Below are 57,671 nucleotides of genomic sequence, written 5' to 3' on the forward strand. Positions count from 1 at the left end.
CCCGAAACCAGGTGATCTACCCATGTCCAGGATGAAGTCCAGGTAACACTGGATGGAGGTCCGAACCCACGCACGTTGAAAAGTGCGGGGATGAGGTGTGGGTAGCGGAGAAATTCCAATCGAACTTGGAGATAGCTGGTTCTCTCCGAAATAGCTTTAGGGCTAGCCTCATGTGTAAGAGTCTTGGAGGTAGAGCACTGTTTGGACTAGGGGCCCTCATCGGGTTACCGAATTCAGACAAACTCCGAATGCCAAAGACTTATCCATGGGAGTCAGACTGCGAGTGATAAGATCCGTAGTCGAAAGGGAAACAGCCCAGACCACCAGCTAAGGTCCCAAAGTATACGTTAAGTGGAAAAGGATGTGGAGTTGCTTAGACAACCAGGATGTTGGCTTAGAAGCAGCCACCATTTAAAGAGTGCGTAATAGCTCACTGGTCGAGTGACTCTGCGCCGAAAATGTACCGGGGCTAAACGTATCACCGAAGCTGTGGATTGACACCTCTAGGTGTCAGTGGTAGGAGAGCGTTCTAAGGACAGTGAAGTCAGACCGTAAGGACTGGTGGAGTGCTTAGAAGTGAGAATGCCGGTATGAGTAGCGAAAGATGGGTGAGAATCCCATCCACCGAATGCCTAAGGTTTCCTGAGGAAGGCTCGTCCGCTCAGGGTTAGTCGGGACCTAAGTCGAGGCCGATAGGCGTAGACGATGGACAACAGGTTGATATTCCTGTACCACCTCTTTTCCGTTTGAGCAATGGGGGGACGCAGGAGGATAGGGTAAGCGCACTGCTGGATATGTGCGTCTAAGCAGTTAGGCTGATGATGAGGCAAATCCCATCATCGCGAAGGCTGAGCTGTGATAGCGAGCGAATTATAGTAGCGAAGTTCCTGATTCCACACTGCCAAGAAAAGCCTCTAGCGAGGAAAAAGGTGCCCGTACCGCAAACCGACACAGGTAGGCGAGGAGAGAATCCTAAGGTGAGCGAGAGAACTCTCGTTAAGGAACTCGGCAAAATGACCCCGTAACTTCGGGAGAAGGGGTGCTCTTTGAGGTGCATAGCCTCGAAGAGCCGCAGTGAATAGGCCCAGGCGACTGTTTAGCAAAAACACAGGTCTCTGCGAAGCCGTAAGGCGAAGTATAGGGGCTGACGCCTGCCCGGTGCTGGAAGGTTAAGAGGAGTGCTTAGCGCAAGCGAAGGTGCGAATCGAAGCCCCAGTAAACGGCGGCCGTAACTATAACGGTCCTAAGGTAGCGAAATTCCTTGTCGGGTAAGTTCCGACCCGCACGAAAGGCGTAACGATCTGGGCACTGTCTCAACGAGAGACTCGGTGAAATTATAGTACCTGTGAAGATGCAGGTTACCCGCGACAGGACGGAAAGACCCCGTGGAGCTTTACTGTAGCCTGATATTGAATTTTGGTACAGCTTGTACAGGATAGGTAGGAGCCTTGGAAGCCGGAGCGCCAGCTTCGGTGGAGGCGTTGGTGGGATACTACCCTGGCTGTATTGAAATTCTAACCCGCGCCCCTTATCGGGGTGGGAGACAGTGTCAGGTGGGCAGTTTGACTGGGGCGGTCGCCTCCTAAAGAGTAACGGAGGCGCCCAAAGGTTCCCTCAGAATGGTTGGAAATCATTCGCAGAGTGTAAAGGCACAAGGGAGCTTGACTGCGAGACCTACAAGTCGAGCAGGGACGAAAGTCGGGCTTAGTGATCCGGTGGTTCCGCATGGAAGGGCCATCGCTCAACGGATAAAAGCTACCCCGGGGATAACAGGCTTATCTCCCCCAAGAGTCCACATCGACGGGGAGGTTTGGCACCTCGATGTCGGCTCATCGCATCCTGGGGCTGTAGTCGGTCCCAAGGGTTGGGCTGTTCGCCCATTAAAGCGGTACGCGAGCTGGGTTCAGAACGTCGTGAGACAGTTCGGTCCCTATCCGTCGTGGGCGCAGGAAATTTGAGAGGAGCTGTCCTTAGTACGAGAGGACCGGGATGGACGCACCGCTGGTGTACCAGTTGTCTTGCCAAAGGCATCGCTGGGTAGCTATGTGCGGAAGGGATAAGTGCTGAAAGCATCTAAGCATGAAGCCCCCCTCGAGATGAGATTTCCCATCACTTTATGTGAGTAAGATCCCTAGAAGATGACTAGGTAGATAGGTCAGAGGTGGAAGCATGGTGACATGTGGAGCTGACTGATACTAATCGATCGAGGACTTAACCACAAAGAGTCATTTTAAATGAACACAAGCGGCAATACCGGTAATCTTGACATCAATCCTTTATCTAGTTTTGAAGGAACAAACCTTCAATTGAATATTCGTCTGGTGATAATGGCGAAGAGGTCACACCCGTTCCCATGCCGAACACGGAAGTTAAGCTCTTCAGCGCCGATGGTAGTTGGGGGCTCTCCCCCTGTGAGAGTAGGACGTCGCCAGGCAAATAGATAAAACAGCTCAGTGTTGGGCTGTTTTTTTGTGTTTTTGAAGAAAATGGTCAGCAGCACGTTAGATTTTGATCCTGGATGGCCATAGTTCAGGAGTTAAAAGTGGGTATATTATCAAAACTGACAAACATATTATCAAAAACACGAATTTATTATCAAAGATCCGAATATATTATCAAAACCCCATTCCGCCCCATTCGAACGTCTGCCTCCATGTCGATCACCGATCCATGTCCGTTGCCAAATCCGCCCCTCCTGCAATCACGCCACCACTCCATTCCTGGCCTCACCACCCCCAACCTAATCATCATTCCGCCAGCCAATCACTTTTTCCAAACTTTTTTAGAAAGACAAACACAGACTGGGCGCATTCTACATAAGATAAAAGTACACTTGATAATTCTGTTAGTTTAAAAGTTTAAAATACTGTATACAATTGGAGCACTCTGGGCACAATAGATTGTATGGAGGTGGAGATCCTTATGATGAATGCAGAGCGTAAGGCGGTTGAAGAGCAGTGTATTGTGTGTCAAAGTGAGAAGTCGGTCGGAATCCATCTATACACTTCGTTTATCTGTACGGAATGTGAACGGGAAATGGTACAGACGGAGACGAATGATCCGGTGTACAAATTGTTCGTCCAGCGATTAAAAAAAGTGAATACCCCTCAAATTTATTCATAACCAGGTGATAGACAGCTTGGTTATGATTTTTTTATAATGATAAGAAAGTAGAACGTAATTAGATACGAGAGATGACCAGCTCCGGCGCCCAGCCCCTCGAGACGTTTCACCCCGGCCAGTGATGTCAAAAACCGACATCACTGGCCGTGGCTGATCAAGGTGCTTGCGCTTTTCTTCGTTTAAGAAGGAAAAAGTATGGTACGATGAAGATTGATATTTGTGGTGAGAGAGAGGGGTAAACATGAAGTACGATCAAGCCAAAACGCCTCTTATTGAAGCGATTGAAAGACATCATGAGATGGATCCCATTTCGTTTCATGTTCCTGGCCATAAAAATGGTTTATTCATAGATGAAAAGGACAAGCAGTTTTTTTATAAAAGTGACCTGACGGAGCTTAGCGGATTGGATGATCTTCATGATCCGCATGAAGCGATAAGGGAGGCTGAGTTATTGCTCAGTGATTTGTATGGAAGCAGGAAGAGTTATTTTCTGGTGAACGGCAGTACGGCTGGGAATATAGCAGCTATACTGGCATCATGTTCTCCGGGAGATACTGTACTGGTCCAGCGGAACTGCCATAAGTCAGTGTTGAATGGGATGAAGCTGGCGAGAGCAGTACCTGTCATAATAGAAACAGAGTGGGATGAGGAAGGAAAGGTGCCGACAGGGGTCACCACGGAGTCTATCAGGGAGACGTTAAAGGCTTTTCCGGATGCAAAAGCTTGTGTGCTCACTTATCCAACATATTATGGGATGACCTATGATGTAGAAGCGGTCATCACTGAATTACATCATCATGGAGTTATATGTATCATTGATGAAGCGCACGGCCCGCATTTTCTGTTAGGGGAACCATTCCCTGCGTCTGCACTTGCGTTAGGAGCGGATATCGTCATTCAATCCGCTCATAAAATGCTTCCTGCCATGACGATGGGTTCTTATTTACATATAGGGACCAGGCGGGTCAACGAAAGAAAGATCACGGAATACTTATCGATTCTGCAATCAAGCAGTCCTTCTTACCCGATTATGGCATCGCTTGATTACGCCAGGTCGTACGTTGGGACGATGACAGAACGCGATATAACAAAGAATTTGGCCGAGATCGACGGATTCGTCCAGGCGTTGACGAGCATTCATGACGGACTCTCGGTGAAGCGTACAAATGATCCGTTGAAGCTTCTCCTTACCATGAAGGGGAAGACGGGGTACGAGCTTCAGCAGCAGCTTGAGAAACAGGGCATCTTTTGTGAGCTTGCAGATCCTTACTATGTTCTTCTGATCCTGCCTTTAATGAAGGAACACATCTCCTTCCCTTATAAGGAGGCAGCAGAACGGATCTATGAAGCGTTGAAAGATGAAGAGGTTCCGGAACAAGCGGGAAACGGAGATAAGATAGAAAGAAAGAATCTGCTGCATTACACGGCACTTGCATTAACTCATGCAGAAATGGAAGATAGGGAAGAGAAGTGGATACCATTAACCGAAGCTGAGGGGGAGATCTCGGCACGAATGATCACTCCGTATCCCCCGGGAATTCCATTGTTGATCCCTGGTGAAAGAATTTCAGGGGATACAATTGTGAGATTGAAACAATATTTGAAGAATAATGCGAACATACAGGGAGATCACCGCTTGGATGAAAACCTTGTATGTGTGTATCGATAGATGGAGGGTACAGAAGAATGAAACAAGGACGATTTATTACAGTCGAAGGCCCTGATGGCGCGGGTAAGTCAACGATTCTAAAAAAACTCTACACCAAACTCGTCGAAGAAGGCCATGACGTCGTGCAAACAAGGGAGCCGGGTGGCATTTCCATTGCAGAGCAAATCAGAGAAGTGATTTTGAATAAGGAAAATACGGAAATGGATATTCGAACAGAGGCATTGTTGTATGCCGCTGCAAGACGCCAGCATCTCGTTGAGATTGTCATACCTGCACTTGAGAAAGGTTCCATTGTGATTTGTGACCGGTTCATTGACAGTTCACTCGCCTATCAGGGGAATGGCAGGGGCATCGGGATGACAGAAGTAATGAATATCAATCAATTTGCGATCGAGGATAAAATGCCTGACCTTACACTATACTTCGATATTTCCCCAGAAGAAGGGTTGAAGAGAATCGCACGCCATGACGGCCGGGAAGTAAACCGGTTAGACCTTGAATCTCTTGATTTTCACGAGAAGGTTTACGAGGGTTATCAATCTCTTATCAAACAATATCCTGACCGGATCAAGGTTGTCGATGCCAGCAAAAGTAAAGAAGAAGTATTCAAAAAGTCATATGACATCGTAAAAAAATTTATAGGGTAACAATGAAAGAAGGCAGCTTCTATTTAAGACGAAATGAGTCCATTATGAAGTTGTCTTTTTATTACAACTGGGATGTCAGCCCAGCCCATTTATTGATATAATAGAAGGAAGTATATGTCTTCGAAACGGAGGAAAGCCACAAATGAAAGTCATTATGGCGGTTGTTCAGGATAAAGATAGTAATCGTTTGTCTAATGCATTGATGGAACACAATTTTCGTTCGACAAAACTTGCAAGTACCGGAGGATTTCTAAAGTCAGGGAATACGACATTCATCATCGGTACTGAAGATATCCGTGTAGATAAAGCCTTACAGGTGATCAAGGATAATTGCCAATCCCGTGATCAATTGGTTGCGCCTGTTTCCCCGATGGGAGGAAATGCAGACTCGTATGTGCCTTACCCGGTTGAGGTCGAGGTAGGGGGAGCCACTGTGTTTGTCCTTCCGGTCGATCAGTTCCACCAGTTTTAATCAAAGGAGTTTAAGGTATGAAGATCAACCAGGATACCCGTGTGTCTTTAGATAAACTTCAAAAGGAAAGCAAGGCAGCAGGGACTAGCCAAGTGAAATTCGGTCAGCTTGTCCAAAAGCATGATCAGAAAATGCAGATGGAGCAGTTGAATAAGCTTCTAGTAACGATTGAGGATGCAGGAAGCCGGCTGGCGAAATCCAGAACCTTCAAAGATCTTGCAAAATATAAAACACTGGTTAAAAAATTTGTACGAGAAGCTGTGGATTTCGGCATGGATTTGAAACAATCTCATACATGGAATCAATACGGCGAGGGAAGAAAGCTTAATATCGTGGAAACCGTCGATAAGCAGCTTGTCGAATTGACCGAAGCGGTTATGGACAAAGAAAAGAAGTCTATCGACGTATTAGGAAAAATCGGAGAAATAAAGGGATTACTGATTAATCTCTATATGTAAGTGAGTGGTCGACATGAAGTTTGAAGAGATACAATCGTTTCAGCCTGTGGTGCTGCAGATGCTTCAAAACAGCATAGTGAAGGACCGTGTTGCGCATGCCTATCTGTTTGAAGGTGAAAAAGGCACACGGAAAAAGGAAGTGAGCATGCTCTTTGCAAAAGCCCTGCTGTGTGAAAACCGCCGGGACGGCAAAGCATGTGAAGAATGCAATAACTGCAGGCGTGTCAATAATGGAAATCATCCGGATCTTCATCTGGTGGAGCCGGATGGCCTTTCGATAAAAAAAGAACAGATCAAGTTGCTTCAAGAGGAGTTCTCCAAAACAGGGGTTGAATCGAAGAAGAAGATTTATATTATTGTTCATAGTGATAAAATGACCGCCAATGCTGCAAATAGTCTGCTGAAGTTCCTCGAAGAACCTTTGGCGGATACGACGGCGATCCTTATCACTGAAAATATTCATAGAATGCTGCCTACCATTCTTTCAAGGTGCCAGACGATTTCATTCAAACCGCTTCCGAAAGAGCATCTGACCAGGCAATTGATGGAAGAGGGCATGCAGCCGCATATGGCAGCTTTAGCTGCAAATTTGACGAATCGCTATGAGGAAGCTGTAGAAATATGTCAAAATGAGTGGTTTGCACAAGCAAGAATAATAGTGTTAAAATTATATGAAGTCCTCCAGAAAAGTCCCTTCCAAGCAATGGTGAAAATTCAAGAGGATTTTGTACAGCACTTCAAAGAAAAAGATCAAGTTGATCGAGCATTAGATCTTTTACTTCTAATATATAAAGACTTACTTCAAATCCAGTTAGGAAAAGAAGAACAGCTCGTCTATCCGGACCAAAAGGAAGTATGGAAATCAAACGCACTTCAAGTATCGACAAACCGTCTTTCTACTAGTATGACGGCCATACTTGAAGCAAAACGTAAGTTAAACGCCAATATGAATTCTCAGCTGCTGGTAGAACAGCTTATGCTAAAACTGCAGGGGTGATGGTCCTTTGTACGATGTTGTAGGAGTACGCTTTAAAAAAGCGGGAAAAATCTATTATTTTGATCCCGGTGAACTGGATGTCCAGAAGAACAATTATGTGATTGTTGAAACCGTTCGCGGGGTTGAATTTGGAAAAGTAGTCGTAGAAAGAAAGCAAGTCGGTGAAAATGATGTAGTGCTGCCTTTGAAAAAGGTGATTCGTATCGCGGATCAAAAAGATCGTTTAACAGTGGAAGAGAACAAATCTTCTGCAGAGGAAGCCTACAATGTATGTTGTGACAAAATCAATCAGCATCAATTAGATATGAAATTAGTAGATGTAGAATATACATTTGATCGTAATAAAGTCATATTTTATTTTACCGCTGATGGGCGTGTTGATTTCCGGGAGCTGGTGAAAGACCTGGCCTCTATTTTCCGTACACGCATTGAACTTCGTCAGATTGGCGTTCGTGACGAAGCGAAAATGCTGGGTGGTATCGGTCCTTGTGGCCGTATGCTTTGTTGTTCGACCTTTTTAGGAGATTTTGAACCGGTATCCATCAAAATGGCGAAGGATCAAAATCTATCCCTTAATCCTACCAAAATCTCAGGGCTTTGCGGCCGCTTAATGTGCTGTCTAAAGTACGAAAATGACGAATATGAAGCAGCCAAGGAAGAATTGCCTGATATAGGTGAAGTGATTAAGACACCTCACGGGAAAGGTAAAGTGGTAGGTCTTAATATTCTTGAACGTGTTCTTCAAGTCGAAATCAAAGAAGAAGAACGTGTATTGGAATTCACTTTAGATGAAATAATGAACGTAGGTGCCGTATCATTCCAAGCCACAGAGTAACGGGGTGTAGTGTCGTGGATAAAAAAGAGTTCTTTGATTCAGTCAGCAATATGGAACAGCAGATTGGTGATCTATACAATCAATTAGGCGAGCTTAAGCAATGCCTGGCACAAATGCTTGAGGAGAATAATGCCCTCAAGCTTGAAAACGAACATTTGCGCCGAAGACTGGAACAGACGGAGAACTCACCGAATAAGGGTCAATCAACAGGCGATGCGGGTACGACGAGCGAGTCAGACTTAGAAGATAAACAACTGGATATCGGGGAAGGATACGATAATCTTGCCCGACTTTACCAGGAAGGCTTCCATATTTGCAATATCCACTTTGGAAGCCCGCGCAAAGACGAGGATTGCTTGTTCTGTCTGTCTTTCTTAAACAAGAAATAAAGAAGAACCTGTAATGCCTAGAATAAGATAAATGATGAAAAGGGCTGATCCATTCAGAAGGGATTGGTCCTTTTTGTTGAACAAGCGGAGGAAACACATGGTTGTATTAAAAGACGATGAAAGACTGGATTATCTGCTGGCAGAAAATATGAGAATCATTCAAAGCCCGTCGGTATTTTCCTTTTCCCTGGATGCCGTATTGCTTGCACGCTTCAGTTATCTGCCTTTGAAAAGAGGGAAGGTGGTTGATCTTTGTTCCGGAAATGGAATCATCCCGCTGCTTTTGAGCGCACGGACAAACGTTGAGATCACCGGGGTGGAAATCCAGGAGCGTCTGCTAGATATGGCAGAGAGAAGCATTCAGTATAATGGCGTGCAGGATCAGGTAACGATGAAGCTTGGAGATGTAAAAGAAATAAACAAACTGCTTCATCATTCTCATTATGACGTGGTGACGTGCAACCCGCCTTATTTCGAAACCGTCCCGACTTCCATTCAAAACCTGAATGAACATTATACCATCGCGCGCCATGAAGTTCTCTGCACCCTGGAAGACACAATCCAGGCTGCAAGCTACCTGCTGAAGCAAGGCGGGAAAGCCTCTTTCGTACACAGGCCGGGAAGGCTGATGGATATTTTGTCCCTGATGAGGAAGCACCGCCTCGAACCGAAGCGGATGAGGCTCGTCTACTCGAGGCAGGGAAAAGAAGCCAATACGCTCCTGATCGAAGGAATCAAAGATGGCAAACCAGATTTGAAGATCCTACCGCCTCTATTTGTCTACAGTGAGAACAACGAATATTCACGGGAAGTTTATGAAATGCTTTATGGTAAAGAATAATCCCAGGAGGTGAAAGCATCATGAACCAGCAAAAAAGCTACCAGGAGAGCGATAAGGGAAGCCTTTATCTTGTTCCCACTCCTATTGGGAATCTGGAAGATATGACATTTAGGGCGATACGCATCATGAAGGAAGCCGATGTCATTGCAGCGGAGGATACAAGAAATACGAAGAAGCTGAGCAACTACTTTGAAATCGATACACCGATCATCAGTTATCATGAGCATAACAAGGAATCGAGCGGTCCTAAGCTGATTGAGAGAATGGAACAAGGAGAAACAGTTGCCCTTGTCAGTGACGCAGGTATGCCTTCCATTTCTGATCCCGGCTATGAACTGGTGAAAGCAGCTATAGAACACGATCTATCCGTCATTCCTCTTCCAGGGGCAAATGCTGCATTGACAGCTCTGATCGCTTCCGGCTTAGCTCCCCAGCCGTTTTATTTTTACGGGTTCTTACATAGAGGAAAGAAAGAGAAGCGTGCTGAATTAGAAAGGCTTCGTCCCTTGAAAGATACGTTTATCCTATATGAATCACCACATAGACTGAAGGAAACACTCAAAGAATTGCATCAAGCCCTCGGCAGTCGGCAGATTGTCATATGCCGTGAATTGACAAAGAAATTCGAAGAATTTATCCGCGGTCCTTTAGAAGAGGTATTGAAGTGGGCTGAGACCGGTGAAGTAAGAGGGGAATTCTGTTTACTGATAGAGGGAAATAAGCAGCAGGAAGAAGAAGTACATGAAGAATGGTGGACGAACTATTCCTTACAGGATCATGTTCAATATTATATAGAAGAAAAAGAAATGTCCTCTAAATTGGCGATTAAAGAAGTTGCCAAAGTAAGAAACCTTCAGAAGAGAGAAGTGTATCAGGCATTTCACGTAGAGAAAGAATAGAAAAAGGGCTGAGTGTTTAGACTCAGCCCTTATATTTATATCAAATTAAGATTATTTTGCTTGAAAAGAATCTTGGATTTCTTTAATTAATTGTTCTGCACCTTCACGGCTAAGAATTAATTTACCGTCAGCAAGCTTGATGTTGTCATCAGAAACTTCACCAGTGATTTGGCAAGTCATGCTTGGCTTGTATTTCTTTAAAATGATTCTTTCGTCGTCCACGTAGATCTCAAGAGCATCTTTCTCTGCAATGCCAAGTGTACGGCGAAGTTCGATTGGAATAACGACACGACCTAATTCATCAACTTTTCTTACAATACCTGTAGATTTCATATTATTTCTCCTCCAGAAATGTTTTATTTTATCTCTCTAGTTAGTAGTTCGTCAATATTCGACAATTTTCTGTTTCTGGTAATATCATACCAACGTTTTTCTCTATCGTCAATAATTAAATTTGTAAATTATTTAAAATAACTTACATCGAGAAAGTTGATATGACAAGCTTTACGGTGTGTTGTAAATAATTGTATTACCAATTTAATATTATTGTAATCAAAAGAAATTTGTCGAAAAATCTTTATGTGGACAATAATTCGACACAAGTCGACAAATTTCACCTATGATTTCGACATCACCTGAAGGATGTACAGTGCAGTTGCAGAAACACTATATTTTAGGTATATTTTGATGAGATAAGAGGTTAAGATAATAGGTAAGACAATAGAATAAAAATCCACTATATACCATTCGGACACGGTTGAATGTTTATGTGGGCACTTTAGAAAGAAAAGAGGAGGAAGCGAAAGTGGAAGAAAAATTGAACACCTTCTATATTACAACACCAATCTACTATCCAAGTGGAAATTTACATATTGGCCATGCCTATACGACGGTGGCCGGGGATGCGATGGCTCGTTATAAAAGAATGCGCGGATTCGATGTAAGATATTTAACGGGTACTGACGAGCACGGACAAAAGATCCAGCGTAAAGCGGAAGAGCAGGGTGTAAGCCCTCAAGGTTACGTAGATGATATCGTCAGCGGCATCAAGGATTTGTGGGGAAAATTAGACATCTCCTACGATGATTTCATCCGTACAACGGAAAAACGTCATAAAGATATCGTGGAAAAGATTTTCAAACAATTGGTCGATCAAGGCGATATCTACCTTGATCAATATGAAGGATGGTACTGTACACCATGTGAATCCTTCTTCACTGAAAGACAGCTTGAAAATGGAAACTGCCCTGACTGCGGACGTCCTGTCGAAAAGGTAAAAGAAGAATCATACTTCTTCAAAATGAGTAAATACGTGGACCGTCTTTTGGCTTATTATAACGAAAATCCTGAATTCATCCAGCCTGAGTCTCGTAAGAACGAGATGATCAATAACTTTATCAAGCCCGGTTTGGAAGATCTGGCTGTATCAAGAACCACTTTTGACTGGGGTGTAAAGGTTCCGGGTAATCCCAAGCATGTTATTTATGTATGGATCGATGCGTTATCGAATTACATCACCTCATTAGGTTACGGCAGTAATAATGATAAGAACTATCTAAAGTACTGGCCGGCAGATGTTCATTTGGTAGGGAAGGAAATTGTCCGTTTCCACACAATCTATTGGCCGATCATGTTGATGGCATTAGACCTGCCGCTGCCTAAAAAGGTATTTGCCCACGGCTGGCTGTTGATGAAAGACGGTAAAATGTCCAAGTCTAAAGGAAATGTGGTTGATCCGGTCACTCTGATTGACCGATATGGTCTTGATTCATTGCGTTACTACTTATTAAGAGAAGTTCCATTCGGTTCTGACGGGGTATTCACTCCGGAAGGATTTGTTGAACGCATCAATTTTGATCTTGCCAATGATCTCGGTAACTTGTTGAACAGGACGGTTGCAATGATCAACAAGTATTTTGACGGTGTCATCCCTGCATATGTTCACTCAAATGGCGAGTTCGATCAGAACCTGTTAGACATCAATAAAGAAACGGTGAGCAAGTACGAAGAAGCAATGGAAAACATGGAGTTCTCGGTTGCATTATCCAGTCTGTGGCAGCTGGTGAGCCGCACAAATAAATATATCGATGAAACACAGCCTTGGGCGCTAGCGAAAGAAGAAGACAAGAAAGCCGAATTGGGAAGCGTAATGAGCCATCTGGCAGAGTCCCTTCGCAGGGTTGCTGTGCTTTTACAGCCGTTCTTGACCAGAACACCGAAGAAAATCTTTGAACAACTGAATCTCCACGATGAAAAACTTCAAACGTGGGAAAGCTTAGAAGAATTTGGTGCAATCCCTGAAGGAACGGAAGTGGTTAAGAAAGGTGAGCCGATCTTCCCGCGCCTTGATCTTCAGGAAGAAGTTGACTATATCAAAGAGAAAATGCAGGGAAGCCAGCCTGCTCAAGAAGAAAAGTCCGAAGTTCCGGCACCTGAAGAGAGTGAAGAAATCACGATTGATGATTTCATGAAAGTAGAGCTAAGAGTAGCTCAAGTAGTGGATGCCGAACCTGTAAAAAAAGCGGATAAACTGCTGAAAATCCAACTTGATCTCGGGTACGAAAAGAGACAAGTGGTATCGGGAATCGCCAAACACTATAAGCCGGAAGAGTTAGTCGGCAAGAAAGTCATTTGCGTAACAAACCTCAAGCCGGTCAAACTACGCGGAGAACTCTCTCAGGGAATGATCCTCGCAGGAGAAGAAAATGGAAGTCTTTCCCTGGCGACCGTAGATCAAACATTACCAAACGGTACAAAAGTAAAATAATAAAGAACAAAAGGATGTTCCACGTGGAACATCCTTTTGTTATATCAACATAATATTTACCGGAAGATTGCATAAAAGAATGAGTTATTATCGATTATAGATATTATATAGAGATAACAAGAGGGGAAGATGAGATCAAATTATTTTAGAATTCACCCTAAAGTCTATACAATGAACAGAGAAAGTTAATAATAAAGGTGACAGAATAGAAATTAGCCTTATCCAGCTATTGATTGGAGTGCGAGACGAAGACTCCTGCGGGAAAAGTAGCAAATGTGAGAACCCGCAGAAACGAAGTGACGAGGAGGCTCACGGGCTACCCGCGGAAAGCGAAGTCTCGCACGGAGATCAATAGCGGTATTAAAAGGTCTGCCAAAGTAATTACTAACACGCGGTAAAGCAATAAAGTAAATATTTTCACATCCATCCATAATTTGTAACCTAATTGTTACGTTACTGAGATGCTTGTTACTCACTTTTATAATAAAATTATTTTTAATACGAGGAGTGTCACACATGTTATTTGATACACATGTTCATTTGAATGCTGAACAATACAATGAAGATCTCGAGGAGGTACTTTCAAGAGCAAAGGAAGCAGGAGTAGGAAGGATGGTTGTCGTCGGCTTTGACCGTCCTACCATCGAAAGAGCCATGGAACTGGTGGAACGATATGATTTTCTATATGCAAGCGTAGGCTGGCATCCTGTAGATGCAATTGATATGAAAGAGGAGGATCTTGCTTGGATAGAAGAACTTTCCTCACATCCTAAAGTAGTCGCCCTGGGTGAGATGGGCCTCGATTATCACTGGGATAAATCACCGAAAGACGTTCAGAAAGAAGTGTTCAGAAAACAAATTCACTTAGCGAAAAAAGTGAAACTGCCGATCATCATACATAACAGGGAAGCGACTCAGGATATTGTCGATATCCTTCGGGAAGAAGGCGCTGAAGAAGTAGGCGGAATCATGCACTGTTTCAGCGGCAGTCCTGAGATCGCACAGGAATGTGTAGACATGAATTTCTATATTTCACTTGGTGGACCTGTGACATTCAAGAACGCGAAGAAGCCAAAAGAAGTAGCCCAGGAGATTCCAATGGAAAAGCTTCTCATCGAAACGGACTGCCCGTATCTTGCCCCTCATCCGAACAGAGGGAAAAGGAATGAGCCTGCTTATGTGAAGCTGGTGGCGGAGCAGATTGCAGAATTGAAAGGCATCTCCCTGGAAGAGGTAGAAAAGATTACAACCGAAAATGCAAACAAATTATTCAACATAAACTGACATCGAATGTTGTCGAGAATTGAGAGGGCTTGTCCAATTATTTAATGAAAACAAAAAGTTCTACATAGCTTTTGCCTTTCATAGGATAACCATGTCGATAACTCTCTCTTTTCTTTTTCTCTTATTTTCTGCATAATATGTCCTATGTTCCCCGGTTTTCAATATTTTGCTAGATTAAGAAAAAAGAAGCAAGGGTTGACACTCTCTGGAATACTCTATATAATCACTCCGAGAAAAGGAGGCGTTTTTCATGAAGTATAAAAACATGAAAAGCCTGTTTTCCAAGTCTTTGAGTCGAAGGAAATGGATCGCTGCAATCGCAACCATTGCAGCATCAGCAGCTGTTTTCGGAATTCTTTTTTATGAAGGTTCCAAGAACACTGTAGCATTGACCCTAGACGGCGAGCAAAAAGAGATAAGAACGCATGCAAACACAATTCAAGATATATTAAAAGAATTAGAGATTTCAACCCGCTCAGAAGACTATTTGTATCCCTCGGGAACAACAAAGGTTACAAATAACATGAAGATTGTTTGGAAACCGGCAAAACAGGTAGAAGTATCAGTAGGCGATCAGAAGAAGAAAATCTGGACCAACGCTGATACCGTTAAAGAGTTACTATCAGAGAACGAGATAGACATAGGGGAACATGATAAGGTTCAGCCAGACTTATCTGAAAAGATCAAAGGGGACATGAAGATTACCATTGATGAAGCCTTTCCACTTCAACTCGTGGATGGAGGCAAAAAGCAAAAGGCATGGTCCACTTCGACTACGGTCGCTGACTTTTTAAAGCAACAGGGAATCACACTCAAAAAAACCGATCGCGTTGAACCTGGTTTAGACAAAGTGGTCAAACCAGATGATATCATCAATGTCGTTCGAGTTGAAAAAGTCACCGATGTAGTGGAAGAGACAACTGACTTTACGGTTGTTTCTCGAAAAGACTCAAACCTTTCCAAAGGCAAAGAAGAAGTTGTGCAGGAAGGGAAAAACGGTCTTATTGAAAAGAAATTTGAAATCGTCAAAGAAAATGGAAAAGAAGTTTCCAGAAAGTTAGTCAGTGAAAAAGTGGTAAAGGATAGTCAGGATAAAATTGTGAACGTCGGAACAAAAGTCCTCGTTGCCCAGGTTTCACGTGGAAGCTCGTCTTCCGCTTCAGCTTCGGCTTCACCAGAGAGCGGCGGCAGGGAATTCTATGTGAGCTCCACAGCCTATACTGCGTCATGTAATGGATGCTCAGGCTATACAGCGACAGGGATCAACCTTAAAGCGAACCCGGGTATCAAAGTCATTGCAGTCGACCCTTCTGTCATTCCATTAGGCACGAAAGTATACGTTGAAGGTTATGGCTATGCCGTGGCAGCTGATACAGGCGGTGCAATCAGAGGAAATAAAATCGATGTTTTCTTTGCTTCCAAGTCGGATGCGTACCGCTGGGGAAGAAAAACGATAAAAGTAAAAATATTAGACTAAGGGCAGGGGTCTTCTCCTGCTTTTTTTGTTTTTAGAAAAACGGTTAACAGACCTTTTTGTATAAGCGTTCAAAGAATTTAGTTATAATAAAAATAATGAGCTCTACTGATTAGACGAACGTAACTAAAAATAAGTTTCATTTTTTTTGGAGGATTTATGAAAATAAAAGAAATCATTGTGGTGGAAGGCAAAGATGATACGACAGCGATCCAGAGGGCTGTATCAGCCGATACGATTGAAACAAACGGCTCTGCGGTTTCTGCTGTCACGATTGAAAAGATAAGGCATGCCCAGGAAAAAAGAGGGGTCATCATCTTCACAGACCCCGATTTCCCAGGTGAACGAATCCGGAAGATTGTTAGTGAGTCCGTTCCGGGATGCAAACACGCCTTTGTTCATAAGAAAGATGCCCTCCCAAAGGCCGGGAGAGGGATTGGGGTAGAGCATGCTTCTCCAGAAGTGATAAGGGAAGCCCTCCGGGAAGCTCATATGATCGAAGATGACGGTGAAGAAATCATTACAAAGGATGACCTGGTCACAGCCGGGCTGATCGGAAGTCCGAAGTCAAAGGATAGAAGAATAGCACTTGGTGAGAAGCTTAGAATCGGATACACTAATGGTAAACAGCTTCATAAGCGTTTGATGATGTTCAATATCCAGAAGGATGAATTCAAGCGTGCGTTAATGGAAATTATTCAGGAGGAAACTAATGCATAAAGATATTGCCACCCCGCTGCGTACAAAAGAGATACTGGAGAAATACGGATTTTCTTTTAAAAAGAGCCTCGGTCAGAATTTCCTGATCGATCCCAATATCCTACGTAATATAACAGAACATGCAGGCCTCTCAAAGGACACTGCAGCCATAGAAATCGGACCGGGCATCGGCGCCCTTACAGAGCATCTTGCCCGCACGTCGGGCAAGGTAGTCGCATTTGAGATCGATCAGAGACTTATCCCGATCCTTGGCGATACTCTGTCACCGTATGACAATGTGAAAATCATCAATGAGGATGTTTTAGAGGCGGATGTAAAAACGATCATCCAGGAAGAATTTGAAGGGTATGAAGATATCATGGTCGTGGCCAATCTTCCTTATTATGTGACCACGCCCATCATCCTGAAGCTCTTGATGGAACGACTGCCGATCAGGGGAATCTGTGTCATGCTCCAGAAGGAAGTCGGCGACCGGATTTCGGCCAAGCCAGGAACAAAGGAATACGGATCATTATCGATTGCGATTCAATACTATACAGAAGCGGAAATGGTCATGACAGTGCCGAAGACGGTCTTTATGCCGCAGCCGAATGTGGATTCTGCTGTGATCCGTTTGACGAAGAGGGAGAAGCCCCCGGTGGACGTCATTGATGAGGATTTCTTCTTTACGGTGACCCGTTCTTCCTTCGCACAGCGTAGGAAAACGATACTGAACAATCTGACCAGTCAGCTGCCTGCGGGAAAAGAGAAGAAAGAATACATCTTAGAAGCGTTATCAAAGGCGGGAGTGGAGCCTTCGAGAAGAGGGGAGACCCTGAGCATACAGGAATTTGGCGCGTTGAGTGATGCGCTATATCCACACTTTAATTAAATGACCGAATGTTTATGAACTGTCTTCTGAAATCATGGGAATGATTTCGGGAGGCGGTTTTTTTAGTTTATTTTTCGTTTGTATATTCCATATTTTGAAAAAATCAGCATATATCTGATTTTTTTCAGTATAAACGAAAAAAATTACGCATAAATCTCAAAAAGTCAGCATAAATTGAATTTTTTACTCATAAGTCTGGAAAAGTCAGCATAAATTGAAACATTGATGTCCAAAAAGGACGGGAGCAACTATTTCGGTTCATCGCCCATCAGTTTTCATCTTGCCTGGTTCAGAAAAATCCATTTCTACGACCAAATGAGAAAGATATTGTCATGTTCATTCTTAAGATGCCGGAAAAACCATCCTGTTCCGCAGCCAAAGGTCCGCCTTTTCAACATAGACTGCCTTCACTGGAGTCCCCTGGATTTACATACACCTAACACCCGTATCCTGCATAGGTTATCAAAGGGAGAAATTACTTATGAAAATTTGAACGCGAAAGAGGGCGTACGGGGCGTAAGAAAGATTCAGGTAGCGTCAGCCCTTTATTTGCTTTTTCCTCAATGAATGCAAGTCCATGGGAGTGACGGATGTGAAAATCGAAATCAATGATGTCGTAGGTCGTCTTTCGTATCAGTGTGATATCTTGTTCAGAGTCATTGATATTCGCATGTTGGACGGAGAGAGAACGGCAGTGCTTTACGGGGAAGATTATCGATTAATAGCGGATGCTCCTTTTCATGATTTGAAGAAGATGGACCCTAGAGAGCAGGATCGGATCATTCAAGAGTTTCGTTCTAAAGAAGAACAGTCTTTTGATTTGTTCCGACAGGATATTGAGCTCCTTAAGCGAAAGCAAGAATACAAAGTGACGAATGCTTATAGAGATGAGTTTAACTATTTCCAGGTTCCCGGTAAAGTTCTTCATCTTGATGGAGATCCCAGCTATTTACGAAAATGTCTAGATCTTTATGAGAGAATCGGAGTTCCAGTGAAGGGTGTTCATTGCAGTGAGACAGAAATGCCAAATGAAATCGGCCCCCTCATTGATAAATACAGACCGAATATAGTCGTTATAACGGGTCACGATGCCTATTCCAAAGCAAAGGGCTTAAAGTCGGATATAAATGCTTACCGGCATTCTAAATATTTTGTGCAAGCGGTAAAGGAAGTGAGGAGGAGATATCCTCACTTGGATCAGCTCGTCATATTCGCAGGAGCCTGTCAGTCCCATTTCGAATCCTTGATTCATGCTGGTGCAAATTTTGCAAGTTCGCCGTCAAGAGTCAACATTCACGCCCTCGATCCAGTTTATATTGTAGCGAAGATCAGTTACACCGCCTTCAAGGATTCCGTCAATGTATGGGATGTCATCCGGAATACGTTGACAGGGGATAAAGGACTCGGAGGTGTGGAGACGAAAGGTGTGCTGCGGACGGGAATGCCCTATAAAATCGTCGAAGAAGAGGAATAGAAACATTTCGACATAAAGACTGAAACCTTGCAATCACACCATGAATTGCGGGGTTTATTTTTGTCCTTCTGGATAGGCGGATATCCTTTTTTCAAAGACGCAAATAGAACGAAAACACCTTCAAAACACTCTTATGAAGGGGGGATGCTTTCCCGCTTAATGCGGTTCATATGGGTAAAATCTCCATGATGAAAATAGTTTACATAATTTATCAATTACCAGGGAAAGGTAATGTTGTAGAAAAAACGTATTTTTTGTTGAATAAAATATATTGACAGGTATTTAAATTTCTTGTTAAAATAATAAATTTATTTGACTTAAATTACATAATGTGTTATAATTTTATACAGTGAGGTGGAAGCGAAATGCCAAAAACATTAGCCGACATTAAAAGATCCCTTGATTCGAATCTCGGGAAACGTTTAATGCTTAAAGCAAACGGTGGACGTCGAAAAACAATTGAGCGTTCAGGTGTTCTAGCCGAAACGTATCCTTCTGTATTTGTCGTACAGCTTGACCAGGAAGAGAATGCGTTTGAACGAGTTTCTTACAGCTATGCAGATGTTCTCACTGAGACAGTTCAATTAACATTTTATGATGAAGCAACAGGAAGTATCATCTTTAGCCAGCAGTGAACAAATTGTTTACTGCTTTTTTATTTGCCTAAAAAAGTCCGTTTTTCGCCTTTTTTTGAATTTAAAGGGTAAGGATAGTACCTTTTATAGGCATGTTAAAGCATATAATATTAATTCTAAACGGATCCAGCTGTTGATTGGAGTGCAAGACGAAGACTCCTGCGGGAGAAGTGGCCAATGTGAGAATTGTCTAGCTCCGGCGGCTAGAGGCTCGAGGTCATAAGTCAAGCAAGCCAAAAAGGCAAAATGCGCCTTTCCGGCTTGCTCGCCTTATGCTTGTCGCCTCTAAGCGAGCCTCCTCCGCTTTTCGACCCCGCAGGCAAAGCTAAAGGCTCACGGGTCACCCGCGGAAAGCGAAGTCTTGCACTGAAATCAACAGCGGTATATAAACCGACACCAAAAAAACCTTCAAAAATTGGTTTTCACACCCTAGTAATGTTTTATCCATCCCAACACATATTAAACATATGGTACATCCGAAGGGGGAAAAACAATGAGCAGAAGAAGAGGAATCATGTCTGATCAATTAAAAGAAGAGCTTGCACAGGAGCTTGGGTTCTATGATGTTGTTCAGAAAGACGGCTGGGGAGGCATCACATCACGGGATGCCGGGAACATGGTGAAGCGCGCCGTGGAACTCGCCAGCAGTCAGCTGGCAGCCAGGAACAGCCGATAGTTCTTTTCTTTTAGGAGTAGTTAACCTTTTATCGTACCAGTACAAGGATCATCCCATTTGGTTCACACGGGATGGTCCTTTTTAACATAGCGGCTTTTCTATTGTCTGTTAACGTGGTAAAATATCATATTTGAATGAGTATCTTAAGATGATGACACTTCGGCAAGAAGTGTATGATACAATAAGTGAAAAGAGTATGGTAAGAAGGTGATGAAATGAGGTTATTAGTGAAGGCGCCGGCAAAAATTAACCTATCACTTGATGTTTTACATAAACGCCCCGATGGATTTCACGAGGTTGAAATGATCATGACGACCATCGATTTAGCAGATCGAATCGAACTCACAAGTCTTTCAGAAGACACGATTAACATTCTTTCTCATAATCGATTTGTTCCGGATGATGGGAGAAATCTTGCCTATCAAGCTGCGCAGTTGTTAAAGGATCGACTCAATATCAAAAAGGGAGTGGCCATCTCCATTGATAAGGTGATCCCTGTGGCTGCCGGATTGGCTGGTGGAAGCAGTGATGCGGCTGCTACGTTAAAAGGGTTGAACCGTTTATGGGATCTGGGACTTAGTTTGGACGAGCTGGCTGAGTTGGGGTCGGAGATAGGATCGGATGTTTCTTTCTGTGTTTACGGAGGCACTGCACTTGCAACGGGCCGCGGCGAGAAGATCGAACATTTACCTGCGCCTCCGAATTGCTGGGTTATTTTGGCCAAGCCGACCATAGGGGTTTCAACTGCTGATGTGTATAAAAACTTAAATGTATCAAACATTCAGCATCCAGATACGGAAGCTATGATCTCTGCACTCAATCGCGGTTCCTACAGTGATATCTGTGCAAATCTTGGGAATGTATTGGAATCAGTGACGCTGGACATGTATCCTGAAGTTGCCCAAATCAAGGACCAGATGGAACGCTTTGGAGCGGATGCGGTATTGATGAGCGGAAGTGGTCCGACTGTATACGGATTGGTGCAATATGAATCAAGACTTCACCGAATCTATAATGGGCTGAGAGGATTTTGTGATCAAGTATTTGCAGTGCGCATGCTTGGTGAATAAGTATTTGCTTAAATCCGTATATTAGTGGTATATTTACTTTATAATATTCGGATTTAGGAGGTAATTTTGGTGAAGTTTAAGCGTAGTGAACGATTGATCGATATGACTCATTACTTACTGGAGCGCCCTCACCAACTTGTACCTTTGACATTTTTCTCTGAGCGTTATGGTTCTGCCAAGTCCTCCATCAGCGAAGACTTGACGATTGTAAAAGAAACCTTCGAAGGACGCGGGATAGGAATTGTTCAAACGGTACCTGGGGCGGCAGGGGGAGTCAAGTATATCCCCAAGGTGAACAGCGGTGAAGCAGGAGAGGTAATAGAGGAGTTATGCCAGCACATGGAAAGCTCTGACCGCCTTCTTCCAGGGGGCTACTTATTCATGACAGATTTACTTGGCAATCCACTGCTCATGAAAAAAGTAGGGAAGCTCCTTGCCTCAGCTTTTGCTGAAAAAGAAATCGATGTCATTATGACAGTTGCCACAAAGGGGATTCCGATTGCGAATGCCATCGCATCTTACTTGAACGTTCCGGTCGTCATCGTCAGAAGGGACAGCCGTGTGACGGAAGGATCAACGGTCAGTATTAATTACGTATCCGGGTCTTCTAAGAGGATTCAATCGATGGTCCTTTCGAAGAGAAGCCTGAAAGAAGGATCGAAGGTACTGGTTGTCGATGACTTCATGAAAGCCGGGGGTACGGTGAACGGAATGAAGAACTTGCTGGAAGAATTCTCAGCGACGCTCTCAGGTATCGGTGTATTGGTTGAATCGGAAAATGCCGAAGAACGATTAGTGGATGATTATGTGTCACTATTAAAATTATCTGATGTAAATGAAAAAAATAAGCAAATTTCCTTGAAAGAAGGAAACTACTTTCAATCCAATCTGACATTCTTATCTTAAAGGGAGGCAGTTATGATGCGTGTTGTTTCTACAAATCAAGCACCTGCAGCAATTGGACCATATTCACAAGGGATCATCGTGAACAATTTATTTTACAGTTCTGGCCAAATTCCATTGACGGCTGAAGGCACAATGATTGAAGGGGATGTGGCAGCTCAGACACACCAAGTCTTTCAAAATCTGCAAGCTGTTCTGGAAGAAGCAGGGGCTTCACTTGAAACAGTAGTAAAAGCCACTGTGTTCATCAAGGATATGAATGATTTCGGTGCCATCAACGAAGTATACGGGGAATATTTCCATACACATAAACCAGCGCGTTCTTGTGTTGAAGTTGCCCGTTTGCCAAAAGATGCAGAGGTTGAAATCGAAGTAATCGCACTCGTGAAGTAATCTTCACGGGTGTTTTTTTATGCCAGGAAACTCTTGATAACGGCTTTTGTTTCATTATTAGGTCAAAAGAAACATAAAACGATTAAGTGAAAAATAAAATTTTTCAAAAAATTTTACATTTAAAGAAGGAATATCTAATGATTTCGTTGAATAAGTACAGTAGATTTCATCTAGGGAAAAAGGTGGTGAACAGAATGGAAGTTACTGACGTAAGATTACGCAGAGTGAACACCGACGGTCGCATGAGAGCGATTGCATCTATTACGCTGGATAATGAATTTGTTGTTCATGACATTCGTGTGATTGATGGGAACAATGGCTTATTCGTAGCGATGCCAAGTAAGCGGACTCCTGATGGGGAATTTCGTGATATCGCTCACCCGATCAACTCGGGTACACGCGGCAAGATCCAAGATGCCGTGTTATCAGAGTATCACCGTCTAGGTGAACTTGAAGAAGTGGAGTTAGAAGAAGCTGGCGCTTCCTAAAAGAATCTATTGCAACAAGAGCCTACTTCCACAGTAGTGCTCTTTTTTTTCTTTTCTTCCCAATACCCCAATGAATCCCTCTTAAAACCTCTTTTTGAAAAATATTTTCATTTTTTTAGTGAAAAGGTAAACTCTATACTATCTATTTAGTTATTGCTGACAGATTGTAAAAATCTAAAAAGTACACCTGCTCTTTTTATTATTACGGGTTACAGCGGTTGATTGGAGTGCAAGACGAAGACTCCTGCGGAAAGCGAAGTCTTGCACGGAAATCAAAAGCGGCTTTTAGAAGGGCAATCTATTTTTTATAAACAAAATTAGCGCTGCATACTATTCTTCTTTATCCTTCTTAATGAGTTACTATCGCCAAAATATTAGTTAACAAATCTATTACTTGACAAATATATGTATATTTTTCTCTATCCTTGAAATGAAAGAGCTTTTAGGATATATTCGTTATGGATAAAAAGGTTATTGGAGGACCAAAAATGACAAAACGATATGCCGTTATATTAGCTGCCGGACAGGGAACCAGAATGAAATCGAAGCTATACAAAGTTCTTCACCCTGTATGCGGTAAGCCTATGGTGGAACATGTGGTCGACCAAATTTCAACATTAAATATAGAAAAGGCCGTTACGATTATCGGTCACGGAGCTGATCTTGTGAAATCTCACTTGGAAGGCAAAAGTGATTTTGCACTTCAAGAAGAACAACTTGGTACAGCCCATGCGGTCATGCAATCAGAAGAGGTACTGGGCAATTTAGATGGTACAACTTTGGTTGTATGCGGAGACACTCCTCTTATCAAGGGAGAAACAATGGAGGCGCTTGTGAAGCATCATGAAGAACAAGGTGCAAAAGCAACCATTTTGACTGGTCACACAGACTCTCCTGATGGATACGGTAGAATCATCCGCAATGATTCAGGTTTGGTGGAACGCATCGTCGAACATAAAGATGCGTCAGAAGATGAAAGAAAAGTGAAAGAAATCAATACTGGTACGTACTGCTTTGATAATAAAGCATTATTCAATACGCTTAAGAAGGTATCAAATGACAATGTACAGGGTGAGTACTACCTGCCGGATGTCATTGAGATCCTTCAAACGGAAGGCGAGATCGTCAGTGCTTATCAAACAAGCGACTTTGATGAAACACTTGGAGTAAACGACCGCGTCGCATTATCTCAAGCAGAGACGACAATGAAAAAACGCATCAATGAACAGCATATGAGAAACGGTGTGACAATCCAGGATCCCGCCAACACATATATTGATGCGGGAGTGACCATCGGCAGAGACACTGTCATCATGCCGGGCACTGTGATCAAAGGGGATTCTTCAATCGGTGAGGATTCCGTGATTGGACCGAATTCGGAAGTCAAGGATTCAACAATCGGCGATCGCACGGTTCTGAAGCAATCTGTTGCACATGACAGCTCCATCGGATCTGATGTTCAGATTGGACCGTTCGCTCATATTCGTCCGGATTCAAGCATTGCGGATGAAGTGAAGATCGGTAACTTCGTTGAAATCAAGAAAGCCTCCTTCGGTAAAGGAAGCAAAGCTTCTCACTTAAGTTATATCGGTGATGCTGAGGTAGGAAGTGACGTCAATATCGGATGTGGGTCGATTACAGTCAATTATGACGGTAAGAACAAGCATCTTACACAGATTGAAGACGGTGTGTTCGTTGGCTGCAACTCCAATCTAGTTGCCCCTGTGAAGGTTGGGAAGGGTGCCTATATTGCAGCAGGTTCAACGATCACTGAAGATGTTCCGGGAGAGTCGCTTTCAATCGCAAGAGCTCGCCAGGTCAATAAAGAAAACTATGTAAAAAATCTTAATCATAAGAAATAAACTGGAGGTCCACCATGCCAAACTCTTATATTAATTCTAAGTTGAAAATATTCTCTCTTAATTCCAACCATGAACTTGCAAAAGAAATTGCAGATGAAGTTGGAGTAGAATTAGGGAAATCCTCTGTTAAACGATTCAGCGATGGAGAAATTCAGATCAATATCGAAGAAAGCATCCGCGGGTGTGATGTGTTCGTCATTCAGTCAACTTCTCAGCCTGTCAACGAAAACCTGATGGAACTGCTTATCATGGTTGATGCCTTGAAACGTGCATCTGCCAAAACGATCACAATCGTGATGCCTTATTACGGGTATGCACGTCAGGACCGTAAAGCAAGAGCACGTGAACCGATTACGGCCAAGCTTGTAGCAAACCTATTGGAAACGGCTGGAGCAACCCGTGTCATTACATTGGATCTGCATGCTCCTCAAATCCAAGGCTTCTTCGATATCTTGATCGACCACTTAATGGGAGTACCTATTCTGGCTGAGTACTTCCAGGAAAAAGGCTTTAAAAATGAAGACATCGTTATCGTATCTCCAGACCATGGCGGTGTAACAAGAGCACGTAAGCTTGCAGAGCGCCTGAAAGCACCGATCGCGATCATCGATAAACGCCGTCCTAAGCCTAACGTGGCAGAAGTCATGAATATCGTTGGTAATATTGATGGGAAAGTAGCGATCCTGATCGATGATATCATCGATACTGCAGGTACCATCACACTAGCGGCAAACGCATTAGTGGAAAATGGAGCGAAAGAAGTATTCGCTTGCTGTACGCACCCGGTTCTTTCAGGTCCTGCAATCGACCGCATCGAGAACTCCAATATCAAGGAATTGGTGGTATTGAATACGATCCAGCTGCCTGAAGAAAAGAGAATCGATAAGATCAAGCAGCTTTCCGTTGCCGAGCTGATCAGCGAAGCCATCATCCGTGTATACGAACAAAAATCTGTAAGTACACTATTCGATTAAGAGTTAATATCAGTGTTTGTGCTGTGATAAAGAACCCGTCCTCTCAATATGAGAAGGCGGGTTCTTTTATGTAGGAAGTAACTTCGAGTATTTTACACTTTCGGCACCTGGCCGCTCGAGAAGATTCGAGTCTCAGAGGATTCGTATACAGATAGGGGTATTGTTGAGCTGTGTATGAGGGATTTGATAATAAAAGTGTCGTTTTTGATAATATATTTCTGTTTTTGATAATAAAATTGGATTTTTGATAATATAGTGGTCGTTTTTGATAATATGCATAGAGCTGCATATTGGAAAGCTTGGATTGAAGCATAATTATGGGGGCAATTTACATGGGACGCGGTGGGATCTTAGTAGCAGCCCCCTTTTTTAATTAGATAATCTATTTTCAGCTGAAAAAAGACAAATAATCACTTACAAACGACAAAAACAGTCAGATGTAAGGTCGAACGGCCACATAGCCTGACCCCGAGGAGTTTTGCTCCGCCGGAAAAAGTCAAAGAACGATTCACGGGCATTCAGAACCTAATTCCCTCACACGTTTTAACCAATCTAAAATTCACATGTTTATTCCCCTTGCTAATAGGGTAATTACTATATATAGAAACTCGACAATCAAAAGATTAGGGAAGGTGTTGGATTAAACATGGCAACAGAATTAAAAGCAAATACAAGAGATGATTTTAAACGCTCAACTTTAACGAAGCTTAGACACAGCGGAAATATCCCGGGTGTAGTCTACGGCTATAAAACAGAGAACACACCAATTGCGATTGACGCAATCACATTCATCAAAACAATCCGTGAAGTGGGAAGAAACGGAATCATTTCCTTGAACATCAACGGTAATAAACAAAATGTCATATTAAGTGATTACCAACAGGATCACATCAAAGATGAAATCACTCATGTTGACTTCCTTGCAGTTAACATGTCTCAGGAAATCGATGCTGATGTACGCATCGAGCTTACAGGAGAGGCTGCAGGTGTAAAAGACGGAGGAGTGCTTCAGCAGCCGCTGCATGAAGTATCTGTCACAGCGAAGCCTTCAGATATTCCTGAATCGATTGAAGTGGATATCACAGAGCTTCAAGTGGGTGACACGGTAACCATCGGGGATGTACGTAATAACTACAGCGTTACATTGAATGAAGAAGATGACCGTACGATCGCTTCGATCCTGGCTCCTCGACAAGAAGAAGAAATTTCAACTGGTGAAGAGCAGGAAGAAGGCGTTCCTGAGAACGAAGAGGGCAGAGAGACTGAAGCCAGCGAAGAAAGCGAGTCTTCTGAAGAATAAAATGCATTTTTTTAGCGTAACCTTTTGCAGGTTGCGCTTTTTACGTTTATCCTAGAAGTAATAGGTCAGAATGAGGTGGAAGTATGAAATTAATCGTAGGACTCGGAAACCCGGGCTCGCAATATGAAAAAACAAGACATAATATCGGGTTTGTGATTGTTGATGCCCTTGCAGAGCGGTTAGGCGTCTCTTTAAATCAATCAAAGTTTAAAGGGGTTTACGGAACTTATCATTATAAGGGAGAGAAAATCGTCCTTTTAAAGCCGCTTACATATATGAATTTATCAGGAGAAAGCATCGTCCCGTTAATGGATTATTTCGATATAGATGAAGAAGACCTGCTGGTCATCTATGATGATCTGGACCTGCCTGTAGGCAAAATCAGGCTCCGTCAGAAAGGGAGTGCAGGGGGCCATAATGGTATCAAGTCAACGATTGCCCATCTAGGCACTCAGAACTTCAACAGGTTACGAGTGGGGATCGACCGTCCGACCAATGGAATGAGCGTCCCCGACTATGTACTCGGCAAGTTCAATAAGGAAGAACAACCGGAATTGGATAAAGTCATTTCCGACTCGGTCGATGCATGTGAAACATGGTTTGATAAGCCGTTTATTGAAGTTATGAATAAGTTTAATTAAACTCTGTGCATCCGATTTCAACGGTTGATTGGAGTGCAAGATGAAGATTTCCGCGGTAAAAGCGGAGAGCGAAGTCTATCACGGAAATCAATAGCGGTGATTAGAATGGAAAACAAAGCAGCCAGCTGAATATCTCCCTTCTATTACGTTCATACTAGTCGTATAAATGTAAATGGAGGGATATCAATTGGCTATCCACTATCATTGCCGTCATTGCGGGACAACGGTCGGGACGATTTCCAATATGTCGGTTCACTCAGAACAGCTGGGAATCCATAAACTGACTGAGGAAGAACGACTGCATATGGTTCAGTACCAGAACAATGGAGATATCCACGTTCGGACAATTTGCGAAGATTGTCAGGAGAGTCTGGAAAGAAACCCGGATTATCATCAATTGGATTATATCATTCAATAAGTTTATACAGCCTTCAAAGGAACAACGCTTTGGTAGCAGAACCAAAGCATTTTTCTGTTTATAAATAGTGCCTGATAATGGATCTGGAATGTTTGGAAATAGTGAAGCGATAGATATAGAACGATCGACGGGGAGGAGCTTACTCTTGAAAGGTATATTAAAACAAATTCACCAGAGCGAAGAACTTCAATCTCTCATTACCGGAATTGAAGAACAATTATCGGAACAGCTTGTAGCTGGACTGGCAGGCTCTTCGCGTGCCGCATATATAGCGGATGTATATGTAGAGACAAATAAATCCACCATGGTGGTTACCCATAATTTATTTCAAGCCCAGAAGATATATGATGACCTGACTCAGTTTCTTTCTGAAGAGGAAGTCTATCTGTATTCCGCTAATGAATTGATAGCAGCGGAGCTGAGTGTAGCAAGTCCGGAGCTGCGGTCCCAGCGGATTGAAGTGTTGAATAAGCTGGCAAAAAATCAAAAAGGTGTGTACATTGTTCCTGTTGCGGGATTAAGAAAGATTCTTCCCGACAAACGGATGTGGGAGAAAAATCAAATCACCTTTACGTATGGAGAAGATATCGATCTCGATGATGTATTGAATCAGTTGGTTCAGATGGGGTATCAGCGTACAGGAATGGTAAGCACCCCGGGTGAGTTCAGTCTCCGCGGCGGAATTGTCGATATTTACCCGTTAACCCTTCCGAATCCTGTGCGGGTTGAGTTGTTTGATACAGAAATCGATTCCATCCGTACATTTTCAGTGGATGATCAGCGGTCCATAGATAAGCTGGAAACGATTGAAGTCGGTCCTGCTTCCGAGGTGCTGATGAATTATGAAGATATGGGGAGTTTAATTCAAAAGATTGAATCCGGCATGTCCAAAAGCCTGAAGAAGATAAAAACGGACAGTGTGAAAGAAAAACTCACAGAATATATTGGTCACGAAATCGCGCAGCTTGAGAATGGGCAGATCCCTGAACAGATCTTTAAGTATCTCTCCCTGGCTTACGAAACGCCTAGTAGTTTGCTAGACTATTTGCCGGCTGACAGTGCGATATTCTTTGATGAATACAGCAGGATCCTTGAAATGAGTGATTCCCTGGAAAAAGAAGAAGCAGAGTGGTATACATCTCTTTTGCAGGAAGGGCAAATCATTCACGATATTTCCGTTTCTCACAAATTTCAATCCCTTACAGCCAATACGAAGCTGCCTAAGGTTTATTTCTCGTTGTTTCTACGGCATATCCCCAATACAAGCCCTCAGAACATTTTCAATGTCACGGCCAAACCGATGCAGAGTTTTCATGGGCAGATGAATGTCTTGAAGGCAGAGCTGGATCGCTGGAAGAAAGGGAAATACACCGTTGTTCTGCTTGGTCCGGATGAAGAACGTGTAAAGAAGCTTCAGCGTGTACTCGATGACTATAAAATTGAAATCGCGTTTGTCGAAGATGGTTCCAAGTTATTAAAAAGCAAGGTTCAAATGATCAATGGAAGCCTTACGAGCGGATTCGAGCTCCCGATGCAGAAGCTCGCTGTCATCACAGAGGAAGAGCTGTTCAATAAAAAAACAAAAAAGAAACCGAGAAGGCAGAAGCTTTCAAATGCTGAACGGATCAAAAGCTACTCCGAACTGAAAGTCGGGGATTACGTGGTGCATGTCAACCACGGGATCGGAAAATATTTAGGGTTGGAAACACTGGAAATCAACGGCGTGCATAAGGATTATCTTCACGTCAAATACCAAGGCAGCGATAAGCTCTATGTTCCGGTAGAGCAAATCGAGCTTGTCCAGAAGTATGTCGGCTCCGAGAGTAAAGAACCCAAGCTTTATAAGTTAGGCGGCAGTGAGTGGAAAAAGGTTAAATCCAAGGTGCAGTCGTCCGTTCAGGATATTGCAGACGATCTGATCAAGCTTTACGCAGAGCGTGAAGCGGCAAGAGGTTATGCCTTTTCCCCTGATGGTGATATGCAGCGTGATTTCGAAACAGCCTTCCCTTATGAAGAGACGGATGATCAATTAAGGTCGATTCATGAAATAAAGCACGACATGGAAAAAGAACGTCCAATGGATCGATTGCTGTGCGGAGACGTTGGGTACGGTAAGACCGAAGTGGCCATCCGTGCTGCTTTTAAAGCAATTGCAGATGGAAAGCAGGTTGCCTTCCTCGTCCCTACGACAATATTGGCGCAGCAGCACTATGAAACCATCAAGGAACGCTTTCAAGACTTTCCTATTGAAATCGGATTGCTAAGTCGTTTCCGGACGAGAAAGCAGCAGCAGGAGACGATCAAGGGACTGAAGACGGGAACGGTGGATATCGTTGTGGGTACACACCGCCTTTTATCTAAAGATATCGTATATCGTGATATCGGATTGTTGATCATTGATGAAGAACAGCGATTTGGTGTTACGCACAAAGAAAAGATCAAACAGCTCAAAACGAATATTGACGTTCTGACATTGACGGCGACCCCGATCCCCCGTACCCTTCATATGTCGATGCTCGGGGTGAGGGATCTGTCTGTCATAGAAACACCGCCTGAGAACCGATTCCCGGTCCAGACGTATGTGATGGAATACAATGGTCCGCTGATCAAAGAAGCGATTGAGCGGGAATTGGCGAGGAACGGTCAGGTATACTTCCTCTATAACCGTGTGGAAGATATTGAACGTAAAGCGGATGAAATATCGATGCTCGTCCCTGATGCAAGGGTGGCATATGCTCACGGTCAAATGAGTGAAAGTGAGCTGGAGTCAGTCATATTAGGCTTCCTTGCAGGTGAATACGATGTACTTGTCACGACGACCATCATCGAAACAGGGGTTGATATTCCAAACGTCAATACACTCATCGTTTTTGACGCAGACCGAATGGGCTTATCGCAGCTGTATCAGTTGAGAGGGCGTGTTGGACGCTCGAACAGGGTGGCATATGCTTACTTTACGTACCGGAAAGATAAAGTACTGACGGAAGTAGCTGAAAAACGGCTTCAGGCGATCAAGGAATTCACAGAGCTTGGATCCGGATTTAAAATCGCCATGCGTGATTTGACCATCCGAGGCGCAGGGAATCTGCTCGGTGCACAACAGCATGGATTCATCGACTCTGTTGGATTTGATCTTTACTCACAAATGCTGAAAGAAGCGATCGAAGAGAGGAAGGGTGATCTGCCGAAAGAGCCCGCTTCCACCTTTGAGGTTGATATTGAAGTAGATGCCTATATCCCTGACGACTACATCAAGGACGGTCATCAAAAGATCGAAATGTACAAACGCTTCCGTTCGCTTTCATCTCTCCCGGAAATAGAAGAACTCCAGGAAGAGATGCTGGACCGATTCGGGGAGTACCCTGAAGAAGTGGAGTATCTGTTCCTCATTTCCGAAATGAAGATATATGCGAAAAATACGGACCTGGAAGCAATCAAGCAGGAACAGAAAACCGCCAATATTTATATGTCCCCTGAAGGAACCAACCGGATCGACGGATCCAAAGTATTCGATCTGTGCAACAAACACGGACGTGCCGTGGGACTTGGAATGGAAGGATCGAAATTAAAGATCTCCATCAATACCGCACGCCTTGAAACATCGAAATGGTTCCACATGGCATACGACATCATCAAGAACCTGGATACAGCACTAAAAGAAGAAAACCACGTTTCTTGATGACAGCCTTTTATTTATTTTGATCAAGAAAACAATTAGAGGGAAGCGGTTATTCTTTTTGTTTAAGAAAAAAGTCTCACTCACAGCCGTCACTTTCGATACAATCAGATGATTTTCGACATTTAATTCTAATATTCGTTATCACATTGTAACTGAACTGTAAACGCGTTTACTGGTTTATTTTACTATGATAGGGGTATAAGTATTAATGCAGCTGCCAACTTTGGAAAAAGTAACCTGCACTAGCATTTTAGTGAAATTACAGAAAAAATAACTGAATGTGTATAGAACTTCTAAGATGTAAGATACTAAACTCAACAATGGCAAAGTATTCAAAGTAAATGAATGCCTTGCTAAATAAAAATCATCTGATGAAAGTGAGGCAACTATAGATGAAAGCAACTGGAATTGTTCGTCGTATTGATGATTTAGGACGCGTTGTTATTCCGAAAGAAATTCGCAGAACGTTAAGGATCCGCGAGGGAGATCCACTTGAGATCTTCGTTGATCGTGACGGGGAAGTCATCTTAAAGAAATATTCTCCTATCAGTGAGCTCAGTGATTTTGCGAAGGAATATGCGGAAGCATTATACGACAGTTTAGGAAGTGCGGTCCTGATTTGCGACCGTGATGCGGTGATCGCTATTGCCGGTGCATCAAAGAAAGAGTATTTAAACAAAAACGTAAGTGAATTAATTGAAAAAGTGATGGATGATCGTACATCCCTTCTACACACTCAGCAGGGACAAGCTGAACTAGTAGATGGACATGATGAAGATGTGAATTCATATACGATCGCTCCGATTGTAGCAAATGGAGATCCAATTGGTGCCGTTGCTATTTTTTCAAAGGATCGCACTGTTGGTGAAGTGGAACAAAAGGCAGTGGAAACGGCAGCTGGCTTCTTGGCAAGGCAAATGGAATCATAATTTGAAGAGAGTGGCACCTGCCACTCTTCTTTTTTTTGAAAGGGGCAAGTCGCCTCCACCAAGCCGCTTTCGCTTTTCATTGTCCAGCTCCAGTGGCTAGAGGCTCGAGGTCATAAGCCAAAAACACCAAAAGGCAAAAGAACGCCTTTCCGGTGTTTTCATCTTAAGCTTGTCGCCTCTGTGCATGCCGCTTCCGCTTTTCATTGTCCAGCTCTAGCGGCTAGAGGCACATGTCATAAGCCAAACCGCCCAAGAAGGCAAAGAGCGCCTTCATGGCCGATTCGTCTTATGCCACCCGCCTCTGATCAAGCCGCTTCCGCTTTTCATTGTCCAGCTCCAGCGGCTAGAGGCTCGAGGTCATAAGCCAAAAACACCAAAAAGGCAAAAGAACGCCTTTCCGGTGTTTTCGTCTTATGCTTGTCGCCTCTGTGCAAGCCGCTTCCGCTTTTCTGCATTTATGATAAAATGTCAATTATATACTGGATATACGTTTGTACATATGCTCGGTTTTAGTTTTATATGGAAAGGCAGGAAGCTCGGTGAGGAAGCAGTACTCCTCCAAGCAATTTCTTAAAGGGGCCATGGTATTGACGGTGGCTGCTCTCTTGACGAAGATATTGAGCGCCGTGTATCGGGTTCCTTTTCAGAATATCGTTGGAGATATCGGTTTTTATATATATCAGCAGGTTTACCCTTTTTACGGGATAGCGATCGCGTTATCCACTTACGGATTTCCTGTTATCATTTCAAAGCTTGTCGCTGAGAAGCTTGAAGAGAATGATGAGGAAGGGGCGAAGGATGTGGCCCTGACCTCGTTTCTGTTTTTGTGCATCGTAGGGTTGATATGGTTTCTGATCATCTATTTCGGTGCTGGCCTGATTGCCGGATGGATGGGGGATCCGCATCTCGTTCCGCTAATCCAGGTCATTTCCCTGTCATTTTTACTTCTGCCCCCTTTGTCTGCAATGAGAGGATACTATCAAGGAAAAGAAAACATGCTTCCGACTGCAGTCTCACAGGTGGCAGAACAGAGTTTCAGGGTTGTTACGATCCTGGTGTTTTCATTCCTGTTGGTGAGTCAGGGCTATTCATTATACACAGTTGGAAAGGGTGCGTTATTCGGCTCGATCATCGGGGGGATAGCGGGTATCATCGTGCTGATTTTTTTCTTTGCATTGAAAAAGGAACCGCTTCTGTCATCGGGGATCTTCACGCTATCGAAGGGTTATCTCTCCATTTGGAAAAGGTTGTTGAAGGACGGGACAGCTATTTGTGTCAGCGCTATGCTGTTGATCCTTCTTCAATTCATCGATTCATTAAACGTATACGCATTATTGACTTCCTCCGGCATGGAAGAAAGTGCTGCCAAACAGTGGAAGGGAATTTATGACCGCGGACAGCCTTTTGTGCAGCTGGGGAATGTGGTCGCCACCTCTATTTCACTCACCATCGTTCCTTTGGTGACGAGTGCTTTTATAGGTAAGAAAGAGTCACTGGTGAGAGAATACAGTCAATTATCGTTAAAAATCAGTATCATCATCGGCTTCGCTGCATCGCTCGGTTTGATCAATCTCATCGTCCCTACGAATACGATGTTGTTCGAGAATGCCTCCGGTTCCGATGTGCTTGCCGTTTTTTGTGTCTCGATTTTTTTCAGCTGCTTGATCCTTACATTCTCGGGGATATTCCAGGGGATCGGAAGCATTTATTATCCGGCGTTCTGCATCATTGCCGGAGTCATCTTTAAATATGCAGGGAATGCCAGTCTTGTTCCTGCATTCGGTACGATGGGAGCCTCTCTTTCAACGATTTTATCCTTGGCGATGATCACGCTTCTGATGGTTTTAAGGTTAAGGAAGATCTTCCCGATCAGACTGATCGATTCCTCATTTTTTAAAACACTGTTCGTAAGCGGGGCTGCGATGACCCTTACGCTTCAGGCATTGATGCTGCTGTATGAGATCGTTTTGACAGCCGGGATGCCCGAACGCGGAATGGCAGTCGTCTTCTCTTTGGGAGGAGTGTTCATTGGCGGGGCGGTGTTCATGGTTGTTTTACTGAGAGGGAATGTGCTGAGTCAGGAAGAGATCGGCTTTCTGCCCTTTGGAAGCAAGTGGGTGCGGCTGATGGAGATAATCCAGCCAATTACAAAAAGCAGATAGGAGAATCATATGAATACCATAACAATTGTCGGCCTGGGAGCTGGGGACATGGAGCAGCTGCCTTTAGGTGTTTATCGCATCATTAAAAATAGCGATTTTTTATATTTACGGACAAAAGAACATCCTGTGGTGAGCGATTTAATAAAAGAAGGAGTGACATTTCAATCCTTCGATGAAATCTATGAAAAACATGACCGATTTGAACAGGTGTATGAAGAGATTACAGAGGTGCTTGTTTCTCGCGCTGAAAAAGGGCCGCTGGTCTACGCTGTACCAGGCCATCCGCTTGTTGCCGAAAAGACGGTTCAGCTTCTGCTGGATCTTCATCAGCAAGGAAAGATTGATGTAAAGGTCGGAGGCGGCCAAAGTTTCATTGATGCACTTTTTGCATCTGTCGGAGCCGATCCGATCGACGGATTTCAATTATTGGATGGGACAAGCCTGAGGCTTCAGGATATCCATATGAACCAGCAGCTCATCATCGGACAGGTATATGACGGCTTTATCGCCTCTGAAGTAAAGCTGACGCTGATGGAACTTTATCCATATGATTACGAAGTGAAGCTCGTTACCGCTGCAGGCAGCAAGGATGAGAAAGTGGAAACCATCCCTCTCGTTGAGCTAGACCGCGCGGCGGGTCTCAGTAATTTAACGAGTCTCTATGTCCCGGCTGTTAAAGAGATGGAGGCTTCCTTCAAGCAATATGGAACGCTGAGGGAAATCATCTCAACCTTGCGGGGGCCGAACGGATGCCCGTGGGATAGGGAACAGACACACCAATCCCTGAAGAAGTATTTGATAGAAGAAACCTATGAATTACTGGAAGCCATTGATGAAGATGATATTGATCATATCGTCGAGGAGCTTGGGGACGTCCTCCTTCAAGTCATGCTTCATGCCCAGATCGGGGAAGATGAAGGAATGTTCACGATGGAGGAAGTCATTGAAAGCATCGCTTCTAAAATGGTTCGCCGCCATCCTCATGTGTTCGGAACGGTCGATGTCGAAAATACCGAGCAGGTCAAGATGAACTGGGAAAAGATCAAACAGAAGGAAAAAGGCGGAACGGAAGAACCCGTGTCTATGCTAAAAAATACTGCTAAGGGAATGCCGGCTCTCATAAAGGCATATGAATATCAAAAAAAGGCGGCCAAAGTAGGCTTCGACTGGCCGGATGTAAAAGGCGCCTGGGCTAAAGTATGGGAAGAATTGAAGGAATTCGAGAAAGAAGCGGAGAATAATAGTGAAACCGCAATAAAGAAAGAGTTTGGGGATATCTTGTTTGCTCTTGTCAATGTTGCGAGGTTCTATAAAGTGTTTCCCGAGGAAGCGCTGGCGATGACCAATACGAAGTTTTACCGCCGCTTTTCCTATGTAGAGGAAAAAGTCCGCAGCTCGGGAAAGGCCTTTGACGATTTTACTCTGGAAGAACTTGATGCCTTCTGGAATGAAGCGAAAAAGAAAAATATCGAGTAGGGGAGTTTTATTAATGGTATCGATGAGATTGGATAAATACTTGAAAGTATCCAGATTGATCAAAAGAAGGACGCTTGCGAAAGAAATCGCCGATCAGGGCAGGATCCTTGTCAATGGCACACAGGCCAAAGCAAGCTCCAATGTAAAAGTCGGGGACGAGCTAAGTGTAAGGTTTGGACAAAAAGTGATGAGGGTAAAGATAGAAAGGCTGCTTGATACAACCAAAAAAGAAGAAGCATCAAGCCTTTATTCCGTCATTTCTGAAGAAAGAATCAAAGAGGAGTCGGAGTAAGCACGTCTTATTTTTGTTCTTAAACACCCCCCGTATACATACATATAGTACAAAGCTTGTACTATGTGAATGTGAGGGATAAATATGAACCAATATTATGATGGAAACAAAGACAAGACTTCTTACCAGGAACATGATGTCATCATGAGAGGCAGGAAGCTGCTCGATATCACCGGAGTCAAACAAGTGGAAAGCTTTGATAACGAAGAATTCCTGCTCGAAACGGTCATGGGTATCCTGTCAGTAAGGGGTCAGAACCTGCAAATGAAAAATCTCGATGTCGATAAAGGGATTGTCTCGATTAAAGGAAAGGTGTTTGATCTGATTTACTTGGATGAACACAATACGGAGAAGGCTAAAGGACTCTTTAGCAAGCTATTTCGATGACTCTGACGACCCAGTTTTACACCATGCTTTCCATGATAGGCATGGGAGCTTTATTTGGTGCGTCACTGGACACCTATAGTCGGTTCTTAAACCGTTCCCAGCGGAAACGGTGGCTGGTTTTCATAAACGACCTGTTGTTCTGGATCTTTCAAGCTCTGTCGATTTTTTATACGTTATTTTCGGTCAACTCCGGGGAGCTTCGCTTTTATATCTTCATTGCGCTGCTTTGTGGATTTGCCGGATACCAGGCACTGCTTAAACAAGGATATCTTCACTTGTTGGAAAAAATGATCCGTTTTATTATTTCTCTTTACAATTTTTTGGTTTCAATGGTGAAAAAAGTACTGTATACGCCGATAAAATGGTTAGTGGTTTTACTGATTACGCTGGTTCTTTCTATAGCGAAGGGGCTCTTGAAAGTCGTGACCTTCCTGCTGAAGGTAGTTTATTCCATCATTAAATGGGCGATTAAGCTCGTATTGAGTCCGGTTTGGTGGATTCTTAAAGGTATATGGAATTTATTGCCGAATCATCTTACAAAAAGAGTCGAGAAGTTATATAATAAAATGGCAGGATTTATTACGGTCTATATCAAAAAAATATATAGAGTCATAGAAAAGGTGAAAAAGCGCTTTAAAAAATAGCGCCTTTTCCCTTTCCTTCTGTCTCTAGTAAAAAAGGAGGTTTTGGAATGAGGAAAAACGTTACGTCCATGGAAAATGAATATGTCCGCAACCAGGAACATATACATAAGTCTTCATCTAAGAGAAAAAAGCGTTTGGTTCGAAGATTGTCCTTATTTTTCGTTTTAGTGCTGGCAATTAGTGGATTTTTGATCTCGACTCTCATTTCCAGAGCCCAAATGTTAGAAGAAAAACGCACAGAAAAAGCACAGCTTGAAGATAAAATGGAACAACTGAAAGATCATCAAAGTGCCTTGGAAGAAGAGATCGTCAAGCTTAACGACGATGAATACATTGCCAAGCTTGCACGCCGCGATTATTTCTTATCCGACGAAGGTGAAATTATTTTTAATATCCCGGAACCGGAGAAAAAGAAAGAATAAGAAGAGGTGTCTTATTGACACTCTTTTTTTTAATTGGCTATAATATATAGTAAGGTTTATCTTTTATTATTTTAAGGAGGAGCATTTCTTTTATGTCAATCGAAGTAGGCAGCAAGTTACAGGGTAAGGTAACAGGCATTACAAATTTTGGAGCGTTCGTGGAGTTAGCGGAAGGTTCAACTGGTTTAGTACACATTAGTGAGGTTGCGGACAACTACGTTAAGGATATCAACGAACACCTTAAAGTTGGCGATGAAGTAACAGTTAAAGTTATTAATGTTGAAAACGATGGGAAGATCGGTTTATCCATCCGTAAAGCGAAAGACCAGCCACAACGCCCACAGCGCCAGCAGCGCCCTCAGCGTCCGCGTAACAACAAACCAAGTGATACACGCCCGAAGGAGAACTTCGAGCAAAAGATGGCACGCTTCTTGAAAGACAGTGAAGATCGTCTGTCATCTTTAAAGAAGAACACTGAATCCCGACGCGGCGGAAGAGGAGCGAAAAGAGGCTAACTTGCTGTCTATTAACTAATATAGCAGGTTGTACGACAGGAACAGGCACATTCATTATTGAGTGTGTCTGTTTTTTTATTTTATTAAAGAGGATTTACACTGTACTCCACCGAATATATGTTTGTAAACAGACAAATGGGGTGGCGGTAAAATGAATAAGGAAGAACTTCTCGATCATCATGACTATTTTATATCCTGGCTTAAAGAGTTGAATCATATAGAGGAAGACAAATGGTATGCACCGATGGAGGAAGGGAAATGGTCGATTGGTGCAAATGTGTCGCATATCATGAAATGGGACCGATATTCCGTGGAACACATCTTGCTGCCGGATCTCCAAGACGGAGCGGTTCTTCCTCCATTTCCGGAGTTTGAGGAGTTTAATCGTAAAGCGGCGGCTTATGCTCAAGGTGAAAGGACTCAGGGACACTTGCTGGCGGAAAGCGTTGAAGCGAGAAGGTCCATCAGGGCATATATTGATTCTTTGACTGAGGAAGAACTCGATCTGTCATTTGAAGTAGGTGACCATCTCTATACATTAAGGGAATTCTTCGAGGATTTCATGGGACACGACAAACATCATCAGAATCAGATCGAAGAAGCGCTCTATAAGGAAAAAGCATAAGTGACACAAAAAAAGACTATCCATTCTTGGATAGTCTTTTGAAATATGACCCGTACGGGATTCGAACCCGTGTTACCGCCGTGAAAGGGCGGTGTCTTAACCGCTTGACCAACGGGCCTTAACAATATGGTAGCGGCGGAGGGGATCGAACCCCCGACCTCACGGGTATGAACCGTACGCTCTAGCCAGCTGAGCTACACCGCCATATGTTTTAAGCACAAAATCTATAATACATAGAAACAAAAATCTTGTCAACAGATATTATAAAAGAATTTGTCAAAATTCCTTCAAGTCAGTCTGTGTCTAAGTCATAGGTGGTAATTGAAAAAATAGAAACGTTTATAAAATGAAATATTCAGAATATTATAACGGAATGAAGGGAATGCCGTCGAAACATTCTTAGGCTCGATTCCCTCATTTTGACAAACTTCTGAACTTGTCCCATTTATACTTAACAAAAAAGTAAATGGGGAGTGTTTGTTACATGGGTAAAGCCAATCAGACAATCATAGAACCTGTTCAAAATGTAGACATTGAACACACCAGACTGGAATTGTCTAAAGGAATCAAGTCCATCTATTCCAAATTGGAATGGCTGTTTGTGCAAAAGGGGATCGCACTGTTCATCATCGGTTTTTTACTGGGAAGGGCACTCATTCTGTCGCATTTGACTCCATTCGCGCTTCCTTTCTTTGCCTCTGTGTATCTCGTACGGAGGGAAAAGTCCCCAATCGCTCTGTTGGGGCTGCTTGCAGGGTCCGTTACATTATCGTTCTCTAGTATCAGTTATACGTTTGCAAGCACGATTATATTCCTATTAATCTTTCGTTTAACACAAAAATATCATAAAAATGAACTGAAATATGTTGCGTTTTATGTGTTATTCACTGTGATAGGAGTCAAGCTTTCGTTCAATTACATCCAGCAGGATCAAGTCATTACGATATACAATGGTGTCATGGCACTGATTGAAGCGAGTCTGGCCTTTCTGTTAACGTACATTTTCATTCAAAGTGTACCGCTGGTGACGGTTCAGCGCAGAAGACGCTCACTAAAAACAGAAGAAGTGGTCAGTCTGATCATCCTTCTCGCTTCCATCATGACCGGGACAATCGGGTGGGCAGTATACAGTCTGTCCATTGAACATATTTTATCCAGGTACCTGGTTTTATTATTTTCGTTTGTGGCAGGGGCTACAATCGGTTCAACAGTAGGGGTCGTAACCGGTCTGATTTTCAGCCTGGCGAGTGTTGCGAGCTTTTATCAAATGAGTTTGCTTGCTTTTTCGGGTCTTCTGGGCGGATTGATGAAAGAAGGGAAGAAATTTGGAGCGGCAATTGGTTTGTTAATCGCTACCCTGCTTATGGGAATGTACGGAGATAGTGATACGGTTTTGACTAAAACACTGTATGAATCCGGTGTGGCGATACTCTTATTGTTCCTGACACCTCAGAGTCTGGCGGTGAAAATTGCGAAACATATTCCGGGGACACCCGAATATCAGCAGGAACAGCAGGGATATATGAGAAGGGTGAGGGATGTGACTGCAAACAGGGTCACTCAATTTTCTTCTGTATTTCAGGCGTTATCCAAAAGCTTTCAGCAAATAGAAGAGCAGTTTGAAGAGGAGGAAGATAAAGAGTTTGATTATTTCTTGAGCAATGTCACAGAAAAGACGTGTCAGACGTGCTTTAAAAAGGACCAGTGCTGGTCAAGGAATTTCGATAAAACCTACAATCTGATGAAAGATGTGATGAATGAGTTCGATCAAGGGAAAATCCCGCTGTCTCCCCGCCTTCACCGGGAACTGGACAAACACTGTACGAAAGAAAAGAAGCTTCAGGACACGATTTATCAAGAGCTGACATTTTACCAGGCCAATCTCAAACTGAAAAAACAAGTGAAAGAGAGCAGGAGGCTGGTAGCCGATCAATTACTGGGCGTCTCAGAAGTCATGGGCAATTTCGCGAAGGAAATTCAAAGAGAAAGGGAAAATCATCATATACAGGAGGAGCAAATACTCGCAAGCATCAATGAATTCGGCATAGAGATCGAAAATATCGAAATTTATAACCTGGAACAGGGAAATGTGGATATTGATATGACGATTCCATACTGCGGAGGCCATGGACAGGGAGAAAAACTGATTGCACCGATGTTATCGGATATATTAGGAGAAAATATCGTGGTCTATAAGGAGGACTGTGCTCAATTTCCAAATGGTTACTGTCAGATGACGTTCAGGTCTGCGAAGAAATTTGTAGTGGATACAGGAGTATCGCATGCTGCCAAAGGGGGAGGTCTCGTATCGGGTGACAGTTATTCAATGATTGAACTTGGTGCCGGCAAATACGCGGTTGCCATCAGCGACGGCATGGGAAATGGTGAACGCGCCCATTATGAAAGCAACGAGACTCTCAGGCTGCTCCAAAAGATACTGGAATCGGGAATAGAAGAGGAGGTAGCGATTAAATCCGTTAATTCCATCCTGTCACTCAGGACGAATGATGAAATTTTCTCTACCCTTGATTTGGCGATGATCGATCTTCAAAATGCATCTTCGAAATTTCTGAAGATCGGATCGACCCCGAGTTTTATTAAACGTGGAGACAAAGTGATGAAGATAGAAGCCAGCAATCTTCCGATGGGAATGCTGCAGCATGATTTTGATGTGGATGTCGTTTCGGATCAGCTGAAAGCGGGGGATCTGCTGATCATGATGAGTGACGGGGCCTTTGAGGGACCTAAACATGTAGAAAACTATGATGTGTGGATGAAACGTAAAGTGTCGGAACTTCAAACCGATGATCCTCAGGAAGTCGCGGACATTCTAATGGAGGAAGTGATACGCTCAAGCTCAGGTTTAATAGAAGATGATATGACGATTGTGGTATCAAAAATCAAGCATAATATACCGAAGTGGTCGTCTATCCCTGTACAAAAAAATCATGAAAAAGATAAGAAAAGAATCTCTTAAGAAAGGAGATCCCCTCTATAAATATAGTGAAATGAAGTATAAATTCCTCCTGATTCGGCGAAGATGATACCATCTTTTGAATTAGGAGGGGAGTCTGATGAAGACAGGTACACTTCGTCAAATTCTATTGATAACGGATGGCTGCTCGAATCAAGGGGAAGACCCGATTGCCATGGCGGCACTTGCCAAGGAGCAGGGTATTTCAGTAAATGTCATAGGAGTCATGGATAATGATGTGATTGATGATAACGGCATGCAGGAGATTGAAGGAATCGCTCTATCGGGCGGCGGGGTAAGTCAGATTGTCTATGCCCAGCAGCTTTCGCAAACCGTCCAGGTGGTAACGAGAAAAGCGATGACACAAACCCTTCAAGGGGTAGTGAATAATGAATTAAAGCAAATCCTCGGTAAATCTGCTTCGATGGAAGAACTGCCGCCTGATCAGCGCGGGGAAGTAATGGAAGTAGTGGATGAGCTGGGAGAATCTGTGGACATGGAAGTGTTGATTCTTGTCGATACGTCTGCAAGTATGAAACATAAGCTCCCGACAGTCAAAGAAGCCTTGCTGGACCTGTCTTTGAGCTTGAATGCTAGAATGGGAGATAATAAATTTTCTGTGTTCGTATTTCCCGGGAAACGACAAGATGTCGAAAAATTGCTGGATTGGACACCAAAACTCGAAACACTTACGAGTATTTTCTCTAAATTGTCCCCGGGCGGCATTACTCCAACCGGACCGGCCATCTCAGAAGCATTGAGTTATTTCAAGAAAAAACGTTCATTAAGGGGATTGCTCTCTCGTGGCGATGATGAACAATACTTCGAAGAAACCATTTAATTTCCCTGCGGGGACAGTGATCAGGGGAAAATGGTATAAACAAATTTATACGATTGTTAAAGAGTTGGGGTATGGTGCCAACGGAATGGTGTATCTGGTGCAGGGAGCTTCCGGCTACCTGGCATTAAAGATGAGTGACAGCAATGTCTCCATCACTTCTGAAGTCAATGTATTGAAGTCATTTTCAAAGGTCCAGGGAACTCCCCTTGGACCTAAATTGCATCAGGTGGATGATTGGGAGACCAGAGGCCAGAGAATACATTTTTATACGATGGAATATATACAAGGTATGAATCTATTGCAATTTGTACAATCGAAAGGCTCTGCCTGGACAGGTGTACTGATCGCACAGCTGCTCTCTGACCTTGGAAGGATTCATGATGAGGGCTGGGTGTTCGGAGATCTGAAACCTGAAAATCTGATCGTCACAGGACCACCTTACAGGATACGCTGCATTGATGTAGGAGGGACCACGATACAGGGAAGGGCGATCAAAGAATTCACCGAGTTTTTCGACCGCGGATACTGGCTTGGGGGTTCGAGGAAAGCAGAACCTACCTATGATCTTTTTTCGGTCGGCATGATTTTAATCAATTTAGCTTATCCAGGACGTTTCAATAAGACGGGAACAGGGAATATGCAGCAATTAAGAAAGGCCATCGGAGCGAAAGACCAATTGAGCAAGTTTCAGTCTACAATCGAAAAAGCTTTAGAAGGGAGCTTTCGTTCTGCAGGTGAAATGAGAATGCATTTGCTGAATGGCCTCTCGCATAGCGGGAAAGCTCAACCTGCTGTCTCCAGGCCAGCCAGAAAGTCCGCAGCATCTTCATTTTCCAGTCAGCCTACTTCAAAGCCAAGCAGGGTTCAGAAACAAAAGCGGAAGAAATCGAGTCACTTCCTTGAAACTGTGCTGGTTGTCATGATTGTGTCGCTTCTATATGTCTTATATATCTACGGAGAGCTCATGTAGATTAGTAGTACCAGAAGGGTGAAATTGATACAATAGGGTAAAAGAGCCGAGGAAGAGGAAGTAAACATGATCGAGCAGACGACAAAAGAGTTCATTCAACGTCATCAGTTAATAGAAGCCGGGGACCGGATTGTGACGGCAGTATCCGGAGGACCGGATTCCTTGGCGCTGCTTCATTTTCTTCATATGAATAGAAAAGAATGGGGAGCCGAAGTCATCGCTGCTCATCTCGATCATATGTTTCGGGGAGAGGAGTCGTATCAGGAGCTCCTTTTTGTTAAGGATTTTTGTGCAGAGCGCAAGATTCCTTTTTACGGTGAAAGAATCAATGTTGAAAAAATCATGGAAGACAAAAATGGCAGCCTCCAGGAAACCGCCCGCAATGTGCGATACGATTTTCTCAGGGAAGTCATGGTGGATGTTTCAGCAGACAAACTTGCACTGGGCCATCATGGGGATGACCAGGTTGAAACGATTTTGATGAAGCTGACAAGGGGAACGGCAGGGAAAGGAAGGGCCGGGATCCCTTATAAGCGTGTATTCCCGCCGGGCATGATCATTCGTCCATTTCTGTCTGTCACCAAGCAGGAAATCGAAGAATATTGCCTGAAACAACGTCTTTCTCCACGCTTTGATCCCAGCAATGATAAAGAATTGTATACCAGGAATCGATTTCGGAAAACGGTCATTCCCTTTTTAAAAGAAGAAAACCCGCTGGTCCATCATCAATTTCAACAATTTAGTGAAGAAATAACAGAAGATGAACAGTTTTTAGAGGAATTAACACGGGAAAAGTTGAATAAGGTATGGAATAACACAGAGGTTTTCTCTGAGTTGGATATTGAAGGCTTTCTTGCAATGGCTGAGCCTTTACAAAGAAGAGGGATTCATCTAATATTAAACTATCTTTACAAACTAAGACCATCTTCTTTATCGACTATACATATTTACGATGTATTGGGTATATTAAGAGGAAAATCACCTAATGCTAGCTTGGATTTACCTGGAGGTCTCCGAGTAACAAGGGCGTATCACACCTGTTATTTTCACTTTGGGAAATTAGAGTCTGGTCAAGCCCCTTATTGTTATGAGCTAAAGGATAATAACCCTCTTACGCTTCCAAGCGGTTCTCAATTTGTTCTCCATGAATCTTTGTTGGATATTGAATCCTGTAACGGCGACTGCATTTTTCTTCATCGCGAGGACGTTGCACTTCCGTTATTCATTCGAACGAGAAAGACGGGGGATCGATTGAAAATCAAAGGCTTACAAGGAACAAAAAAGCTCAAATCCCTATTCATTGACGAAAAAGTTCCCCGCCATTTGCGTGATGAATGGCCGGTTGTCGTCGACTCAGAGGATAAGATCCTTTGGGTTCCCGGAATGAAAAAGTCAATTTACGATTTAGGAGAAGCCCGGGAAAATAGTTTAGTATTACAATTTAAAAGCAATCATCTTCTAGGAGGCAGTTGAACATTGTTAAATCAGGATATTGAAAAAGTATTGATTTCAGAAGAAGAACTTCAGGCAAAGATTAAAGATTTAGGCGCACAATTGACAGAGGAGTATCAAGATAAATTTCCTTTGGCAATCGGTGTATTGAAGGGTGCAATGCCTTTTATGGCTGACCTTTGCAAACGGATGGACACTCATATGGAAATGGACTTCATGGATGTTTCAAGTTATGGGAATTCCACTGTTTCTTCCGGCGAAGTAAAGATTGTGAAAGATTTGGATACCAAAGTCGAAGGCCGTGACATCCTGATCATCGAGGATATCATCGACAGCGGTTTGACACTAAGCTACCTTGTGGAGCTGTTCCGCTACCGCAAAGCGAAGTCAATCAGCATCGTCACTCTATTGGATAAGCCTTCGGGCCGTAAAGCGGATATCAAAGCAGATTATGTCGGCTTTATTGTGCCGGACGAATTTGTCGTTGGATACGGACTGGATTATGCGGAAAGATACCGTAATCTGCCGTATATCGGGGTGTTGAAACCTGAAGTGTATACAACAGGGGAATAAGTGTAATCTAAAGAGGGATATTCTATTCGTTCCAGTGGAAAACATCAAGCCCTATTTGTTGTAATGCCATGATTTACTATGATACTATTTTAGTTAGTTTGTTTACCCGTGGGAGGAGGTAAGGGATGAACCGGATCTTTCGTAACACCATATTCTATTTACTGGTCTTTTTAGTCATTATAGGTGTGGTGAGTTATTTCAGTAACAACAACGAACCAACCAAAAATATTGAATACAGTACGTTCATCAACCAGCTTGAAAAAGGGGAAGTCGAATCATTCTCCATTCAGCCTGGGAGAGGTGTATATGAGGTAAAAGGAGAGTTAAAAGGAGCTGAAGAAGGAGAATCCTTCTTAACTTATGTCCTTACTACCGATGGCAAGTTGATGGATCAAATCAATGCTGCAGCTTCTGAGCAGGGTATTGACGTCAACGTTTTACAAGCCAAAGAAACAAGCGGATGGGTATCGTTCTTTACAACGATCATTCCATTTGTCATCATTTTCATTCTATTCTTCTTCTTGCTGAACCAGGCTCAGGGCGGCGGAAGCCGAGTCATGAATTTCGGTAAGAGCAAGGCGAAGCTCTACAGTGAAGAGAAAAAGAAAGTCCGCTTTAAAGATGTAGCAGGAGCGGATGAAGAGAAACAGGAACTTGTAGAAGTCGTGGAATTCCTCAAGGATCCGCGTAAATTCTCTGAAATAGGTGCACGCATACCTAAAGGGGTGCTGTTAGTAGGACCTCCGGGTACCGGTAAAACATTGCTTGCCAGAGCAGCGGCAGGAGAAGCGGGAGTGCCGTTCTTCTCCATCAGTGGTTCTGACTTCGTTGAAATGTTCGTCGGTGTCGGTGCATCACGTGTACGTGATTTATTTGAAAACGCAAAGAAAAATGCGCCTTGTATCATTTTCATTGATGAGATTGATGCAGTGGGACGCCAGCGTGGAGCAGGACTTGGCGGAGGCCACGATGAACGTGAGCAGACGCTTAACCAGCTTCTTGTCGAAATGGACGGTTTCGGAGCCAACGAAGGGATCATCATCGTTGCCGCAACGAACAGACCGGACATTCTTGACCCGGCATTACTTCGTCCAGGACGTTTTGACCGTCAGATTACGGTTGACCGACCGGATGTCATCGGCCGTGAAGCAGTACTTCAGGTACATGCCCGCAACAAACCGCTTGACGATACGGTCGATTTAAAGGCGATTGCGATGAGGACACCAGGTTTCTCTGGTGCCGATTTAGAAAACCTGCTGAACGAGGCAGCCCTCGTGGCAGCCCGTGAAGACAAGAAAAAGATTGATATGCGTGATATCGATGAAGCAACAGACCGCGTCATTGCGGGACCTGCGAAGAAGAGCCGCGTTATATCTGAAAAAGAACGTAAAATCGTTGCATTCCATGAAGCGGGTCATACCGTGATTGGAGTGGTACTTGATGAAGCGGATATGGTACATAAAGTAACCATCGTTCCACGCGGTCAGGCTGGCGGATATGCCGTCATGCTGCCTAAAGAAGATCGTTACTTTATGACGAAGCCTGAGCTTCTTGATAAAATCACGGGCTTGCTCGGAGGTCGTGTCGCAGAAGAAATCATCTTCGGTGAAGTATCGACGGGTGCCCACAATGACTTCCAGCGTGCAACAGGTATCGCACGTAAAATGGTCACTGAATACGGGATGAGTGACAAACTCGGACCGCTTCAATTCGGTTCCCAGCAAGGCGGTCAAGTGTTCTTGGGCCGTGACATCAATAGTGAACAAAACTATTCAGATGCCATCGCCCATGAAATCGACATGGAAATGCAGCGCCTGATCAAGGAAAGCTATGCACGTGCCAAGAAGATTCTCACAGAGAACCGCGACAAGCTTGAACTGATTGCCAAAACACTGCTTGACGTAGAAACGCTAGATGCTGCACAAATCAAGCATCTCGTTGATCACGGAACATTACCTGAACGCATTTACGAATCTGACAAAGAAGACAAAAGCGACGTCAAGGTAAACATCCAAAAGAAAAACGAACAAAACGTAATCGAAGCAGAAACGACAGAAACAACAGAAACAACTCCTGAAAAAGACGATTCTGACAAATCAGATCGCACATAATACGAAAAAGAGGCTCACCACTGAGGTGCAGCCTCTTTTTTGTATAAAATGGTTAATGGAATTGGTTTTCAGAGTGGAGTAAAACAAACTTTAAAAGTTCGTGATGTGTTATAGCCTGTTCCAGCTGTTGATTGGAGTGGAAGACGAAGACTCCTGCGGGAAAAGCGAGTTAGGTGAGACCCCGCAGGAGCGCAAGCGACGAGGAGGCTCACCAACCGCCCGCGGAAAGCGAAGTCTTCCACGGAAATCAACAGCGGCGTTTAAAGTCTTCTCTCAATAACACAAACCAATGCATGGTTAAAGATTGTCCCTCGGCTTTTGTACTTACCTATTATTTATAAGATATGGTATGATGTTGGCAGTGTGTGAAAACAATTTAGTAGGTGAGAATATTGATTTTTGTAATGGATGTAGGAAATACAAACATCGTGTATGGCGTCTATGAAGGCGACCATTTAAAATATCACTGGAGATCGGAAACGAACCGTCATAAAACCGAAGATGAATTCGGCATGCTGGTAAAAAATCTGTTTCAGCACGTAAATTTGAAATTCGAAGAGATAGACGGGATCATCATTTCATCTGTCGTTCCGCCAATCATGTTCAGCTTGGAACGGATGTGCGAGAAGTATTTCAATATTACCCCGCTTGTTGTGGGCCCTGGCATCAAAACAGGATTGAACATCAAATACGAAAATCCTCGTGAAGTAGGGGCAGACCGGATTGTGAATGCGGTAGCTGGAATCCATGAATACGGAGGACCACTTATCATTGTGGACTTTGGAACCGCTACAACCTACTGCTATATCAATGAGGATAGACAATATATGGGCGGTGCGATCGCCCCGGGTATCGGCATTTCGACGGAAGCCCTGTATTCAAAGGCAGCAAAGCTGCCAAGGATTGAAATTGCACGTCCCGATCACATCATCGGGAAGAACACGGTGACGGCCATGCAGGCAGGCATACTTTATGGATATGTAGGACAAGTTGAGGGAATCGTACAAAGAATGAAAGCACAAAGTAAAGAGGAGCCAACTGTCATCGCAACTGGAGGGCTCGCTTCACTGATTTCAAAAGAATCAAATTCAATCGATGTAGTGGACCCATTCCTTACTCTTAAAGGATTAAAGCTAATTTATAAACGAAACATGAATTAGGGACGAAGGAAAGGAGCAAGAACATGAGTGACTATTTAGTAAAAGCCTTGGCTTATGAAGGGCAAGTGCGCGCGTATGCTGTAAGAAGTACAGAAACTGTTGGTGAAGCGCAAAAAAGACATGACACCTGGCCGACTGCTTCAGCTGCCCTGGGAAGATCCATCAGTGCCGGAGTCATGATGGGAGCTATGCTTAAAGGAGAAAATAAATTAACGGTTAAGGTCGAGGGCGGAGGTCCGATCGGAGCGATTCTTGTGGACAGCAACGCCAAAGGGGAAGTGAGAGGGTATGTTTCCAATCCTCATGTTCACTTTGATCTTAATGAGCATGGAAAGCTTGATGTACGCCGTGCTGTAGGAACATCGGGTACCCTTTCTGTCGTAAAAGATATCGGTATGCGCGATCACTTCTCCGGACAGGTGCCGATCGTGTCCGGCGAACTTGGTGAAGACTTCACATATTATTTTGTGACTTCAGAGCAGGTTCCTTCTTCGGTTGGAGTAGGGGTGCTTGTCAACCCTGATAATTCGATCCTTGCTGCTGGTGGATTCATCCTTCAGTTGATGCCGGGTACAGACGATGAGACGATTACAAAGATAGAAGAAAGACTGTCGAAGATACCGCCGATATCGAAGCTGATTGAAAAAGGACTCACACCTGAAGAAGTCCTGGAAGAAGTCCTTGGAAAAGGTGAAGTGAAGATTCTTGATACTATGCCGATATCATTCAAGTGTCAATGTTCAAAAGAACGATTTGCGAACGCAATCATCAGCCTGGGTGAAAACGAAATCCAGGAGATCATCGACGAAGATCAACAAGCGGAAGCAAAATGTCATTTCTGTAATGAAACGTATGTTTTTTCAGATAAAGAATTGGAAGTACTTAAAGAAGAAGCAAAATAGTAAACAGAACAGGGAGACATACAATCAATGAAATTGAAACCTTACCCTTTACTGATTGCAGCAGCTCTATTGCTTGTGACGAATATCGTCACGTTATTCCTATGGTTAAAGCCTGATGCCTCCTCCAGTATGGGTGGAATGAAAGCGGGTAACGAGGTCGTTGCCACGGTCGGCGGTGATTCTGTCACCCGAGAAGACTGGCTCTATTCGCTTGAACAGAAGTACGGCGAACAAGAACTTAAACAACTGATCAACCAAAAGGTGATTGAAAAAATCGCAAAGAAGTACAATATTTCCGTTTCGGATGAAGAGGTCAATCAGGAATATGCATTAATTCGTTCGGTATATAACTCGTTCGATGAAGAGTACACAGAAGACGAGGAAACCGTCAAAAACCAAATCAAAACAGACTTATTACTGGAAGAACTCCTGACGAAAGATGTGGAAGTTTCTGAAGATGAGATGAAAAGCTTCTACGAACAGAATGAAGAAATGTATTCGATCCCTAAAATGTATAACCTGAAGCAAATCAAAGTAGGGGATCAATCCGAGGCTGAGCAGGTCATCAAAGAACTTGAAAATGGTTCCAGCTTCGATGTCCTTGCAATGGAGCGTTCCATTGATGAACAAAGTGCTCATCTTGGTGGAGAAATCGGTTATATCCCTGCTAATGGAGAACTTTTATCCCCGGAAGCGGTGGAAGAAATCGATTCTTTGAAAGAAGGGAAATGGAGTAAGCCGGTGAAATCGGGATCTGACTATGCGGTGTACCTTTTAGAAGGCATCATGAAAGAAAGGCACTACAGCTATGATGATGTAAAATCCCAAATTCGACGTCAACTTGCAATTGAACAGGTGGAAACTCCGCTGCTCCCTGAAGCATTCTGGGACGAAGCCGATGTTGAATGGTTTTACGGTACAGAACAATAAGAAAAGCGGAGGCGGCTCGCCCAGAGGCGACAAGCATAAGACAGGGCAGCCATAAAGGCGCTCTTTGCCTTTCTGGATGGCATGGCTAATGTCTCGAGCCTCTAGCCGCCGTAGCTGGACAATAGAAAAGCGGAGTCGGCTTTAGCCCTGTAGCTGGACACTTCTCCAACAAACATAATTCTTTCTTATATAGCGAGACTGGCTTTTGGCCAGTCTTTTTACTTATACATAAACATATGAGGTTTAACCAAACATAGAAGGGATAAAGGGTGAATAGAGTAGAAAAGGGAGCTGGCAGATTCCGTTTTTCCTTGGCCGGCACCGGCGTCTTAGAGGCGCCATGCATTTCTGTTGACAAAATGATTGAATATTGTTACATTTTAGTAAATAAATCCAACAAATTTACTTGGAATTAGGAGTGTGAAAAGTATGGTGAGGATTGCTAATTCAATTTCGGAATTGATAGGTCAAACTCCAATAGTGAAGCTAAATCGTTTAGTCGATGAAAATAGTGCAGATGTGTACTTGAAATTGGAATATATGAATCCCGGAAGCAGCGTGAAAGACAGAATTGCGTTAGCAATGATCGAGGATGCCGAAAAGGCCGGAAAGATCAAGCCGGGGGATGCGATTGTTGAGCCGACGAGCGGCAATACCGGAATTGGACTCGCGATGGTTGCTGCAGCAAAAGGGTATAAAGCAGTGCTGGTCATGCCTGATACAATGAGTATGGAAAGACGTAACCTGCTGCGTGCATACGGTGCTGAACTGGTATTGACTCCAGGAGCCGAAGGAATGGGTGGCGCAATCCGCAAGGCGGAGGAACTTGCTAATGAAAAAGGATATTTCATGCCCCAGCAATTTAAAAATAAGGCAAATCCTAAAGTGCACAGGGAAACGACCGGTAAAGAAATCGTTGAACAAATGGGCGGTCAGCTTGACGGGTTCATTGCAGGAATCGGAACAGGCGGAACGATCACCGGTGCCGGAGAAGTATTGAAGGAGCATTATCCATCCATCAAGTTATATGCAGTGGAACCAACCGATTCACCAATCCTGTCGGGCGGGAAGCCTGGACCCCATAAGATACAGGGAATCGGAGCAGGGTTTGTACCTGATATACTAAATACTTCCGTGTACGATGAAGTAATTCAAGTCCGAAACGAAGAGGCGTTTGAATACGCAAGAAAAGCAGCCAAAGAAGAAGGAATCCTTGGAGGGATCTCTTCCGGGGCAGCTATCTTTGCAGCACTCAAAGTGGCGAAAGAACTCGGTAAAGGAAAGAAAGTACTCGCGGTCATTCCAAGTAACGGCGAGCGTTACCTAAGCACCCCGCTTTATCAATTTGATGATCAATAAAAAAATCAACGGATCCCGAAGCAGCATTTGCTTTGGGATTTTTTAATTTATTCTATAAGGATGATATTTTTCCCGCCATTTAAAAATACCCGACAAAACTCCCGCTTCCAAACTTTCAACAGTGAAACCTTCCCCAACTTCATGTATCATGAAAGAAGATAAATCAGTAGGAGTGTGAAGGAAGTGCAACACCTATATTTTCATAAAAACCGTACAACGAAAGAACAATTCTTCTCAGCATATCAACAACTAAGTCAGGACCAATCACACCATGTATTGCTGGAAAGCGGCCGCGGTGGACGATATAGTGTTGCCGGACTTCAACCAAAAGCGGTACTGCAAAGCACACCGGAAGGACTTAAGATCCATGATGAAAAGAACACGGAAATGAGGCTGGGGGACCCGCTGATCGAATTGGAAAAATGGCTGCAGCCGTTGAAAGCGGAGAGGCAGCCCGACCTTCCTGATTTCCAGGGAGGGGTCATCGGTTTTCTGAGCTATGACTATGCCAGGAGAATCGAGAAACTGCCTTCATTGAGTAAGGATGACCTTGAAATTCCTGAAGTGTATTTCTTTTATTTAGATCAATGGGTGGTGTTTGACCATAAGGAGGAGATGTTGTGGACGATGATCCTCACGCAAGATGAGAAGGACAAGGCGGAAGCACAGCTCACAATGTGGACGAACTTGTGGCAAGAACACCTTTTGCAGAAGGGAACGGCAGGGCCTGCACCGGCTGATACAGAAGTTCATGACATTACGGTCTCTATGAACGAAGAGCAATTTTCGGATGCCGTAAGGAGGATTCAGGACTATATCTCGCAAGGGGATGTATTCCAGGTCAATTTATCAGTCAGACAGTCGCAGAAGCTGGGGGCAGAACCGTTCACCGTTTATAAAAAGCTTCGGGAACTGAACCCCTCCCCTTATATGAGTTACATCCAGACACCTGAATTCCAGATCGTTTCAGGGTCGCCAGAGCTCCTGGTGAAGAAAAAAGGGACGGAAGTGAGCACAAGGCCGATTGCCGGTACACGTTCACGCGGGAAAGACGCAGCTGAAGATGAGGCATTGGCTCATGAACTGATTGATAATGAAAAAGAACGTGCAGAGCATGTCATGCTTGTCGACCTTGAACGGAATGACTTAGGAAGAGTCTGCAAATACGGAACGGTGGAAGTCAATGAATTCATGGTAATCGAAAAGTATTCCCATGTCATGCATATCGTATCGAACGTAAGGGGAACACTGGATGAACATAAAACCGGTGCTGATGTCATCCGCTCTGTTTTTCCGGGAGGGACGATCACCGGAGCACCAAAAGTAAGGACGATGGAAATTATAGAAGAGCTTGAGCCGGTGAGAAGAGGCATTTACACGGGATCGATTGGCTGGATCGGCGTGAATGGGGATATGGAATTAAATATCGTCATTCGGACGATGCTCGTAAAAGATAATCAAGCGTATATCCAGGCGGGTGCGGGCGTTGTCATCGACTCCAACCCGAAATATGAATACAAGGAATCACTGAAGAAAGCCAAGGCTCTCTGGGTAGCAAAAGCCATGGCGGAAGGAAAGGGGGAACAACTATGATACTTATGATCGACAACTATGACTCATTCACTTATAATCTCGTTCAGTTTTTAGGGGAGCTGGGCGAAGAGTTGATCGTCAGAAGGAATGACGACATTACGATAAAAGAAATAGAAACGATGTCCCCCGATTACCTGATGATTTCCCCGGGTCCCTGCAGTCCGGATGAAGCGGGGATCAGCCTTGAGGCCATTTCATATTTTGCAGGGAAAGTCCCGATTTTCGGCGTGTGTCTTGGGCACCAGTCGATCGCCCAGGTATTCGGAGGGGACGTCATCCGTGCCGAGAGGCTTATGCACGGGAAGGTGTCGGACATGCACCATGACGGGAGAACCATTTTCCATGGGATTCAAAACCCGTTTGAAGCGACAAGGTATCATTCACTGATTGTGAAACGGGAAACCCTTCCCGACTGTTTTGATATCACAGCAGAAACTTCAGAAGGTGAGATCATGGCCATCCGCCATAAGGACCTGGCAATAGAGGGTGTACAGTTCCATCCCGAGTCGATCATGACGCAGCATGGTAAGGAACTATTGAAGAACTTCCTTGAAACATATAAGAAAGCAGAGCTGCCGGCTTAATGTATATTTATTTGAATGGAAACATCGTGCATCAGTCAGAAGCGGCCATATCACCTTTTGACCATGGCTACTTATACGGATTAGGTGTTTTTGAAACATTTCGAACATATGGAGGCCACCCTTTTTTATTGAGAGATCATTTATCCAGGCTGCAGAAGGGGCTTGAAGCACTCAACATCGAAACGAATATTAAGGAAGCAGAGATAAGACAGGTTGTAAGGGCACTTTTGAAGAAAAATGGATGGGAAGATGCATACTGCCGGTTGAATGTCTCAGGAGGACCGGGCGAGATAGGATTGCAGACAACACCATACGAGCATGCAACCACCATTCTTTTTCAAAAAGAATTACCGCCTTCCATACCGCTTCGTGAAAAAGAGGGCGTCTTCCTCCGGTTGAGGCGAAGTACACCTGAAATAGACGAGAGGTTGAAGTCCCATCATTACCTCAATAACCTTGCTGCCAAAAGAGAAATCGGCCCTTCCCCGGACAAGGAGGGGATTTTCCTCACAGGTAACGGGTTTATATGCGAAGGCATCACCTCTAATATCTTCTGGATAAAAGACGGGGCCATCCATACCCCTTCCATTGAAACGGGATTGTTGAACGGGATCACAAGGCGGTTCATTCTGGCACTGGCGGAAGATCTGCACATACCGGTCCATGAAGGGTTCTATCGTGTGAGTGACCTGGAATCGGCAAGTGAAGTATTCTTTACGAATTCCGTGCAAGAGATTGTACCGGTAAACAGAGCGGGGAATATAACGTTTGCAGGCAGTAACGGTCAGTATGTCAGATTGCTGCATGAAAACTACCGGAAGTATGTGACCTATTTAAACTCGATTGAAGACATGAAAGAAGGGAACACTCATGCCACAAACGATTAATTGCGGAAAATATAGATTGGACTACTCAAATAAAACCCTCATTATGGGGATCCTCAATGTAACACCGGATTCTTTTTCAGACGGAGGTTCGTATGACTCTGTACAGAAGGCGGTGGCGCGTGCCAAGGAAATGGTTGAAGAAGGGGCGGACATCATTGATGTCGGTGGCGAATCGACTCGCCCGGGCCACACCCCTGTTTCAGCAGAGGAAGAGATTGCGAGAGTGGTACCGATCATCGAAGCTCTTGTTAAAGAAGTAGACGTGCCGATTTCGATCGATACGTATAAAGCGGAGACTGCCAGAAAGGCGCTTGATGCAGGTGCCCATATCATTAACGACGTCTGGGGGGCGAAGAAAGACCCGCTCATCGCAGAAGTGGCAGCTGAAAAAGGGGTTCCGATCATCCTGATGCACAACCGTGAGGAAAAAGAGTACGAGGTGTTTATGAGGGATGCTGTTCAAGATCTCCAGGAAAGCATTACACTCGTAAAGAAAGCGGGAGTGAAGGATGATCAGATCATTCTTGACCCGGGGATCGGTTTTGCCAAGACATTCGAACAGAACCTTGAAATGATGAGAAGCGTGGACATCCTTGTATCCCTCGGGTATCCGGTTCTTTATGCGACATCACGTAAGAGGGTCATAGGCCATGTGCTGGATCTGCCGGTCGAGGAGCGTTTAGAAGGGACGGGCGCGACTGTATGCTGGGGAATCCAAAAGGGGTGCCAGCTAGTGCGTGTCCATGATGTCAAAGAAATGGCGCGGATGGCGAAGATGACGGATGCGTTAATGGGAAAGGAGCGGTACGATGGATAAAATCATGCTGAATGAAATGGAGTTCTACGGATATCACGGCGTATTTCCGGAAGAAAATAAGCTCGGTCAGCGGTTCCGTGTCAGTGTGGAGCTGCACCTCGATTTAAAAAAATCCGGACAAAGCGACAACCTTGAGGATTCCGTCAACTATGCAGATGTCTACTCTATCGCAAAGTCGGTCGTGGAAGGAGATCCCCTTAACCTGGTGGAAGCAGTAGCTGAAAGGATCTCCGCTGAAATACTTCGTTCATTTTCAGTCGTTGAAAGCTGTAAGATAACACTGATCAAGCCTGATCCACCCATTCCCGGTCATTACCGATCGGTGGCAGTGGAGATCACAAGGAGTCGATAACATGAAGAACATCGCATACCTTTCTCTCGGATCAAATATGGGGGAGCGGGAGGCTTATTTGGAAAAAGCCATTAATATCCTCCATAGTCATGGTAAAATAGAGGTATTAAGGAAGTCGTCGATTTATGAAACGGATCCAGTAGGTTTTACTGAACAAGGTGAATTTTTGAATATGGTGATTGAAATTCGTACGGATCTAAGTCCAGAAGTACTGTTGCAGCAATGCTTGCAGGTGGAATATGACCTTGGGAGAAAAAGGGAATTCAAGTGGGGACCGAGGATAATAGACCTTGACATCTTACTCTATAATCACGAAAATATTGAATCAGAGAATCTACTCGTTCCTCATCCAAGGATGCAAGAGAGAGCATTCGTTCTCATACCGCTCTTAGAGCTTGAACCGTCTATCGGGCATCCTGATCTTGGGACCCCGTTCAATCGCTTTCTGGACGAAATACCTGACAAAGAAGGAGTTCGGTTATGGAAACAGATAAATGGGGAAGACGCGTTCGTGCATTCAGAAAACTAAAAGGTTTCACGCAGGAAGGGCTGGCTAAGGAACTCGGTATATCGGTTTCTGTACTCGGGGAAGTGGAGAGAGGGAGCCGTATCCCGAAAGAAGACTTCTTGTTGAAGGTGGCAGAAGTGCTCAATATTTCTCTCGGGGACCTCGATCCTCAGGGTGAGTTGGAGCATAGTGAATAATTCGTCACGTGATAAATAGATCAAAATCTGTTATTCTAAAAAAGGGCTGG

55 protein-coding genes, 2 tRNA genes and 2 rRNA genes (1 of these 59 running past the window's edge) are annotated in these 57,671 nt (G+C 43.9%); 56 read left to right on the forward strand and 3 right to left on the reverse strand.

Going from position 1 to position 57,671, the window contains the following annotated elements; genetic code table 11:
• The 12 genes from ACUXV2_RS20040 to rsmI form a co-directional block, all read left to right on the forward strand.
• A 23S ribosomal RNA gene (locus tag ACUXV2_RS20040) occupies positions 1–2,219 on the forward strand; it begins 717 nt to the left of the window's first position.
• Between the two features lie 98 nt (positions 2,220–2,317).
• Positions 2,318–2,434: ribosomal RNA gene (gene rrf, locus ACUXV2_RS20045) — 5S ribosomal RNA — on the forward strand.
• A gap of 488 nt (positions 2,435–2,922) precedes the next feature.
• Entirely contained in the window at positions 2,923–3,123 is a 201-nt protein-coding gene (locus ACUXV2_RS20050; protein WP_231937995.1) for a sigma factor G inhibitor Gin, read from the forward strand.
• A gap of 241 nt (positions 3,124–3,364) precedes the next feature.
• Complete coding sequence (locus ACUXV2_RS20055; protein WP_446244883.1) at positions 3,365–4,792, forward strand: aminotransferase class I/II-fold pyridoxal phosphate-dependent enzyme; 1,428 nt, start codon at positions 3,365–3,367, stop codon at positions 4,790–4,792.
• 17 nt (positions 4,793–4,809) lie between these two features.
• Complete coding sequence (gene tmk / locus ACUXV2_RS20060) at positions 4,810–5,439, forward strand: dTMP kinase (protein ID WP_446244884.1); 630 nt, start codon at positions 4,810–4,812, stop codon at positions 5,437–5,439.
• A gap of 142 nt (positions 5,440–5,581) precedes the next feature.
• A complete protein-coding gene (locus ACUXV2_RS20065; RefSeq protein WP_175989788.1) occupies positions 5,582–5,911 on the forward strand; it encodes a cyclic-di-AMP receptor in 330 nt (109 codons plus the stop codon).
• A 17-nt stretch (positions 5,912–5,928) separates the two neighbouring features.
• Positions 5,929–6,369 (forward strand): YaaR family protein, encoded by a 441-nt coding sequence (locus ACUXV2_RS20070; protein WP_446244885.1) that lies wholly within the window; start codon positions 5,929–5,931, stop codon positions 6,367–6,369.
• Positions 6,370–6,382: 13 nt separating this feature from the next.
• Positions 6,383–7,366: a DNA polymerase III subunit delta' gene (holB, locus tag ACUXV2_RS20075; protein WP_446244886.1), complete on the forward strand. Its 984-nt coding sequence runs from the start codon at positions 6,383–6,385 to the stop codon at positions 7,364–7,366.
• 7 nt (positions 7,367–7,373) lie between these two features.
• Positions 7,374–8,201 (forward strand): PSP1 domain-containing protein, encoded by an 828-nt coding sequence (locus tag ACUXV2_RS20080; protein ID WP_446244887.1) that lies wholly within the window; start codon positions 7,374–7,376, stop codon positions 8,199–8,201.
• Between the two features lie 14 nt (positions 8,202–8,215).
• Positions 8,216–8,590: a DNA replication initiation control protein YabA gene (yabA, locus tag ACUXV2_RS20085; protein ID WP_446244888.1), complete on the forward strand. Its 375-nt coding sequence runs from the start codon at positions 8,216–8,218 to the stop codon at positions 8,588–8,590.
• 97 nt (positions 8,591–8,687) lie between these two features.
• Entirely contained in the window at positions 8,688–9,431 is a 744-nt protein-coding gene (locus tag ACUXV2_RS20090) for a tRNA1(Val) (adenine(37)-N6)-methyltransferase (RefSeq protein WP_446244889.1), read from the forward strand.
• 20 nt (positions 9,432–9,451) lie between these two features.
• Positions 9,452–10,330 (forward strand): 16S rRNA (cytidine(1402)-2'-O)-methyltransferase, encoded by an 879-nt coding sequence (rsmI, locus tag ACUXV2_RS20095; protein WP_446244890.1) that lies wholly within the window; start codon positions 9,452–9,454, stop codon positions 10,328–10,330.
• Positions 10,331–10,381: 51 nt separating this feature from the next.
• Here the strand turns inward: rsmI and ACUXV2_RS20100 are convergent, their stop codons facing one another.
• Complete coding sequence (locus ACUXV2_RS20100) at positions 10,382–10,663, reverse strand: AbrB/MazE/SpoVT family DNA-binding domain-containing protein (RefSeq protein WP_224878283.1); 282 nt, start codon at positions 10,661–10,663, stop codon at positions 10,382–10,384.
• A 472-nt stretch (positions 10,664–11,135) separates the two neighbouring features.
• Here ACUXV2_RS20100 and metG point away from each other — a divergent pair, with 472 nt between their 5' ends.
• The 27 genes from metG to ACUXV2_RS20235 all read left to right on the forward strand — a co-directional run bounded on the left by metG (position 11,136) and on the right by ACUXV2_RS20235 (position 39,411).
• Entirely contained in the window at positions 11,136–13,097 is a 1,962-nt protein-coding gene (gene metG / locus ACUXV2_RS20105; RefSeq protein WP_446244891.1) for a methionine--tRNA ligase, read from the forward strand.
• A gap of 516 nt (positions 13,098–13,613) precedes the next feature.
• Positions 13,614–14,381 carry a TatD family hydrolase gene (locus ACUXV2_RS20110; RefSeq protein WP_446244892.1) on the forward strand — a complete coding sequence of 256 codons (768 nt, stop codon included), beginning with the start codon at positions 13,614–13,616 and terminating at the stop codon, positions 14,379–14,381.
• A 250-nt stretch (positions 14,382–14,631) separates the two neighbouring features.
• Complete coding sequence (locus tag ACUXV2_RS20115) at positions 14,632–15,858, forward strand: ubiquitin-like domain-containing protein (RefSeq protein ID WP_446244893.1); 1,227 nt, start codon at positions 14,632–14,634, stop codon at positions 15,856–15,858.
• A gap of 156 nt (positions 15,859–16,014) precedes the next feature.
• Positions 16,015–16,575: a ribonuclease M5 gene (gene rnmV, locus ACUXV2_RS20120; protein WP_446244894.1), complete on the forward strand. Its 561-nt coding sequence runs from the start codon at positions 16,015–16,017 to the stop codon at positions 16,573–16,575.
• The gene (gene rsmA, locus ACUXV2_RS20125) at positions 16,568–17,446 is read left to right on the forward strand and encodes a 16S rRNA (adenine(1518)-N(6)/adenine(1519)-N(6))-dimethyltransferase RsmA (protein ID WP_446244895.1); all 879 of its coding nucleotides are present in this window, start codon (positions 16,568–16,570) and stop codon (positions 17,444–17,446) included. The genes rnmV and rsmA overlap by 8 nt, the downstream gene beginning before the upstream one ends.
• Positions 17,447–18,038: 592 nt before the next feature.
• A complete protein-coding gene (gene yabG, locus ACUXV2_RS20130; protein ID WP_446244896.1) occupies positions 18,039–18,920 on the forward strand; it encodes a sporulation peptidase YabG in 882 nt (293 codons plus the stop codon).
• Between the two features lie 365 nt (positions 18,921–19,285).
• Positions 19,286–19,555: a biofilm formation stimulator Veg gene (veg, locus tag ACUXV2_RS20135; RefSeq protein WP_064091133.1), complete on the forward strand. Its 270-nt coding sequence runs from the start codon at positions 19,286–19,288 to the stop codon at positions 19,553–19,555.
• Between the two features lie 493 nt (positions 19,556–20,048).
• Positions 20,049–20,231, forward strand: coding sequence for a small, acid-soluble spore protein, alpha/beta type (locus ACUXV2_RS20140; protein ID WP_446244897.1), 183 nt, complete (start codon positions 20,049–20,051; stop codon positions 20,229–20,231).
• A 215-nt stretch (positions 20,232–20,446) separates the two neighbouring features.
• Entirely contained in the window at positions 20,447–21,301 is an 855-nt protein-coding gene (gene ispE / locus ACUXV2_RS20145; RefSeq protein WP_446244898.1) for a 4-(cytidine 5'-diphospho)-2-C-methyl-D-erythritol kinase, read from the forward strand.
• A 69-nt stretch (positions 21,302–21,370) separates the two neighbouring features.
• Positions 21,371–22,207 carry a pur operon repressor gene (purR, locus tag ACUXV2_RS20150; protein WP_446244899.1) on the forward strand — a complete coding sequence of 279 codons (837 nt, stop codon included), beginning with the start codon at positions 21,371–21,373 and terminating at the stop codon, positions 22,205–22,207.
• A 12-nt stretch (positions 22,208–22,219) separates the two neighbouring features.
• Positions 22,220–22,597: a RidA family protein gene (locus ACUXV2_RS20155; protein ID WP_446244900.1), complete on the forward strand. Its 378-nt coding sequence runs from the start codon at positions 22,220–22,222 to the stop codon at positions 22,595–22,597.
• Positions 22,598–22,791: 194 nt separating this feature from the next.
• Positions 22,792–23,085 (forward strand): septation regulator SpoVG, encoded by a 294-nt coding sequence (spoVG, locus tag ACUXV2_RS20160; RefSeq protein ID WP_172255667.1) that lies wholly within the window; start codon positions 22,792–22,794, stop codon positions 23,083–23,085.
• Positions 23,086–23,573: 488 nt separating this feature from the next.
• Positions 23,574–24,947: a bifunctional UDP-N-acetylglucosamine diphosphorylase/glucosamine-1-phosphate N-acetyltransferase GlmU gene (glmU, locus tag ACUXV2_RS20165; protein WP_446244901.1), complete on the forward strand. Its 1,374-nt coding sequence runs from the start codon at positions 23,574–23,576 to the stop codon at positions 24,945–24,947.
• Between the two features lie 14 nt (positions 24,948–24,961).
• Entirely contained in the window at positions 24,962–25,921 is a 960-nt protein-coding gene (locus ACUXV2_RS20170) for a ribose-phosphate diphosphokinase (RefSeq protein ID WP_446244902.1), read from the forward strand.
• Between the two features lie 646 nt (positions 25,922–26,567).
• Positions 26,568–27,221 carry a 50S ribosomal protein L25/general stress protein Ctc gene (locus ACUXV2_RS20175; protein WP_446244903.1) on the forward strand — a complete coding sequence of 218 codons (654 nt, stop codon included), beginning with the start codon at positions 26,568–26,570 and terminating at the stop codon, positions 27,219–27,221.
• A gap of 83 nt (positions 27,222–27,304) precedes the next feature.
• Positions 27,305–27,862, forward strand: a complete 558-nt coding sequence (gene pth, locus ACUXV2_RS20180) for an aminoacyl-tRNA hydrolase (RefSeq protein WP_446244904.1) — start codon at positions 27,305–27,307, stop codon at positions 27,860–27,862.
• Positions 27,863–28,049: 187 nt separating this feature from the next.
• Positions 28,050–28,280, forward strand: a complete 231-nt coding sequence (locus ACUXV2_RS20185) for an anti-sigma-F factor Fin family protein (protein WP_446244905.1) — start codon at positions 28,050–28,052, stop codon at positions 28,278–28,280.
• 145 nt (positions 28,281–28,425) lie between these two features.
• Positions 28,426–31,959, forward strand: coding sequence for a transcription-repair coupling factor (gene mfd, locus ACUXV2_RS20190; RefSeq protein ID WP_446244906.1), 3,534 nt, complete (start codon positions 28,426–28,428; stop codon positions 31,957–31,959).
• Positions 31,960–32,351: 392 nt separating this feature from the next.
• Entirely contained in the window at positions 32,352–32,888 is a 537-nt protein-coding gene (gene spoVT, locus ACUXV2_RS20195; RefSeq protein WP_446244907.1) for a stage V sporulation protein T, read from the forward strand.
• 539 nt (positions 32,889–33,427) lie between these two features.
• Entirely contained in the window at positions 33,428–35,050 is a 1,623-nt protein-coding gene (locus ACUXV2_RS20200; RefSeq protein ID WP_446244908.1) for a putative polysaccharide biosynthesis protein, read from the forward strand.
• 9 nt (positions 35,051–35,059) lie between these two features.
• Positions 35,060–36,526 (forward strand): nucleoside triphosphate pyrophosphohydrolase, encoded by a 1,467-nt coding sequence (gene mazG, locus ACUXV2_RS20205; protein WP_446244909.1) that lies wholly within the window; start codon positions 35,060–35,062, stop codon positions 36,524–36,526.
• A 22-nt stretch (positions 36,527–36,548) separates the two neighbouring features.
• Complete coding sequence (locus ACUXV2_RS20210) at positions 36,549–36,818, forward strand: RNA-binding S4 domain-containing protein (RefSeq protein ID WP_071618324.1); 270 nt, start codon at positions 36,549–36,551, stop codon at positions 36,816–36,818.
• An 84-nt stretch (positions 36,819–36,902) separates the two neighbouring features.
• Positions 36,903–37,205 carry a sporulation protein YabP gene (yabP, locus tag ACUXV2_RS20215; RefSeq protein WP_175989764.1) on the forward strand — a complete coding sequence of 101 codons (303 nt, stop codon included), beginning with the start codon at positions 36,903–36,905 and terminating at the stop codon, positions 37,203–37,205.
• Entirely contained in the window at positions 37,202–37,849 is a 648-nt protein-coding gene (yabQ, locus tag ACUXV2_RS20220) for a spore cortex biosynthesis protein YabQ (protein WP_446244910.1), read from the forward strand. The genes yabP and yabQ overlap by 4 nt, the downstream gene beginning before the upstream one ends.
• 47 nt (positions 37,850–37,896) lie before the next feature.
• Positions 37,897–38,271, forward strand: a complete 375-nt coding sequence (locus ACUXV2_RS20225; protein WP_446244911.1) for an FtsB family cell division protein — start codon at positions 37,897–37,899, stop codon at positions 38,269–38,271.
• A gap of 92 nt (positions 38,272–38,363) precedes the next feature.
• Entirely contained in the window at positions 38,364–38,786 is a 423-nt protein-coding gene (locus tag ACUXV2_RS20230; RefSeq protein ID WP_446244912.1) for a S1 domain-containing RNA-binding protein, read from the forward strand.
• A 151-nt stretch (positions 38,787–38,937) separates the two neighbouring features.
• Positions 38,938–39,411: a DinB family protein gene (locus tag ACUXV2_RS20235; protein WP_446244913.1), complete on the forward strand. Its 474-nt coding sequence runs from the start codon at positions 38,938–38,940 to the stop codon at positions 39,409–39,411.
• 46 nt (positions 39,412–39,457) lie between these two features.
• Here the strand turns inward: ACUXV2_RS20235 and ACUXV2_RS20240 are convergent.
• Both ACUXV2_RS20240 and ACUXV2_RS20245 read right to left on the reverse strand, forming a co-directional pair.
• Positions 39,458–39,529: transfer RNA gene (locus ACUXV2_RS20240), tRNA-Glu, on the reverse strand.
• Between the two features lie 9 nt (positions 39,530–39,538).
• Positions 39,539–39,615, reverse strand: a tRNA-Met gene (locus ACUXV2_RS20245).
• A 280-nt stretch (positions 39,616–39,895) separates the two neighbouring features.
• On the opposite strand from ACUXV2_RS20245, the gene spoIIE reads away from it, so the two are divergent.
• The 17 genes from spoIIE to ACUXV2_RS20330 all read left to right on the forward strand — a co-directional run bounded on the left by spoIIE (position 39,896) and on the right by ACUXV2_RS20330 (position 57,621).
• Entirely contained in the window at positions 39,896–42,388 is a 2,493-nt protein-coding gene (gene spoIIE / locus ACUXV2_RS20250; RefSeq protein WP_446244914.1) for a stage II sporulation protein E, read from the forward strand.
• Positions 42,389–42,485: 97 nt separating this feature from the next.
• A complete protein-coding gene (locus tag ACUXV2_RS20255; RefSeq protein ID WP_446244915.1) occupies positions 42,486–43,226 on the forward strand; it encodes a VWA domain-containing protein in 741 nt (246 codons plus the stop codon).
• The gene (locus ACUXV2_RS20260) at positions 43,195–44,196 is read left to right on the forward strand and encodes a protein kinase domain-containing protein (protein ID WP_446247117.1); all 1,002 of its coding nucleotides are present in this window, start codon (positions 43,195–43,197) and stop codon (positions 44,194–44,196) included. The genes ACUXV2_RS20255 and ACUXV2_RS20260 overlap by 32 nt, the downstream gene beginning before the upstream one ends.
• A gap of 66 nt (positions 44,197–44,262) precedes the next feature.
• Positions 44,263–45,669, forward strand: a complete 1,407-nt coding sequence (gene tilS / locus ACUXV2_RS20265) for a tRNA lysidine(34) synthetase TilS (RefSeq protein ID WP_446244916.1) — start codon at positions 44,263–44,265, stop codon at positions 45,667–45,669.
• A 3-nt stretch (positions 45,670–45,672) separates the two neighbouring features.
• Positions 45,673–46,221, forward strand: a complete 549-nt coding sequence (gene hpt, locus ACUXV2_RS20270; protein WP_446244917.1) for a hypoxanthine phosphoribosyltransferase — start codon at positions 45,673–45,675, stop codon at positions 46,219–46,221.
• A gap of 125 nt (positions 46,222–46,346) precedes the next feature.
• Positions 46,347–48,332: an ATP-dependent zinc metalloprotease FtsH gene (gene ftsH / locus ACUXV2_RS20275; protein WP_446244918.1), complete on the forward strand. Its 1,986-nt coding sequence runs from the start codon at positions 46,347–46,349 to the stop codon at positions 48,330–48,332.
• Between the two features lie 392 nt (positions 48,333–48,724).
• Positions 48,725–49,492, forward strand: coding sequence for a type III pantothenate kinase (locus tag ACUXV2_RS20280; protein ID WP_446244919.1), 768 nt, complete (start codon positions 48,725–48,727; stop codon positions 49,490–49,492).
• A 23-nt stretch (positions 49,493–49,515) separates the two neighbouring features.
• Positions 49,516–50,394, forward strand: coding sequence for an Hsp33 family molecular chaperone HslO (gene hslO / locus ACUXV2_RS20285; protein ID WP_446244920.1), 879 nt, complete (start codon positions 49,516–49,518; stop codon positions 50,392–50,394).
• 27 nt (positions 50,395–50,421) lie between these two features.
• Positions 50,422–51,324 carry a peptidyl-prolyl cis-trans isomerase gene (locus ACUXV2_RS20290; protein WP_446244921.1) on the forward strand — a complete coding sequence of 301 codons (903 nt, stop codon included), beginning with the start codon at positions 50,422–50,424 and terminating at the stop codon, positions 51,322–51,324.
• A gap of 429 nt (positions 51,325–51,753) precedes the next feature.
• Positions 51,754–52,683: a cysteine synthase A gene (gene cysK / locus ACUXV2_RS20295; protein WP_446244922.1), complete on the forward strand. Its 930-nt coding sequence runs from the start codon at positions 51,754–51,756 to the stop codon at positions 52,681–52,683.
• A gap of 183 nt (positions 52,684–52,866) precedes the next feature.
• Entirely contained in the window at positions 52,867–54,276 is a 1,410-nt protein-coding gene (gene pabB / locus ACUXV2_RS20300) for an aminodeoxychorismate synthase, component I (protein WP_446244923.1), read from the forward strand.
• Positions 54,273–54,860: an aminodeoxychorismate/anthranilate synthase component II gene (gene pabA / locus ACUXV2_RS20305; RefSeq protein ID WP_446244924.1), complete on the forward strand. Its 588-nt coding sequence runs from the start codon at positions 54,273–54,275 to the stop codon at positions 54,858–54,860. Before pabB ends, pabA begins: the two co-directional genes overlap by 4 nt.
• The gene (gene pabC / locus ACUXV2_RS20310) at positions 54,860–55,747 is read left to right on the forward strand and encodes an aminodeoxychorismate lyase (RefSeq protein ID WP_446244925.1); all 888 of its coding nucleotides are present in this window, start codon (positions 54,860–54,862) and stop codon (positions 55,745–55,747) included. Before pabA ends, pabC begins: the two co-directional genes overlap by 1 nt.
• Entirely contained in the window at positions 55,731–56,564 is an 834-nt protein-coding gene (gene folP / locus ACUXV2_RS20315; RefSeq protein ID WP_446244926.1) for a dihydropteroate synthase, read from the forward strand. The genes pabC and folP overlap by 17 nt, the downstream gene beginning before the upstream one ends.
• Positions 56,557–56,916 carry a dihydroneopterin aldolase gene (gene folB / locus ACUXV2_RS20320; protein ID WP_446244927.1) on the forward strand — a complete coding sequence of 120 codons (360 nt, stop codon included), beginning with the start codon at positions 56,557–56,559 and terminating at the stop codon, positions 56,914–56,916. Before folP ends, folB begins: the two co-directional genes overlap by 8 nt.
• A gap of 1 nt (position 56,917) precedes the next feature.
• Positions 56,918–57,445, forward strand: a complete 528-nt coding sequence (gene folK, locus ACUXV2_RS20325; protein ID WP_446244928.1) for a 2-amino-4-hydroxy-6-hydroxymethyldihydropteridine diphosphokinase — start codon at positions 56,918–56,920, stop codon at positions 57,443–57,445.
• Complete coding sequence (locus ACUXV2_RS20330) at positions 57,397–57,621, forward strand: helix-turn-helix domain-containing protein (RefSeq protein ID WP_446244929.1); 225 nt, start codon at positions 57,397–57,399, stop codon at positions 57,619–57,621. Before folK ends, ACUXV2_RS20330 begins: the two co-directional genes overlap by 49 nt.
• Positions 57,622–57,671 lie beyond the last annotated feature (50 nt).

The organism is Rossellomorea sp. NS-SX7, assembly GCF_052828565.1.

What these genes read in the sequence shown, in the direction of transcription:
- mazG (WP_446244909.1), top strand. Translation starts at nt 35,060, where the DNA reads ATGAATACCATAACAATTGTCGGCCTGGGAGCTGGGGACATGGAGCAG.
- ACUXV2_RS20260 (WP_446247117.1), top strand. Translation starts at nt 43,195, where the DNA reads ATGATGAACAATACTTCGAAGAAACCATTTAATTTCCCTGCGGGGACA.
- tilS (WP_446244916.1), top strand. Translation starts at nt 44,263, where the DNA reads ATGATCGAGCAGACGACAAAAGAGTTCATTCAACGTCATCAGTTAATA.
- ACUXV2_RS20170 (WP_446244902.1), top strand. Translation starts at nt 24,962, where the DNA reads ATGCCAAACTCTTATATTAATTCTAAGTTGAAAATATTCTCTCTTAAT.
- ACUXV2_RS20155 (WP_446244900.1), top strand. Translation starts at nt 22,220, where the DNA reads ATGATGCGTGTTGTTTCTACAAATCAAGCACCTGCAGCAATTGGACCA.
- ACUXV2_RS20100 (WP_224878283.1), bottom strand. Translation starts at nt 10,663, where the DNA reads ATGAAATCTACAGGTATTGTAAGAAAAGTTGATGAATTAGGTCGTGTC.
- spoVT (WP_446244907.1), top strand. Translation starts at nt 32,352, where the DNA reads ATGAAAGCAACTGGAATTGTTCGTCGTATTGATGATTTAGGACGCGTT.
- ACUXV2_RS20210 (WP_071618324.1), top strand. Translation starts at nt 36,549, where the DNA reads ATGAGATTGGATAAATACTTGAAAGTATCCAGATTGATCAAAAGAAGG.
- rsmA (WP_446244895.1), top strand. Translation starts at nt 16,568, where the DNA reads ATGCATAAAGATATTGCCACCCCGCTGCGTACAAAAGAGATACTGGAG.
- pth (WP_446244904.1), top strand. Translation starts at nt 27,305, where the DNA reads ATGAAATTAATCGTAGGACTCGGAAACCCGGGCTCGCAATATGAAAAA.
- ACUXV2_RS20255 (WP_446244915.1), top strand. Translation starts at nt 42,486, where the DNA reads ATGAAGACAGGTACACTTCGTCAAATTCTATTGATAACGGATGGCTGC.
- tmk (WP_446244884.1), top strand. Translation starts at nt 4,810, where the DNA reads ATGAAACAAGGACGATTTATTACAGTCGAAGGCCCTGATGGCGCGGGT.
- ACUXV2_RS20110 (WP_446244892.1), top strand. Translation starts at nt 13,614, where the DNA reads ATGTTATTTGATACACATGTTCATTTGAATGCTGAACAATACAATGAA.
- ACUXV2_RS20175 (WP_446244903.1), top strand. Translation starts at nt 26,568, where the DNA reads ATGGCAACAGAATTAAAAGCAAATACAAGAGATGATTTTAAACGCTCA.
- veg (WP_064091133.1), top strand. Translation starts at nt 19,286, where the DNA reads ATGCCAAAAACATTAGCCGACATTAAAAGATCCCTTGATTCGAATCTC.
- spoIIE (WP_446244914.1), top strand. Translation starts at nt 39,896, where the DNA reads ATGGGTAAAGCCAATCAGACAATCATAGAACCTGTTCAAAATGTAGAC.
- ACUXV2_RS20225 (WP_446244911.1), top strand. Translation starts at nt 37,897, where the DNA reads ATGAGGAAAAACGTTACGTCCATGGAAAATGAATATGTCCGCAACCAG.
- ACUXV2_RS20290 (WP_446244921.1), top strand. Translation starts at nt 50,422, where the DNA reads ATGAAATTGAAACCTTACCCTTTACTGATTGCAGCAGCTCTATTGCTT.
- hslO (WP_446244920.1), top strand. Translation starts at nt 49,516, where the DNA reads ATGAGTGACTATTTAGTAAAAGCCTTGGCTTATGAAGGGCAAGTGCGC.
- ACUXV2_RS20140 (WP_446244897.1), top strand. Translation starts at nt 20,049, where the DNA reads ATGAGCAGAAGAAGAGGAATCATGTCTGATCAATTAAAAGAAGAGCTT.
- rsmI (WP_446244890.1), top strand. Translation starts at nt 9,452, where the DNA reads ATGAACCAGCAAAAAAGCTACCAGGAGAGCGATAAGGGAAGCCTTTAT.
- folK (WP_446244928.1), top strand. Translation starts at nt 56,918, where the DNA reads ATGAAGAACATCGCATACCTTTCTCTCGGATCAAATATGGGGGAGCGG.
- ACUXV2_RS20070 (WP_446244885.1), top strand. Translation starts at nt 5,929, where the DNA reads ATGAAGATCAACCAGGATACCCGTGTGTCTTTAGATAAACTTCAAAAG.
- folP (WP_446244926.1), top strand. Translation starts at nt 55,731, where the DNA reads ATGCCACAAACGATTAATTGCGGAAAATATAGATTGGACTACTCAAAT.
- pabA (WP_446244924.1), top strand. Translation starts at nt 54,273, where the DNA reads ATGATACTTATGATCGACAACTATGACTCATTCACTTATAATCTCGTT.
- ftsH (WP_446244918.1), top strand. Translation starts at nt 46,347, where the DNA reads ATGAACCGGATCTTTCGTAACACCATATTCTATTTACTGGTCTTTTTA.
- holB (WP_446244886.1), top strand. Translation starts at nt 6,383, where the DNA reads ATGAAGTTTGAAGAGATACAATCGTTTCAGCCTGTGGTGCTGCAGATG.
- glmU (WP_446244901.1), top strand. Translation starts at nt 23,574, where the DNA reads ATGACAAAACGATATGCCGTTATATTAGCTGCCGGACAGGGAACCAGA.
- ACUXV2_RS20115 (WP_446244893.1), top strand. Translation starts at nt 14,632, where the DNA reads ATGAAGTATAAAAACATGAAAAGCCTGTTTTCCAAGTCTTTGAGTCGA.
- ACUXV2_RS20065 (WP_175989788.1), top strand. Translation starts at nt 5,582, where the DNA reads ATGAAAGTCATTATGGCGGTTGTTCAGGATAAAGATAGTAATCGTTTG.
- ACUXV2_RS20235 (WP_446244913.1), top strand. Translation starts at nt 38,938, where the DNA reads ATGAATAAGGAAGAACTTCTCGATCATCATGACTATTTTATATCCTGG.
- ACUXV2_RS20230 (WP_446244912.1), top strand. Translation starts at nt 38,364, where the DNA reads ATGTCAATCGAAGTAGGCAGCAAGTTACAGGGTAAGGTAACAGGCATT.
- cysK (WP_446244922.1), top strand. Translation starts at nt 51,754, where the DNA reads ATGGTGAGGATTGCTAATTCAATTTCGGAATTGATAGGTCAAACTCCA.
- ACUXV2_RS20330 (WP_446244929.1), top strand. Translation starts at nt 57,397, where the DNA reads ATGGAAACAGATAAATGGGGAAGACGCGTTCGTGCATTCAGAAAACTA.
- ACUXV2_RS20055 (WP_446244883.1), top strand. Translation starts at nt 3,365, where the DNA reads ATGAAGTACGATCAAGCCAAAACGCCTCTTATTGAAGCGATTGAAAGA.
- yabP (WP_175989764.1), top strand. Translation starts at nt 36,903, where the DNA reads ATGAACCAATATTATGATGGAAACAAAGACAAGACTTCTTACCAGGAA.
- folB (WP_446244927.1), top strand. Translation starts at nt 56,557, where the DNA reads ATGGATAAAATCATGCTGAATGAAATGGAGTTCTACGGATATCACGGC.
- ACUXV2_RS20050 (WP_231937995.1), top strand. Translation starts at nt 2,923, where the DNA reads ATGATGAATGCAGAGCGTAAGGCGGTTGAAGAGCAGTGTATTGTGTGT.
- yabQ (WP_446244910.1), top strand. Translation starts at nt 37,202, where the DNA reads ATGACTCTGACGACCCAGTTTTACACCATGCTTTCCATGATAGGCATG.
- ispE (WP_446244898.1), top strand. Translation starts at nt 20,447, where the DNA reads ATGAGGTTATTAGTGAAGGCGCCGGCAAAAATTAACCTATCACTTGAT.
- pabC (WP_446244925.1), top strand. Translation starts at nt 54,860, where the DNA reads ATGTATATTTATTTGAATGGAAACATCGTGCATCAGTCAGAAGCGGCC.
- ACUXV2_RS20090 (WP_446244889.1), top strand. Translation starts at nt 8,688, where the DNA reads ATGGTTGTATTAAAAGACGATGAAAGACTGGATTATCTGCTGGCAGAA.
- spoVG (WP_172255667.1), top strand. Translation starts at nt 22,792, where the DNA reads ATGGAAGTTACTGACGTAAGATTACGCAGAGTGAACACCGACGGTCGC.
- rnmV (WP_446244894.1), top strand. Translation starts at nt 16,015, where the DNA reads ATGAAAATAAAAGAAATCATTGTGGTGGAAGGCAAAGATGATACGACA.